Source organism: Sphingomonas sp. Leaf198 (assembly GCF_001424005.1).
In the GTDB taxonomy this organism is placed as follows: Bacteria; Pseudomonadota; Alphaproteobacteria; order Sphingomonadales; family Sphingomonadaceae; genus Sphingomonas.
In genome coordinates this window covers 689259-744967 of the sequence record NZ_LMPX01000001.1, presented here as the reverse complement: position 1 = coordinate 744967, position 55709 = coordinate 689259, and the positions used below count along the sequence as shown (strand labels likewise).

The following is a 55709-nucleotide window of genomic DNA, read 5'->3' as shown; positions in this document are numbered from 1 at the left end:
AGCACCAGGCCGGCACCCTCGAACACGAACAGATAGCGCGTGTAGAGCAGGTTACCGATCGCCTGGATGTTCGGCACGGTGTCGTCGATCGGTGCGGCGCGACGTGCGAGTTGGATCGGGCCGGTGCTCCATGCGCCGATCGCGATCATCACCTCGGCGGCGAGTGCCACCGCAAGTGCGAGACCGATCCCGAAATACCGGGCAACGCCTGCGCGCAACTCGGTGAAGTCGATGTCGAGCATCATGACGACGAACAGGAACAGCACCGCAACCGCACCGACATAGACGATGACGAGCAGCATCGCGATGAACTCGGCACCGACCAGGATCATGAGGCCAGCCGCGTTGAAGAACGCGAGGATCAGCCACATCACCGAATGGACCGGGTTGCGCGACGCGATCGTCAATGCGCCCGACAGGACGACGACGAAGGCGAAGAGGTAGAAGGCTAAGGCCTGGATCACGCGATCACCCTCCCCGTCACCCCAGCGAACGCCGGGGTCTTCACGTTGGTGGATGCGCCCGTGCGGCACGAGATCCCAGCCTGCGCTGGGACGACGGAGTTAATCTGTGTCATCGCGGCGCTCGCTTAACGGTACGGCGCATCGGCGGCAAGGTTCGCCGCGATCGCGCTTTCCCAACGGTCGCCATTATCGAGCAGCTTCGACTTGTCGTAGATCAGCTCTTCGCGCGTTTCGGTGGCGAACTCGTAGTTCGGTCCCTCGACGATCGCATCGACCGGGCACGCCTCGGCACACAGGCCGCAATAGATGCACTTGGTCATGTCAATGTCGTAACGCGTCGTACGGCGCGAACCGTCGTCACGCGGTTCGGCTTCGATCGTGATCGCCTGTGCGGGGCACACGGCCTCGCACAGCTTGCAGGCGATGCACCGCTCTTCGCCGTTCGGATAACGACGCAACGCATGCTCACCACGGAACCGCGGCGACACCGGATTGCGCTCGTACGGATAGTTGATCGTCGCCTTTTCCTTGAAGAAATAGCGAAGCGTCAACGCGTGCGCCTTCACGAATTCCCACAGGGTAAACGACTTGATGATCTGAGCGACGCTCATGAACCCACTCCAACGCGCGTCAGCATGAGATAGCCCGACACGAGGAAAACCCAGAACAGCGAGACGGGGAGGAAAACCTTCCAGCCGAGCCGCATCAGCTGATCGTAGCGATAGCGCGGCACGGTCGCCTTCACCCAGCTGAACAGGAAGAAGAAGAACAGGATCTTGGCGAACAGCCAGATGATCCCCGGCACGTAATACAGCGGCGCCCAGTCGACCGGGGGCAGCCACCCGCCCCAGAACAGCGTCGCGTTGAGCGCGCACATCAGCAGCACGTTGGCGTACTCGCCGAGCCAGAACAGCGCGAACGACATCGACGAATATTCGGTCTGGTAACCGGCGACGAGCTCGCTTTCCGCCTCGGTCAAATCGAACGGCGCACGCTGCGTCTCGGCAAGCGACGAGATGAAGAACATCACCGCCATCGGGAACATCAGCGGGTTGAGGATGTACCCGTTGAAGAACCAGACGTGCGACTTCTGCGCCATCACGATCGCCGACAGGTTGAAGCTGCCGGTCCACAGCACGACCGAAATCAGGATGAAGCCGATCGCGACTTCGTACGACACCATCTGCGCGGCCGCACGAAGCGCCGAGTAGAACGGGTATTTCGAGTTCGACGCCCAACCCGACAGGATGATCCCGTACACGCCGAGCGACGACGCCGCGAGCACGTAGAGCAGCCCGACGTTGATGTCCGCGAGCACGACGCCAACCCCGAACGGCACCACCGCCCAGACGATCAGCGCGACCGTAAAGGTGATGATCGGTGCCAGCAGGAACAGCGTGCGGTTGGCGGCTGCGGGGACGATGGTCTCCTGCAGGAACACCTTCAGGCCGTCGGCGAAGCTCTGCAGCAGACCGAACGGCCCGACGACGTTGGGACCACGCCGCAACGCCATCGCCGCCCAGATCTTGCGGTCGGCATAGATGATCATCGCCACCGCCAGCATCAGCGGCAACGCGATCACGAGGATGTCGATGATCGTCGCGACGAAGAACGCCCAGTCGTAACCGAGCGAGGATTCGAACCAGGAGATCATTCGGCTGCCTCCGCGTAATCTTCCCCGTGGAGAAGTTCGGCCGAGCAGCGCTGCATCGTCGGCGACGCGCGGCAGATCGCGTTGGTCAGGTAGAAGTCCTTGATCGGATAACCGGCGAGTACGCCCTGCCCTTCACCATTCAGCAAGGGCGGGTTCCACTCGAACGTCGCGAGCGCCTGATGACGCAACGCAGGCACGTCCGCGTACATTTCCTCGCGCAGCCCTTCGAAGCTGTCGAACGGCAGCGTATGGCCGAGCGTATCGGACAGAGCGCGGAAGATCGACCAGTCGTCGCGCGCATCGCCGGGTGCGAACACCGCACGCTCGCCGCGCTGGACACGGCCCTCGAGATTGACCCACGTCCCCGACTTCTCGGCGTAGGTGACACCCGGCAGGATGACGTCGGCAGCCGCCGCACCCTTGTCGCCGTGATGTCCAACGAACACCTTGAAGCCTGCGAACTTCGAGTAATCGACCTCGTCCGCGCCGAGGAAGAAGCCGAGCTTCGCCCCCATCACGTCGGCGATCCCGCCCTTCTGCGCATAGCCGAGCATCAGCCCGCCCATCCGCGAGGCCGCCATGTGGACGACATTGAAGCCGTTCCAGCCTTCCTTCACGAGACCCAGTGTATCGACGAGCTTGAGAGCGGCCGCATGGCCACCCTTCAGCGCACCGCCACCGACGATCACCATCGGACGCTTGGCCTTGCCGAACGCCTCGGCAACCGCCTCGGGCAGGCTGCCGAGCAGCGCCAGATCGTCGCCGAGCCACTCGACCTTGTACGTCAGGTCCGTCTCCGGCCCGATCGCGAAGACCTTCGCGCCCTTCTTGATCGCTTTCCGCACCCGCGTGTTCACCAGCGGCGCTTCCCAGCGCAGGTTGGTACCCACCAGCAGGATCGCGTCGGCACGCTCGGTGCCGGCGATCGTCGTGTTGAAATTGACCGCTGCGATACTCGTCGCGTCATAGTCCATGCCGGTCTGACGGCCTTCGAGCAGGGTCGACCCCATCTTCGCGAGCAGCGCCTTGGCGGCGTACATCGTCTCGCAATCGACCAGATCGCCAGCGACGGCCGCAACGCTCGACCCGGCGTTCACAGCCTTGATCGCTGCGAAAGCCTCGTCCCACGTCGCGGGAACCAGCTTGCCGTTCACCCGGACATAGGGCTTGTCGAGACGACGGCGTACGAGGCCGTCGATCGCGTGGCGCGTCTTGTCGGTCGCCCACTCCTCGTTCACGTCCTCGTTGATCCGCGGCACGCAGCGCAACACCTGGCGACCACGGCTGTCGAGCCGGATGTTGGTGCCGACCGCGTCCATCACGTCGATCGTCAACGTCTTGCGCAATTCCCAAGGACGCGCCTCGAACGCATACGGCTTCGACGTCAGCGCGCCCACCGGGCACAGATCGACGACGTTGCCCGAGAGTTCGCTCTTGACCGCGTTCTCGAGATACGAAGTAATCTGCATGTCCTCGCCGCGGAAGATCGCACCGATCTCCTCGACGCCGGACACTTCCTCGGCGAACCGGATGCAGCGCGTGCATTGGATGCAGCGGGTCATGACCGTCTTGACGATCGGACCCATGTACTTCTCGGTGACCGCGCGCTTGTTCTCGTCGTAGCGCGAATGGCCGCGGCCATAGGCGACCGACTGGTCCTGCAGATCGCACTCGCCGCCCTGATCGCAGATCGGGCAATCGAGCGGATGGTTGATGAGCAGGAATTCCATGATGCCCTCGCGGGCATTCTTCACCATCGGCGAGTTGGTGAAGATCTCCTGCTTGTCCGCCGCCGGCAGCGCGCACGACGCCTGCGGCTTGGGCGGACCAGGCTTCACCTCGACCAAGCACATCCGGCAGTTGCCGGCGATGCTCAGCCGCTCGTGATAACAAAACCGCGGGATCTCCTTGCCGGCAAGCTCGCACGCCTGCAGCACGGTGGCACCGGCAGGCACCTCGATCTCTACGCCATCGACTTTAACTATGGGCATTTGTGCTTCCCTGGCCGTTTGCGGCCGTCAGGAGATGATAGGCTGGCTCTGCGAGGATATCGCGGATCATGTCACGCCGGACCTTGATGGTTTCCTTGGCGGGAAGGCAAGGCCCCAAAGCCGGAATGATTTGTGCGAGAGCGGCAGTTTCCTCACGGCTGTCGATTTGCGACTTCAGCAATGCAACCGAAGAATCCCACCTCGCCAAGGCAACGCAATGTCCGAACGCCTGTAACGCGAGCGCGTTGCTATCGACCCCAGACCCCGCGGACACCATTAAAGCATGACTTTCGTACCATGGCGCAGTCACCTTGGGCAGCGGCGGCGTAGGCTTGCCACGCAACCGCAACCGGATTGCCGAAGCTGCTATCGGACGACGCAGCATCGACCGTTTGAATTTCAGCTCCATGCCATCGAGGACTAGCCGATCACTCGTCATGCAATCGCTGAACAACGCGTTGTTAGCGTCGAGCAACTTGCCTTCCTGCGTGGATCCCGGCGAAACGTCGAGCCACTGCGCGGTCAAGTTCGGCCGCTTGCCGACGACGCAATCCGCGATGAGCCGTAACGCATCGCGGCCATCGCCAACCCCTGCCGTCTTGCCGATCCGCGAACCGGTCCGCTGCGAAGACGCTTCCGTGGCAATCGCTCCGGACGCAAAGGCGCACGCGATCAGGATGGACGCGCGGCGCCTCATTCCGCCGCTTCCATCATCGGCGCGGTGTCGCCACCGCGCTCACGGATACGGCGCTCCATCTCGGGGCGGAAATGCTTGATCAGGCCCTGGATCGGCCATGCGGCTGCATCACCCAGCGCGCAGATCGAGTGACCCTCGACCTGCTTGGTGACCTGCTGGAGCATGTCGATCTCGGACAGTTCGGCGTCGCCGGTGCGCATCCGCTCCATCACGCGCCACATCCAGCCGGTGCCCTCGCGGCACGGCGTGCACTGGCCACAGCTCTCATGCTTGTAGAAGTACGAGATGCGGCTGATCGCGCGGACGATGTCGGTCGACTTGTCCATGACGATGATCGCCGCGGTGCCGAGGCCCGAACCGACTGCCTTCAGGCCATCGAAGTCCATCGCGCAGTCCATGATCTGCGCGGCGGGCACGAGCGGCACCGAAGAGCCGCCCGGGATCACCGCGAGCAGATTGTCCCAGCCGCCACGGATGCCACCGCAATGCGTCTCGATCAGGTCGCGGAACGAGATGCTCATCTCCTCCTCGACGACGCACGGCTTGTTCACATGGCCGCTGATCTGGAACAGCTTCGTGCCGCGGTTGTTCTCCGCGCCGAAGCTCGAGAACCACGCAGCGCCGCGCCGCAGGATCGTCGGCGCAACCGCGATAGATTCGACGTTGTTGACCGTCGTCGGGCAGCCGTAAAGACCAGCGCCTGCGGGGAAAGGTGGCTTCAGCCGCGGCTGGCCCTTCTTGCCCTCGAGGCTCTCCAGCATCGCGGTCTCTTCGCCACAGATGTACGCACCCGCGCCACGATGCACGAACACGTCGAAGTCATAACCCGACCCACATGCATTCTTGCCGATGAAGCCGCGGTCATAGGCCTCGGCGACGGCTGCGAACAGCGTCTCGGCCTCGCGGATATATTCGCCGCGGATGTAGATGTACGCGGCGCGCGCGCGCATCGCGAACCCGGCGATCAGCGCGCCTTCGATCAGCTTGTGCGGATCGTGGCGGATGATCTCGCGATCCTTGCAGCTGCCCGGCTCGGACTCATCGGCGTTGATGACGAGGAAGTTCGGCCGGTCGGGCTTCGGCTCCTTCGGCATGAACGACCATTTGGTGCCGGTCGGGAAGCCCGCACCGCCACGACCACGAAGACCCGATGCCTTCATCACGTCGATGATCGCGTCCTGGCCGAGCGCCATCAGGTCCTTGGTGTTGTCCCAATCGCCGCGCATGATCGCCGCGTCGATGTTCCACGGCTGAAAACCGTAGACGTTGGTAAAGATGCGGTCCTTGTCGGCGAGCATCAGGCCCACTCCCCCCGGTAATCGTGGTTCGCGTCGACCATCGCCTTCAGCGACGTCGGGCCGCCTTCGGGGCAGCTTGCGCGGCGACCGAATTGCGGACCCGGCGTCGGGTGTCCGCCATTGGCCAGCGCCTCGAGGATCTCGGTCGTCTTGTCGTAATCGAGGTCTTCGAAGTTATCGTCGTTGATCTGCACCATCGGCGCATTCGCGCACGTGCCCAGGCACTCGACCTCGGTCAGCGTGAACATCCCGTCCGGCGTCGTGCCACCCTTGACCAGCCCGCGGTTCTTGCACGCGGCCAGAACGTCGTCCGACCCGCGCAACATGCACGGCGTCGTTCCGCAGACCTGGACGTGGAAGCGACCAACCGGTGCCAGATTGAACATCGTGTAGAAGGTCACGACCTCGTACACGCGCATGTACGGCACGCTGATCTGACGCGCGACGAACTCGATCACCGGCACCGGCAACCAGCCCTGCGTCTGCGTTTCCGCACCGACCTGGCGCTGCGCCAGATCGAGCAACGGGATCGACGCCGACTGCTCGCGACCCTTGGGATAGCGCCCGAGGATCTCGTTCGCCTTCACCTGGTTCTCGTCCGTCCAAGCGAACGAACCCCAGCGTGCGCGGGTCTCTGCCTCGTCGGGAATTTTTGGTGCTTCAGCCATTCGTCTTGTCCGCCATCAAATAGGCAAAAATCACGCCCCCGCCGATACCAGCAAGCATAGCAAAATTAGCTCCCGTGAACGTCCATTTCTGAACTCCAAGAAGACCCAGCAACACCCAACCAATCGCCAACCCGACGCAACAGTGCGCAAAATGGAAGACTGCCCGAGATCTCGAGACTGTCATCGGTCGCACTCGCCGAACACGATATCCATCGCGCCGAGGATCGCGGTCGTATCCGCCAGCATGTGGCCCTTCGCCATGAAGTCCATGGCTTGCAGATGCGAGAACGCGGTCGGGCGGATCTTGCAGCGGTACGGCTTGTTCGAGCCATCGGCGACCAGATACACGCCGAACTCGCCCTTGGGGCTTTCGGTCGCGACATAGACGTCGCCGGCGGGCACGTGGAAGCCCTCGGTATAGAGCTTGAAGTGATGGATCAGCGCTTCCATCGACTGCTTCATCTCACCGCGCTTGGGCGGCACCACCTTGCGGTCGAGCGACGCGATCGGCCCCTCGGGCATGTCGCGCAGGCACTGCTTCATGATCCGCGCGGACTGACGCACTTCCTCGACGCGCACCATGAACCGGTCATAGCAATCGCCGCGCGTGCCGACCGGCACCTCGAAGTCCATCTTGGCATAGGCGTCATAGGGCTGCGACTTGCGCAGATCCCAGGCGATGCCCGAGCCACGGATCATCGGGCCCGAAAAGCCCCACTTGATCGCGTCGTCGCGGCTGACCACGGCGATGTCGACGTTCCGCTGCTTGAAGATGCGGTTGTCCGCGACGAGCGAGATCGCGTCCTCGAACAGCCGCGGCAGACGCGTGTCGAGCCAGTCGCCGATATCGGCGAGCAGCTTCAACGGCGCATCCTGATGCACGCCGCCCGGACGGAAATAGTTCGAATGCATGCGCGCGCCAGAGACACGCTCGAAGAAGTTCATGCAGTCTTCGCGAATTTCGAACAGCCACAGGTTCGGCGTCATCGCGCCGACGTCCATGACGTGCGACCCTAGGTTGAGCATGTGGTTCGAGATGCGCGTCAGCTCGGCGAAGAACACCCGCAAATACTGCGCACGCTCGGGCACTTCGAGGTCGAGCAGCTTCTCGACCGCCAGCACCCAGCTATGCTCCATGCACAGCGGCGAGCAGTAATCGAGACGATCGAAATACGGCAGCGCCTGCGTGTACGTCTTGTATTCGATCAGCTTCTCGGTGCCGCGGTGGAGCAGGCCGACATGCGGATCGACGCGCTCGACGATCTCGCCGTCGAGCTCCATGACGAGGCGCAACACGCCGTGCGCGGCCGGATGCTGCGGACCGAAGTTGATCGTGTAGTTCTGGATCGTGACGTCGCCGGTCGTGGGATCGGCTGCGTCGGCTTCGCCCAGAAGCTCTTCGACATACAGACTCACTGGTTCTGTCCCCCGCTAGCATTGGCACCCTTGGTCGGGACCACGTCGGGGTTCGCAGGCTTCGGCGTCGCATCGGACTCCGACTTGCCGGCGCCCGTCTGCGCGGTCGACTCGGTGCTCTTGGGTTCGGTCGGCGCCTGCGTTGGCGACTGCGCCGCATCCGCCTTGACGATCGTGTCGGCCTTGAGCGGCGTCGGCGCACCCTTGGCCTCGGGCAATGCGCCCTTCTCGTCGCCGGGGAGCACGTAGTTCGCACCTTCCCATGGGCTCATGAAATCGAACGTACGGAAGTCCTGCGCGAGCTGCACGGGTTCGTACACGACGCGCTTCGACTCTTCCGAATAGCGCAGCTCGACATACCCGGTCAGCGGGAAGTCCTTGCGCTGCGGATGACCGCGGAAGCCGTAATCGGTCAGGATGCGGCGCAGGTCCGGATTGCCGCTGAACAGCACGCCGTACATGTCGTACACTTCACGCTCGAGCCAGCCGGCGACCGGCCAGATGTCCGTCACCGACGGCACCGGCTTTTCCTCATCGGTCGCGACATGCACGCGCAGGCGGTGGTTCCGCGTCAGCGACAGCATGCAATAGACGACCTCGAACCGCTCTGCGCGATCCGGATAGTCGACACCCGCGATCTCCATGAGCTGCTGGTAGGCAAGCCCCGGCGTATCGCGCAGCGCGATCATCGCGTCATACAGGTCTTCGCGACGAACGTGCAGCGCGACTTCGCCGACATGGTCGACCGCATCGAGCAGCATAACGCCAAGCGCAGCGCGCGCCGTGTCGATCACGCCGTCGTTCGACGCGTAAGCTGGTGCGGGAGCCCTCAACGCTCGATGCTCCCGGACCGCCGGATCTTCCGCTGCAGCTGCATGATACCGTACAACAGCGCCTCAGCCGTCGGCGGGCACCCGGGGACGTAGATGTCCACTGGCACGATCCGGTCGCAGCCACGCACGACGCTGTAGCTGTAGTGATAATAGCCGCCGCCGTTCGCGCACGATCCCATCGAGATCACGTACTTCGGCTCGGACATCTGATCGTAGACCTTGCGCAATGCAGGGGCCATCTTGTTGCACAGCGTACCGGCGACGATCATCACGTCCGACTGGCGCGGCGACGCGCGCGGTGCGGCGCCGAAGCGCTCGAGATCGTAGCGCGGCATGTTGACGTGGATCATCTCGACCGCGCAGCACGCGAGCCCGAACGTCATCCACCACAACGAGCCCGTACGGGCCCACTGAAACAGCTCCTCGGTCGACGTGACGAGGAAGCCCTTGTCCGTCAACTCACCGTTCAAACCGTCGAAAAAGCCCTGGTCGGGTGGCACCAGCGAACTGGGCGAACCGGGTGCGGGCTGAAGCTCTACTCCCAATCGAGTGCTCCCTTCTTCCATGCGTAGACGAGGCCAAGGGCCAATTCGCCGATAAAGATCATCATCGATATCCACGCGGTCCAGCCAAGCGTGAAGACCGAGACGGCCCAGGGATACAGGAACGCGGCCTCGAGATCGAAGATGATGAAGAGGATGGCGATCAGGTAGAAGCGTACGTCGAACTGGCTCCGCGGATCCTCGAACGCGGGAAAGCCGCACTCGTATTCGCTGAGCTTCTCAGGCGTAGGCTTGTGCGATCCCGTGAGGCGCGAGACGGCCATCGGCAGGAACACGAACGTGCTCGACAATGCGATGGCGATCCCGAGGAACAGGAGGATCGGAAGATAGTGCGACAGGTCGACCAAATTGCTTCTCGCAAGTGCGAACGGAACGGGGCCGCTTTAGGCCGATGGGGGGTGATGGGCAAGGCGTGGAGGGTGTGAGAATCACTCGCAAGTTGAGGGACCGGGGTAGTGGGAAACATCCGTTACTCGGCGTACTTGGCGTGCCCGGCTACAGCCGGGCTGCTGCAAATAGCGCAACATCGCCAAACCCTCTCCGTCACCCCGGACTGGTTCCGGGGGCCACGGTGCCGCAAACCAACGGTGGGAAAGGCTGGGGACCAGTGGATGCCGGAACAAGCCCGGCATGACGGAACAACTTAACGATCCTCCCCCCCGAAGGGGGAGAATTCGATACCCTCCCCCATTCCTCGTCATCCTGACGGAAGTCAGGATCCAGGGTTACAAACGGCAACCCTATTGGCTCTGGGTCCTGACTTTCGTCAGGATGACGGAAGAAGGGCGCCGATCTCCCCGGCCCGTCCGTTACGAACAGCTAGCCTTAGCGCAGCGCGCCGGCCACCAGCTTATGCAACCGCGAATGCAGCGCGTCGTTCGCCGCCAAGAACTCGTTGCGCTCCATAGCGCGGTCGCCACCGCGGAAGTCAGTGACGAAACCGCCAGCTTCCTTCACCAACAGCATCCCAGCCGCAACATCCCATGGCTTCAGGTTCGATTCCCAGAACCCGTCAAACCGCCCCGCCGCAAGCCACGCCAGATCGAGCGCCGCAGCACCAAGACGACGGATCCCCGCAACCTCAGGCGCAACCGCGCCGAAAATCCGGCTCCACTGCGCAAAATCGCCATGGCCCAGGAACGGGATCCCCGTAGCGATCAGCGATTCGGACAAATCACGCCGCGACGACACGCGCAGGCGCTGGTCGGTGAGCCAAGCACCCCGGCCCTTCTCGGCCCAGAAGCTCTCGTCGGTCAGCGGCTGATACACCAGCGCGGTGGTCACCTCGCGCTTGCCGTTCGGCATCGGCTCCTCGACCGCGATCGAGATGCAGAAATGCGGAATACCGTGGAGGAAGTTCGACGTCCCATCCAGCGGATCGACGATGAACCGCGGCTTGTTGGGATCGCCCTCGACCTCGCCACGCTCCTCCATGAGCATGCCCCAATCGGGACGCGCGTGCGAAAGCTCTTCGAAGATGGTCTGCTCGGCGCGCTGGTCGGCCTGGCTGACGAAGTCGGCTGGACCCTTGCGGCTCACCTGGAGCTGCTGGACCTCGTTGAAATCGCGGCGCAGGCGCGGCGCGGCCTTGCGGGCAGCGCGCTCGATGACGGTCATGATGCCGGAATGGCTAGGCATGGTATTCTATCTCCCCCCTCCCGCAAGCGGGAGGGGCCGGGGGTGGGCTSGCGCTATCAGCGTCGCGTAGCATCGAAATTGTTCGCGCCAGTATCGTCGCGTAGAATGGAGGGCGGGCGCCCACCCCCCGGCCCCCTCCCGCTTGCGGGAGGGGGAGCAGTTGTCAGTCCGCGCGCCTTACGTAGGTCTGCTCGTAAACATCGACGACGATCCGGGTGCCGGCACCGATGTGCGGCGGCACCATCACGCGCACGCCGTTCTCAAGCACTGCTGGCTTATACGAAGACGAGGCGGTCTGCCCTTTCACGACGGCATCCGCTTCGACGATCAGCGCCTCGATCGTATCAGGCAGCTGGACCGAGATCGGCCGCTCTTCCCAGAGCTCCATCACCACGTCCATGCCGTCCTGCAGGAACGCCGCGGCGTCACCCAGGATGTCGGCGTCGAGCGAGATCTGCTCGTAGTTGATCTTGTCCATGAAGGTAAGCATTTCGCCTTCGCGGAACAGGAACTGGAAGTCGACGGTCTCGAGCCGCACCTTCTCGACGCTCTCGGCGGAACGGAAGCGGATGTTATTCTTGCGGCCGTCGATGAGGTTCTTCATCTCGACCTGCATATAGGCACCGCCCTTGCCGGGCTGGGTGTGCTGAATCTTGACGGCGCGCCAGATGCCGCCCTCATATTCAAGAATGTTGCCGGGACGAATCTCGACCGCGTTGATCTTCATGACCGATTCCTGCTGGAAAGAGCTAGGGGCCGTCCGCGAAGCATGACCCTGAAGCATGACTCTGCGGAAACCCGAAGCGGCGGGCTTTAGCGGGACGACCCCGTTCCGGCAAGCAGCGGGTACGGGTTCACGTTCTCACCCTGCCACCAGCGCTCACCCGGCTGCATCCTCGTCAGCCCGAAATGCAGGTGGTAATTGCCCGCCCCGGCATCGCCGGTATCGCCGACATAGCCGAGCGTATCGCCCGCCTTGACCGCCATCCCCTCGCGAATGCCGGCCGCGTACCCAGCAAGATGCGCGTAATAATAGGTCCAGCGGCGGTCGGGCGAGCGGACGTACAGCGTGATGCCGCCAAGCCCGCTCTCAAACAGCTTCTCGACCCGTCCCGGCGCGGCCGCGAGGACCGGCGTCCCACTTGGTGCCATGATGTCGGTCCCGTGATGGCCGCGCAGACCGCCTCCCCGCGCATCGTTCCAGCTGTCGGCAATCGCTTTCCGCGACACGCCAGCCACCGGAACGGCCAGCGCCCCCGGCGTTACGGAAACGGACGCGACATTGGCGGGAGGCACCGGCTTGCGCCAAGGCACCCCCCCCTCAATGCTGCTACCGCTGCTGCCAAACGACACCATCGAGGCGAACGCGCCGACCGCCACCACGATCAGCCCGAGAATGATCCAGAACGTCCGTGTCATCGTCTCAAGCCTGGAACACGGCCTTGGTCCCCGGCTTGATCATCATCGACAACCGCGCCGCATCCCAGTTGGTCAGGCGGATGCAGCCATGACTCTCCGCACGCCCGATCGTCTCGGGGTTCGGCGTACCGTGGATGCCGTAATGCTCCTTCGAAAGGTCCATCCAGACGACACCGACCGGACCATTCGGCCCCGGCGGCAGCATCTCCTTCTGCTGACCCTTCTTGGCATCCCAAAACAGTGCCGGATTGAAGTGGAACTTCGGATTGTAATCGGAGCCCTTGATCGTCCACGTGCCGAGCGGCAGCGGGTCGTGGCTCGATCCCATCGTCGCGGAGAATTGCGCGATCAGCTTGTCGTTCGCATCGAGCACGCGCAGCACGCCGTCCGATTTGTCGACGACGACATGATCCGCCTTTGGCTGGTTCGCGTCGACGTTCAGCATCGTCAGTGTCGCGATCCAGTCCGGTTTCAGTTTAGGATCATACGCGCGCGACGTCGGCAATGCGTTGGGGAACACCACCTTGGTGCCCGGCGTCAGCTTCGTCGTCGGCGAGTTCAACGCGACGATCACCGCCGGCGTCGTGTGGAACATCTCGCCGAGCTTCTCCATGACGTTCTTGTACCCAAGCGCCGGGAGTTCAGCCTGCTTGGCAGGATCCTTCGGGAACGGATTGACAAACGGCCCCGCCAGCATTTCAGGCGTCAGCGCGACGGTCACGGTCGGCCGTGCGGCGCGGTAGGGATACAGCGCCTGCAACGTCCGCGCGTCAGGCTTGCCGGTGATGGGCAGCCCCTTCGCCTCCTGGAACCCCTTCAGCGCCGCGACCAGCGACTGCCCGCCGCGCCCGTCCAGAACGCCCGGCCCGAAGCCGAGATGGTCGAGAATCACCTGCACGTGCAGGATATTGCGATCAATCGGTACGGGTTTGGCGGGCGCGGTCTGCGCTACCGCTGGCGAGGCGACCCCGAACAGGCACGCCGCAAGAACCGAAGCTTTCGTCACAAATGCCGTCATGCCCGTCATCCCAAACCGTTACGCTCGTGCATCAAACGGTCGGGACGACGGTTGTTTCCAACGGTTCAGCGCTTCGCAAGAACCTCGCCGAACGCCTTGATCGCAGCGATCTCGTCGCCGCCCCAGACTGCACCGGACACGGCGATGAAGTCCGCCCCCGCAGCCACCAGTGGCGCGGCGTTTTCCGGCGTGATGCCACCGATCGCGACGCAGGGCATCTCGAACAAGGTCGACCACCAGGACAGGATCACCGGCTCGGCGGTATGCGTCGCAACCTTCGTCGTCGTCGGATAGAAGGCCCCGAACGCGACGTAATCGGCCCCGGCCTCACCCGCTTCCATCGCCAGATGACGGCTGCCATGACAGCTCACGCCGATCTGCGCATTGGGCCCAAGCTGCGCCCGCGCCTCGCGCGGATCGCCATCGTCCTGCCCGAGATGCACGCCGTCCGCATCGAGCCGCTTCGCCAGCCCGATATCGTCATTGACGATGAATGCGACATCACGCTCGGCACAGATCGCCCGCAAAGGCTCGCCCAGCGCGGCCGCCGCATGCTGATCGATGTCCTTCACGCGAAACTGGAACGCAGCCACCGGCCCGGCATCGAGCGCCCGAGCAAGACGCTCCGGAAAGTCGCCACCGACGTCCAGCGGCGACACCAGGTAAAGCTGGCAAGCCGGCCGACGCATGTCGCGGCGGAAATTCTCGGCGAAATTGGGATCGAGCGGGCCCAGCGGATCTTCGAATTCGGTCATGTCCGCCCCCTAGCCGCTCATACCCGCCACGTCACCCCGGCGCATGACCGAGGTGACGTGCAGTCAAACCGAGGCTTATTCTTCGTTCTTGTAGATCCGGATGATCCGGTCGAGCATCGCCAGCGCCTCGTCGCGCGGGCGCTGGAAGGTGTTGCGGCCGATGATCGAGCCGTTGCCGCCACCGTCGCGGATGTCGCGCGCGTCCTGGAAGATCGCGTCCTCGCCCTTCGACGCGCCGCCCGAGAAGACGTTGATGCGACGCCCGGCAAAGCTCGACTGGACGACGTGCTTCACGCGGTCCGACTGCTTCGACCAATCGGTGTTCGCATACAGCGGCTTGGCTTCCTTCTGCTCGATATGCGCGGTCGGCAGCTTGGTCTTGATGATGTGCGCGCCGAGCAGCGCCGCCATGTGCGCGGCATAGGCACCCACGTCCAAAGCGAGCTCGCCGTCCTTGGTCAACTCGCCGCCGCGAGGGTACGACCAGATCACCGTCGCGATGCCGACCGACTTCGCCTCTTCGCTCAGTTCGCGGATTTCCTCGACGAGGTCGAAGAACTGGTCCGCGCCCGGGTAGATCGTGAAGCCGATCGCCGCCGACCCGAGCCGCACCGCGTCCGACACCGTCGCCGTCACCGCCTGGTCGATCGTCGTCGCCCAGCTGTTCGAGCTGTTGCACTTCAGGATCGTCGGGATCTGCCCCGCGAACGTATCCGCCCCCGCTTCGAGCATCCCGAGCGGCGCGGCATAGGCGCTCAGCCCGGCGTCGATCGCGAGCTGGTAATGGTAATGCGGGTCGTACGCCGCCGGATTGACCGAGAAGCTGCGCGCCGGGCCATGCTCGAACCCCTGGTCGACTGGCAGGATCACGAGCTTGCCAGTGCCGCCAAGCTTGCCCTGCATCAGGATGCGCGCGAGGTTCGCCTTCACCGCCGAACTGGTGGCTTCATACTTGTCGAGAATAGTTTTGACTTGCGGAGTGATCGTGGAAGTCATGGGTAAGTCCTTTCTCAATATTTTAAAGTTCCAGCCATCGGCGTAGTGCCTGATCGACCGCAAACATGGTTTCGTTGGAAGCATTACCGATCCGTTGGCCGACGCGATGCCGCCAGACCGACTGCACCTTGTCGATACAGATCTCGCTCGGCTTGAAGAGTCCTGTATCGGGATTTGCCGCAATCGGTATGCGGAACATGCCCAAGCCGGCAAGCTGGCTGGTAATCAAACAGACCGTCACGCTGTCGTGATCCTGAAGAAACGCGTTGGTTTGAACGACGAGCGCCGGGCGCGGCTTGCTGGCGAAGTCCCCTGCGTTGGCGTCGGCAATAGTAACAATGTCACCGCGTTTCATTCGGCGGCATCACGGCGATTGCTGACAGGCTCCGGATCATCCCAAGCCACGCCCAGTCGCTCCCATGCGTCATCTTCTTCGGTCCAGCCAAGCGCCGCCGCAGCGAGCGACTGCCGCTTCGCCTCCGCCAGGAATGCCTCGTCGTGGCGTTCGACATAGCGTCGCACGGCTTCGCGTGCGATATCGCTCTTGCTGCGCCCTTGGGTGCGCGCAACCGCCGCGAGTCGCTCTTCGAGTTCGCTATCGAGCCTGACGCCGAGCATCCGAGTCTCCGTTTAACATGTTAAACATAGCTCGGATGCACACGTACTTCAACCGTGGAGCGCGGCGACCCCTGGAAGCGTCTTGCCTTCCATCCATTCCAGGAACGCGCCGCCCGCCGTCGAGACGAACGTGAACGCATCCGCGACGCCAGCGTGATTGAGCGCCGCAACCGTATCGCCGCCGCCGGCGACCGAGACGAGCGATCCGCCTTCGGTGAGTGCCGCAGCGGTCTTTGCGAGCGCGACGGTCGCCTTGTCGAACGGCGGCGTCTCGAACGCACCGAGCGGACCATTCCACACCAACGTGCGGCAATTCTTCAGCACGTCGCCGAGAGACTCGACCGCGGCCGGACCAACGTCGAGAATCATTTCGTCGGCGGCGACTTCGTGCACGTTGACCGTACGGGTGGCGGGGTTCGGCTTGAACTCCTTGGCGACCACGACGTCGTACGGCAGGTGAACCGTGCAGTTCGCCTTGTCCGCAGCTTCCATGATCTGTTCGCAAACGCTCGCAAGCTCATGCTCGCAAAGGCTTTTACCAACATCGACGCCGCGTGCCGCGAGGAAGGTGTTCGCCATACCGCCGCCGATGATCAGATGATCTACCTTGGTGACGAGATGCCGCAGCACGTCGAGCTTCGACGACACCTTCGCGCCACCGACGACTGCCGCAACCGGATGCTCGGGCTCGCCAAGAGCCTTCTGGAGCGCGTCGAGTTCAGCTTCCATCGCGCGGCCGGCAAAGGCGGGCAATACGTGGGCAAGACCCTCGGTGGAGGCATGCGCGCGGTGCGCCGCCGAAAAGGCATCGTTGACGTAGAAATCGCCAAGGCTTGCAAACCGCTGGACGACCGCTGCGTCGTTGGTCTCCTCGCCACCGAAGAAGCGCGTGTTCTCCAGCACCGCGATATCGCCGGGCTCAAGCGTCGCGACAGCGTCATCTGCCCCTTCCCAATCGATGTAGCGGACTTCACGGCCGAGCACTTCGCTATACGGCTTCACGACCTGCGACAGCGAGAATTCAGGGCTCGGCACGCCCTTCGGACGACCGAAATGCGCCAGGACAAGGACGATCGCGCCCTTGTCGGCGAGTTCGCCAACCGTCGCGACGGTGGCGCGCAGGCGGGTATCGTCGGTGACATGCCCCTCTGCCATCGGCACGTTGAGGTCTTCGCGGACGAGCACGCGCTTACCCTGGACATCGCCCATATCGTCGAGCGTCTTGAATGGCTTGGTCATGGTTCTTCGATCCTGATCTCATCACCGACGGCGATTCTGCCGCCCATCAAAACTCGGGCACACGCCCCGCCCCGCCAATCCGGCGTCAGCGCAGCGAACAATCCTGGCGCCAGTGCATCCATGCGGTCGCACGGATCGGTGTGGCGCGTCACCTCCAGCACGACGTCCGCGCCGATGCGCAGCCGCGTGCCGGGTATCTGGGGAAGATCGAAGCCGTCGACCAGCAGATTGGCACGTCGCTCGTACCACGGAATATCGCGCCCGACTTCGGCCATCGCCGCGTCCCAGTCGCCACGTTCGAGCAACGTGACCTGCCGCCGCCCCTTGCCGCCGGGCTTCACGCGACCGCGGAAGTCGCCGTGCAAGCCAGCCTCGATGGTGATCTCGACATCGTCGATAACCTCCATCGGGGCTTTGGCGCGGGCGTGGCGCGCGATGCCGGCAATCGTGCTGACCATCGTTAAGGCCTGGGGCCGGGCCACCGCCCCCTCCCCGTTCGTGTCGAGCGCAGTCGAGACACCATCTGTCACGGGAGACGACTTCTCGACTGCGCTCGAAGCGAACGGGAGAGGAAGTACATTGATCGCAGGCTTAGATGAACTTCGCCATCGCGGTCGCCGTATCGACCATGCGGTTCGAGAAGCCCCACTCGTTGTCATACCAGCTCACGACGCGGACCAGCTTGCCGTCGATCACCGCGGTTTCCAGGCTGTCGATCGTCGACGATGCCGGGGTATGCTGGAGATCGATCGAGACGAGCGGCTCGTCCGACCAGTCGAGCACGCCGACCAACGGGCCGCTCTCGGACGCCGCCTTCAACACCGCATTCACCTCTTCACGCGTCGTATCGCGCGACGGCGTGAAGGTCAGGTCGATCAGCGATACGTCCGGCACCGGCACGCGGATCGCCGAACCGTCGAGCTTGCCCTTCAGCTCCGGCAGCACTTCGGCAACCGCACGTGCGGCCCCCGTAGTCGTCGGGATCATCGACATCGCCGCAGCACGCGCGCGACGCAGGTCGGGGTGGATCTGGTCGAGGATCTTCTGGTCGTTGGTGTACGCATGCACGGTCGTCATCAGGCCGCGCTCGATGCCGATCGCATCGTTCAGCACCTTGGCGACGGGCGCGAGGCAGTTGGTGGTGCACGACGCGTTCGAGACGATCGTGTGCTCGGCGGTCAGCTTGTCATGGTTGACGCCGTAGACGACGGTCAGGTCGACATTCTTGCCCGGTGCCGAGATCAGCACCTTCTTCGCGCCGGCATCGAGATGCTTCTGGCAGCTCGCCTTGTCGGTGAAGAAGCCGGTGCATTCCAGCACGATGTCGACGCCCAGCTCGGCGTGCGGAAGATTGGCGGGGTCGCGCTCGGCGGTGACGCGGATGCGCTTGCCATCGACGACCAGCTCGTTGCCCTCGGCCGAAACCTCACCCGGATACTTGCCGTGCACGCTGTCGCGCTTGAACAGCCAGGCGTTCGACTTGGCATCGCCGAGATCGTTGATCGCGACGAGTTCGAGTGCGCCGTTCGACTGTTCGAGTACCGCGCGGGCGACGAGACGGCCGATGCGCCCGAAACCGTTGATCGCAACCTTGACCGTCATTGCTGTCTCTCCGCTACGCCCGCGAGTCCGTTCCGGGCGCGCAGCCTTTGCGGGGCGGTGGGGCGCCCTGTCAACACCGTGGATGGTGATGGGTTTCGCCTAAACCGACTTGTCGCACCCCCCGTCCATGCTATCTCGCATGGCATGTCAGAAACACTTCCCGACGGACCAACCGCCGTCGAACGGATCGACGCCGCGATCGCACGGATCGAATCCGCCATTGCAGCCCGCACCGAAGCCGGCGACGCGCTCGCCAAGCGCCACGCAGCGCTCAAGGCGCGGATGGCCGAAGCCGTCGCCGCGCTCGACGACGTCATCACGCGTGGGAGCCCGAACTGATGGCCCAGGTCATGCTCGATATCGGCGGCCGTCCCCACGCCGTCGCCTGCCGTGACGGCGAAGAGTCGCGCGTCCGTCTGCTGGGCGCGATGGTCGCCGAACGCTGGGCCACCGCGGACCGCGCGGCGGGCGGCCTCAGCGCCGAGCGCGCAATGCTGTTCGTCGCGCTGATGCTCGCCGACGACCTTGACGAAGCCGCGCACCGGCCACCTGAAGGTTCGGCGGTCAGCGAGATCGCCCTGACCAGGATCGCAGATCGTCTCGAAGGCCTCGCACAAGCCCTTGAGCTTAGTCCCCCCAACGCCTAGATTGGCTGTGGCGGGTTCTGCCCGGTACGAGCCTTTATTATCCCTGAGGCTATTCATCATCCATAGGGGGCTGTCCCTGTTAGGATCCTGGTCCGAAGCACATGGTCCCCACCTGACGTACCGTGCGTCAGTGGATAACCCGGCACACGGCCATGGTGGGCCCGCCACACCACCATCTTCCCCCTATCTCAGGGTCGCAAGCGCATGACCGACAAGAGCGCGCTGAGAGCCTCGCTCCGCGCCGCGCGGGAAGCGTCCCCGCCGGTCGAGCTTCCTGTGCCGTCGGCGTTTATGGCACGGCTGAAACCTGGATTGACGGTCGCCTCCTACGTCCCGTTCGGGGGCGAAGCGGACCCCTCGCCCTTCGCGCGCGCCGCGGTCGATGCCGGATGCGTCATTGCCCTGCCCCATGTCGTCCGTCGGTCGTTGCCGATGCGTTTCCTGTCCTGGGCGACCGAGGCAGCGCTGATCGCAGGTCCATTCGGGTTGCACCAGCCCGCCGAGGACGCGGCCGAACTCGAACCCGACATCATCCTGACGCCGCTCGTCGGCTTCGATCGCAGCGGCAACCGGATCGGCCAGGGCGCCGGCTATTACGACCGCGCCTTCCTCGTCCACCCGAACGCCTGGCGCGTCGGGGTTGCGTTGTCGGTGCAGGAAGTCGACACCCTGACCCCAGACCCGTGGGACGTCCCGCTCCACGCCATCGCCACCGAATCAGACTGGATCACGCCATGACGCCAACCTGGCGCAAACCCGTCGGCATGCTCGGCATCTTGCTACTGATCCTGGTGTGGTGCGTGGCTATCGTCAGCCTGTCCAACATTGTCGGCAGCTGGCACTGGCTGGGGCAACTGGTGTTCTACCTGTTCACCGGCCTGATCTGGATAGCACCGCTGAAACCGGTGCTGCGCTGGATGGAGCTCGGGCGGTAACGCCTGCCACCGGCCGCTCTGCTCGACACGCTCTTCGACCCTCCGGGTGTCGCGAAACACGCCCCCACCCCCGTTCGTCCCGAGTAGCCATCGAGTAGCCGCGCAGCGGCGTATCGAGAGGGCGTATCGAAGGACAGGTTGGCGCGCGGAACTCATGCTTCGATACGAGACCTCGATACGCTCCTGACGGAGCTACTCGGTCTCTACTCAGCACGAACGGAAAGGAGTTGGTGGCCCCGGTTTATCGACGAGACGGAATGCTCTAGGCATTTGAAAACCTAAATAGGGTCTCGGCCACCCATCAGGGTGGCGCGAGTGACGGGACTCGAACCCGCGACCTCCGGCGTGACAGGCCGGCGCTCTAACCAACTGAGCTACACCCGCATTCCCAATGACGAACCTTAGCGACCCTAGGGCCACGCGGGAAGGCTCGTCAAAACCTCAACACAATCTCGAACCACCTGAACGATGGCGCGAGTGACGGGACTCGAACCCGCGACCTCCGGCGTGACAGGCCGGCGCTCTAACCAACTGAGCTACACCCGCTGAAACAGCGTGGAGGCGGCAACTAGGCGAGGGTTCGGATACCGTCAACCCAAATTATCCGCCCGTTTCACGTTGTGCCTCGGGCGGATCCCCACGACGACGATTTCGCCCGGTCTTGGGCTGCACCAATGTCCCGTGCTCGAACAGGAACCCGGCGATATCGGGCTTGCCAGCGGCCTTCACGATCGTCTGGATGATGATCAGCAGCGGCACCGCGAGCAGGGCGCCCGACGTGCCCCACACCCATCCCCAGAAGCTCAGCGAGATCAGGATCAGCAACGGACTGATCGTCAGCCGATGCCCGACGACGAATGGCGTGATCGCGTTCGCCTCGACCAAGTGCAGCCCATACATCAGCGCGGGCGGCAGCATCGCCATCCAGATGTCCGAGAACGTCATCAGCCCGCCCAGCGCGAGCAGGAACGCCCCGATCACCGGCCCGAAATACGGTATGTAATTGAGTAGCGCGACGATCCCGCCCCACATCGCCGGATAGGGCATGCCGATGAACCACAGCGCGACGCCGGTGACGATCCCCAGGACGATGTTGATGAGGGTAATCGTGCCCAGATACGCGGACACGTCGTCGACAATGTCTTGAATCACTCGCGCGGTGGCCATCGCGCCGTCGAAGCTGGTGCGGCCGGTGATCGTCTGGCGACGCATCCGCGTCCAGCCCGAGAGGAAGAAGAACACGATCAGCACGCCGAACAGGAATTGCACGATGACCGCCGGCGCCGACGTCGCCGCGAGTTCGAGGATCGACCCCGGCGCGGCGACGCCTGCGGTCGCCGGCTGCTTGATCGGCGTCGATGCAACCTGTCGCAGCGTCTTGTTCACGTATTTCTCGAGGCTCGAATACAAATCGAGCAGCGGCGCGAGATTGCTCTGGATCCGGTCGAGCCGCGTCGGCAGCAGGCGGAAGAAGTCGGTCGCAGGCACGAGGATCGCGGCGATCGCGATGTTCGCCGCGATCAGGAACACCAGCAGACACAATATCGCGGCTAGCGGCGACGGTACGTGACGCCGCTCGAGCCATTCCAGCACCGGCACCAGCGCCACCGAGATCACGAGCGCGATCGTGAGGGGCAGGAAGAACTCCGCGCCCGATTTCAGCGCGAACGGCGTGGCGAGGATCAGCCCGACACCGGCAGTCAGCGTCAAGGCCGCCAGCAACCGATCGCGACGCTGCGCAATTCGCATCGCATCCTCGACCCCGACCGCGATCGGCAGCCCGAACGCACTCTCGGCCGGCGGACCTTCCGCAACGGTGCTGCCCCCGCCCTCAGGCTGATGCATTTCCTGGCGAAGACCCTCGTCCGTCATGGCAATTCCTTTGCCACTCCCATCCCGTAAACGCGGTCGGCATTCAAGCGGTGCGCGGTGCCGGCGCGATGGAATTCCTCGAAAAGCGCGGTATGTCCGACCGAGACACCCGCCCTTCGTCATCCTGACGAAAGTCAGGACCCAGAGCCAAACAGCGCTGCGCTCCGTTACCCTGGGTCCTGACGTTCGTCAGGATGACGCAGAGGTAGTGCTCGCCGAGCCCTACGCCGACACCCCCACCCGGTCCTCGAACAGCACCTGCAGGTCCTTCTTCAGGATCTTCCCGTTCGCATTCCGCGGCAACGTCTCGTGCACGAAGCGCACCGCGACCGGCGTCTTGAACGCCGCCAGATGCTGCCGCACCCAGCCCTGCAACTCCGCCTCGGTCGTCACCGCCCCCGGTGCGAGATGGACCACCGCAGCCGGCTCCTCGCCGAGGATCCGGTGCGGAATGCCGATCAGCGCCGCGTCGGTCACCGCGGGGTGCGCGTAGAGGACGTTCTCGACCTCGCTGGAGTAGATGTTCTCGCCGCCGCGGATGATCATGTCCTTGGCGCGGTCGACGATGTAGCAGAATCCCTCGTCATCCAGGCGGGCAAGATCGCCTGTCCGCACCCAGCCGTCGACAAAGGTCGAGGCGGTCGCGTCGGGCTTGTTCCAATAACCCTTCACGATCATCGGGCCGCGTGCCCAGAGTTCGCCGACCTCGCCCAGAGGCATCTCGGTCACGCAGTCGTCCGCCATGATCTTCAGGTCGGCCGCCGCGACTGGTGGCCCCGCGCTGGTCGGGCGGTTGAGGTAATCCTCGCCGCCGTGATGCGTGACGGTCGCCATGGTCTCGGTCATACCCCAGCCATTGCCGGGCATCGCGCCGAACTCGGCATGGATGCGCTTCACCAGTTCGGGGGCAGCGGGTGCGCCGCCGTACGCGATCGATTCGAGCGAGGAGAGGTCGTATTTCTCGCGGTCGGGATGCTCGAGCAACTGCCACGCGATCGTCGGCACGCCGCCCGTAATGTTGACCTTCTCGCGCTTGATGATCTCCATCGCGCGGATCGTGTCCCATTTTCGCATGAAGATCATCGTGCTGCCGGTCGCGATCACCCCCATCATCCCCGCCGAGCAGGCGGTGACGTGGAACAGCGGAATCACCGTCAGCGTCACGCGCGGCGTCGGTTCGGGCGGTGCCTCGCCGCGGCGCAGGAACGAGCGCGCCGAGGAAAAGCCGCCCGACAGGATGTTCGACATCATGTTGCGATGCGTGCCGAGCGCCCCCTTCGGTGCGCCGGTAGTGCCGCTGGTGTAGAAGATCGTCGCATCGTCGTCGGGCGCGATCGTCGCCTCGGGCAGACCGACATCGGGCAACGCAGCCCAGTCGTGCGGCGTGCCGATCACGTCCTCCAGTCGCGTCACGATCCCCGTCAGCGGCTCCGCGGCGCGCGCGACGAACACGTGCTCCAGCGCCGGCAGCGTCGCATAGGCCGCCTCCAGCCGATGATGTCGCTCGTCATCGGTGACCACTACGCGTGCGCCCGAATCGGCGAGGCCGTATTCCATCTCCGCGCCGGTCCACCACGCGTTGAGCGGCACCATGATCGCGCCGATGCTCGCGCCCGCAAAGAACGCGACCGGCCATTCGGGCAGGTTGCGCATCGCCAGCGCCACGCGGTCGCCGGGGCCGATCCCCATCTCACGCAACCGGTGCGCCAGCACCGCGATCGCGCGAAAGTTCGCTTCGTAGGTGACGCGCTCGTCCTCATACGCGGTGAAGACCCGGTCGCCATGCGCACGCGCCGCCTCGGCCAGCCAGCGCAGCGACGGCGGCGCGTTCTTCCAGATGCGCGTCTCGATGCCGTCGATCGTCAGCGTCTCCATCTCGAACTTCGCGCCTGGGGCGGTCAGCAATCGCTCGGCATCGGCGAGCGACATCGCCGGCCAGGAGGGATCGAGTGCGATGATCGGTTCGCTTGCCAAGACCGGTTGACTCCAGAGTTGAATTTCGGGTTTGGCTTATCGCCTGTTCGAAGACAGGTTATAGTTGATTCCCGCCGCACTCAAGGCAATAGAGGCACCAAGTTCGAACTAGGGGTATGGAGCGGGTCATGACACGGACGGTCGAATCGTGAAAATCGCTGAACCTGCCGCGCACGGCTTCGATGCGAGCCGGTTGGCGGCAATCGATACGCTGCTCCAGACCCGCTACATCGATTCGGGCAAGCTGCCGAACGCGCAGTTGCTGATCGCGCGCGACGGCGAGATCGTCCATTTTTCGAACGCGGGCGCGGCGCGTGAGGGCGGCAAGAGCGTCGACGAAGGTTCGCTGTTCCGGATCGCATCGATGACCAAGCCGATCACCTCGGTCGCGTTCATGATGCTGGTCGAGCAGGGCCTCGTCGCGGTCGATACGCCGGTCCACCATGTGCTGCCCGAGTTCAAGGATATCGGCGTCTATGACGGCGGCGGCGGCGGCGTGCCGTTCGTGACCAGGCCGACCGCCGAGCCGATGCGGATGATCGACCTGCTCCGCCACACCTCGGGGCTGACGTATAGTTTCCAGAACCGGTCGAATGTCGATGCCGCCTACCGCGAGGGCAAGATCGAGAGCTGGCATGGCGGGTATGACCTCGACGGGTTCATCGGTGCGCTGGCCAGGATCCCACTCGAATTCTCGCCCGGCACCGCGTGGAATTATTCGGTCGCGACCGACGTGCTCGGCGCGGTCGTGCAGCGCGTGTCGGGCCTGCCGCTCGACCAGTTCTTCAAGACACGCATCTTCGCGCCGCTGAAGATGGACGACACCTTCTTCCAGGTTCCCTCCGAGAAGCTCGATCGCCTGACGGACTGCTACACGCTGGCGCCCGGCAAGGGTCGCGTGATGTACGATCGCGGGGCGGAGAGTGCGTGGAGCCGGCAGCCCAAGCTCGTGTCCGGCGGCGGCGGGCTTGTCTCGACCGCGCTCGATTACCACCGGTTCAATACGATGCTGCTGAACGGCGGCGAGCTCGAAGGCGCGCGTATCCTCGGACGCAAGACTCTGGACCTGATGACTCAGAACCATCTGCCCGGAAAATCCGATCTCGCGGCGATGTCGAAGTCGCTGTTCAGCGAGGCGTCGAACGCGGGCACGGGGTTCGGGCTCGGGTTCGCGATCACCGACGACGTCGCGAAGACGATGGTGCCGGGATCGAAGGGCGAGTTCTACTGGGGCGGGATGTTCTCGACCGCGTTCTTCGTCGATCCCGTCGAACGGCTGTCGATGGTGTTCATGACACAGCTTTCGCCGAGCAGTGTCTATCCCATCCGCCGCGAACTGAAGACGATGATCTACGCCGCGATGACCTGATCCCCCAACGGCCGTCATCCCGGCGGACGCCGGGACCCAGGGCCGCACGCACAATGAATTTGGCTCTGGGTCCCGGCGTTCGCCGGGATGACGGGGCCGGCACAGGAGAAGACCTTATGACCAGCCCGATCCGCACCGAACGCCATGACGACGTGCTCGTCATCATCTCGAACAATCCCCCCGTGAACGCGCTCGGCGCAGCGGTCCGCCAAGGCCTCGAAGCGGCGATCAAGGAAGGCGTTAACGACGACAGCGTCACCGCGATGGTGATCCGCTGCGACGGCCGCACGTTCTTCGCGGGCGCGGACATCACCGAGTTCGGCAAGGAGATGGTCGAGCCCGGCCTGCCGACCGTCGTCGACATGATCGAGGCGTCGTCGAAACCCGTCGTCGCGGCGGTTCACGGCACCGCGCTCGGCGGCGGCTGCGAAGTGACGCTCGGCTGTCATTACCGCGTCGCGGTCCCCTCGGCGAAGATCGGCACGCCCGAAGTGAAGCTTGGCCTGCTCCCCGGCGCAGGCGGCACGCAGCGTATCCCGCGCATTGCCAGCGTGAAGCTCGCGCTGGAGATGACCGCGAAGGGCGATCCGATCTCGGCGAAGACAGCGCTCGATGCCGGACTGATCGACAAGATTGTCGGCGAGGATAGCCTCGAAGCCGATGCCGTCGCTTTCGCGCGCGAGATCGCGAGCAAGCGTCCCCTGCCCCGTGCGTCCGAGAAGACCGCGCAGGCCGATCCCGATGCAGTCGCCGCGTTCAAGAAGGAAAACGCGCGTCGTTTCCGTAACTTTGACGCGCCGGCCGCCAACATTGCTTGCATCGAAAAGGCCGCCGACGGCTCCAGCTTCGAAGAGGGCATCGCGTTCGAGCGCCAGGAATTCATGAAACTCATGATGGGCGTGCAGTCGGCCGCACAGCGCCACATCTTCTTCGCCGAACGCCAGGCCGCCAAGATCGACGACGTTCCGGCAGACACCAAGCTGCGCGAGATCAAGCGCGTCGGCGTGATCGGCGCGGGCACGATGGGCGGCGGCATCTCGATGAACTTCCTGTCCGCGGGTATCCCGGTCACGATCGTCGAGATGCAGCAGGAGGCGCTCGACCGCGGCACCGGCGTCGTGCGGAAGAACTACGAGGCGACCGCCGCGAAGGGCCGGATGAAACCCGAGCAGGTCGAGCAGGCGATGGGCGCGCTGAAACCGACGCTCGACTTCGCCGATCTGGCGGAATGCGACCTGATCATCGAGGCGGTGTACGAGACGATGGAGGTGAAGAAGGAGATCTTCACCAAGCTCGACGCGATTGCCAAGCCGGGCGCGATCCTGGCGTCGAACACGTCGTATCTCGACATCGACGCGATCGCGGCCTGCACCAAGCGGCCCGAGGACGTGGTCGGCATGCACTTCTTCTCGCCGGCCAACGTGATGAAATTGCTGGAAGTAGTACGCGGCGACAAGACCGCGGACGACGTGCTGGCGACGGTCATGGCGCTCGCGAAGAAGATCAAGAAGGTCGCCGTGGTGGCAGGCGTCACCTACGGGTTCATCGGCAATCGCATGCTGATGCCGCGGCAGGTCGAGGCGACCAAGCTGCTGCTGGAAGGCGCGAGCCCGGAGCAGATCGACAAGGTCCATGTCGCGTTCGGGATGCCGATGGGGCCGTTCCAGATGAGCGATCTGGCCGGTGTCGACATCGGCTGGCACCGCGATCCGAGCCGGATCGAGAACATCCGCGATGCGCTGGCGGCGGAGAACCGCTGGGGCCAGAAGACCAAGGCGGGCTTCTACGATTACGACGGGAAGCGGACGCCGTCGAACTCGGCACGCGTGACCGAGATCATCGACGATTTCCGCAAGAAGTCGGGCGTGACGCCGCGCGAGATCAGCGACGAGGAGATCGTCGTGCGGACGCTCTACACGATGGTCAACGAAGGCGCGCTGATCCTCGAAGAGGGCAAGGCACAGCGCGCGTCGGACGTCGATGTCGTGTGGATCTACGGATATGGCTGGCCGGTGTACCGCGGCGGGCCGATGTTCTGGGCGCAGTCCGAGGGGTTGCCGAAGGTCGTCGCGGGGCTGGAGAAGTATGGTTTCCCAGTGGCGAAGTCGCTGAAGGACGCGGCGGCATCGGGTGGTCGACTGAAGTGATCGGTTGCGGTCGTTTCTTTCGGGCAACCGCGCTCTGATGGAGCGGTCCGCGCTCCAGACGGCGTCGGCGATCCGTGCGGGCGAGACGACCGCGCTCGCCGAGTGCGACGCGGCGATCGCGCGGATCGAGGCGCGCGATGGTGCGATCAACGCCGTCGTCGTCGGCGATTTCGCGCGGGCGCGGGAGGCGGCACGCGCGCTCGATGAGCAGGGTCCGGACGACCGGCCGCTGTTCGGCGTCCCGATGACGGTCAAGGAATCGTTCGACGTCGCCGGCTTGCCTACCAGCTGGGGAGTCGGGGTCCACCGTGACAATATCGTCGACCGCGATGCCGTGGCCGTCACGCGGCTGAAGGCGGCGGGCGCGGTGATCCTCGGCAAGACCAACGTGCCGGTGCGGCTGAGCGACTGGCAGGCGGATAACCCGATTCACGGCCGGACGAATCATCCCATCGATCCGACGCTGACACCCGGCGGATCGTCGGGTGGTGCCGCGGCGGCGCTCGCGTCGGGGATGATACCGCTCGAGCTCGGCTCGGACATCGGCGGCTCGATCCGCGTGCCGGCCGCGTTCTGTGGCGTCTGGGGGCACAAGCCGACCTATGGCGCGCTGTCGGACATCGGCCACCGCGTGCCCGGCACCGATGGGGCGAGCGCGGTTCTCGGCGTGATCGGCCCCCTCGCGCGCAATCCCGAGGATCTGGCCGTTGCGCTCGACATCCTCGCCGATCTTCGGCTGCCACGTCCCAGCGTCGATCTTGCCCGGCCGCGCATCCTGCTGCTGACCGCACATCCCGCGGCGCGCGTGGATGCGTCGATAGTATCGGCGATCGAGCATGTCGGCGAGGCGCTGGGCCGCTCCGGCGCTACTGTTTCGCATGCCGTGCCACCGATCGACCTCGCCGCGCAGCATGCCGACTATATGCGGATGCTCGGCATCGCGATGACCCGCGGCGGACCCGCGCGCGACGGCAAGGTCGCGACGCTGTCGCACTGGTTCGACCTGCTCGATTCGCAGGCGCGGTTGCAACGCGCCTGGGGTGCGCTGTTCGAGCAGTTCGACGCGGTGATCGCGCCGGCGAGCGGCGTGAACGCCTTCCCGCACATCGCCGAGCGCAACGTCGCGCGGCGCACGCTCTCGATCAACGGCGAGGATACCCCGTTCGGCGTCGAGTTCGCCTGGGCGGGGCTCGCCACCTTCCCCAATCTGCCCGCGACCAGCGTGCCCGTGGGGACCAACCCGCGCGGCCTGCCGATCGGCGTGCAGGTCATCACCAACCGTTACCGCGACCACGACGCGATCGCCGTCGCCGCGCTGTGCAATCGACTAAGCAGGAGCTGATCCGATGTCCGACCTCGATACTTTCCGGTCCGAAACCCGCGCGTGGCTCGCGGAGAATTGCCCGCCCGAGATGCGCAAACCGGTGCGCTCGGAGGACGACGTCTGCTGGGGCGGGCGCCAGTTCAAGCCGTCGTCGCTGGCGCAGAAGGAGTGGCTCGACAAGATGGCCGCCAAGGGCTGGACCGTGCCAGATTGGCCCAAGGCCTATGGCGGTGGTGGATTGTCACCTGCCGAAACCAAGATCCTGCGCGAAGAGATGGCGGCAATAAAGGCGCGTAACCCACTCAATTCGTTTGGGATCTCGATGCTCGGGCCGGCATTGCTGAAATACGGCACCGAGGAGCAGAAGCTCGATCACCTGACCAAGATCGCGCGGGGCGAGATTCGCTGGTGCCAGGGGTATTCGGAGCCGAATGCGGGGTCGGACCTCGCCGGGCTCGCCACCTCGGCGGAGGACAAGGGCGATCATTACCTCGTCAACGGACAGAAGGTGTGGACCTCCTACGCCGACAAGGCCGACTGGATCTTCTGCCTCGTCCGTACCGACAAGACGTCGAAACAGGGCGGGATCAGCTTCGTGCTGTTCGACATGGCGTCGCCGGGCGTCTCGACCAAGCCGATCCTGCTGATCAGCGGCAATTCGCCGTTCTGCGAAACGTTCTTCGACAATGTCGAGGTGCCCAAGGTCAACCGCGTCTACGAGGAGAACAAGGGCTGGGACGTCGCGAAGTATCTGCTCGGGCATGAGCGCGAGATGATCTCGGGGATGGGCCTCGCATCGAGCGGCGGCAACCCGCTGATAGATGGGGCGATCGCGACTGTCGGGCTCGGGCATGACGGGCGGCTGGCTGATCCGCTGCTGCGCGCATCGATTGCTATGTTCGAAGTGCGGGCGAAGGCGTTCGGGGCCATGTCCGAGCGATTCATCGACGAACTGAAGGCGGGCAAGGCGCACCCGGCCCAGCCGAGCATGATGAAATATTACGGCACCGAGCTGAACAAGGGTCGGTACGAATTGATGATGGCGGCCGGCGGGTCGGATGCGCTCGAATGGGATAGCGAGCGGTCGCGTGGCGGTGCGATTCCGCGGTCTTGGCTGCGCACCAAGGCGAACTCGATCGAGGGCGGGACGAGCGAGATCCAGCTCAACATCATCGCCAAGCGGATCTTGGAATTGCCGGCGTAATTCCCTCGCCCCTTCGGGGAGAGGGTTCCGGAGCGAAGCGTAAGGCGGGAGAGGGAGGCGCGGGCGAGCCGACCCAAAAACCCCTCTCCCCTACCCTCTCCCCGACGGGGCGAGGGAGCAGAAGGACGAAGACATGCCACTGTATCTAGACGACGACCAGACCGTCCTTCAGGACACCATTCGCGATTTCGTCGCGGAGCACGCGCCCGTGAGCCACATGCGGGCGTTGCGCGATGCCAACGACGCGACCGGCTTCTCGCGCGACCTGTGGAAGCAGTTCGCGGAAATGGGCTTTACCGGCATCCTGATCGGCGAGGACCAAGGCGGGCTCGGGCTCGGGCATGTCGAGGCGGGCGTGGTGCTGGAGGAAATCGGCCGCAACCTGTCCCCCTCCCCGTTCCTCTACACCGCGGTCGCGGCGGTCGAGGCCTTGAAGGGCACGGCGCAGGCCGATCGCTGGTTCCCCGGGATCATCGCCGGCGAGACCGTCGCCGCACTGGCGATCGACGAGGGCGCCAAGCACCGCGATACCGTCGCGATGAAGGCCGAACGCTCGGGTAACGGGTTCAAGCTGACCGGCGCCAAGCGGTTCGTCACGCACGGCCACACCGCCGACTTGATCATCGTCGCCGCGCGTACCGGAGGGTCGGACAACGACACGGACGGTATCACGCTGTTCGCCGTGCCGAAAGATGCCGCAGGACTGACGGCAAACGCCGAACGCCTCGCGGATTCGAGCTTGGCCGCGCGGCTCGAGTTCGAGGGCGTCGTGGTCGATGCGGATGCGGTGATCGGCGAGGTCGATGCGGGGCGTACGCCGCTCGATCGGCTGTTGCGCGCAGGGCGGACCGGGGCTTCGGCGGAGCTGCTCGGCGTCGGTGGCGGGGCGATGGACATGACGATCGGCTACATGAAGGAGCGCAAGCAGTTCGGGACGCTGATCGGCAGCTTCCAGGCGCTCCAGCACCGTGCGGCGCATCTGTATTCGGAAATGGAAGTGGCGCGTGCCGCCGTCCTCAAGGCGCAGCAGTTGCTCGATCAGGGCAGCGACCGCGCGGACCAGGCAGTGTCGGTCGCCAAGGCTATGACCGCGCTGGCGACCACGCTCAGCGTGCAGGAGGGCATCCAGATGCACGGCGGAATCGGCATGACCGACGAGTACGACATCGGCTTCTACATGAAGCGCGCGCGGGTGCTGGCGGAGATGTTCGGCGATGCCAACTTCCATGCGGACCGACTGGCGGTAGCCGCTGGGTATTGACCGTAGGGTGTCCCCCCGCGAAGGCGGGCGCCCAGTCTGGGCTCCCGCCTTCGCGGGAGAACAAGGAAGTTAGATGACCGCGGAAACTGCCGAAACGTCGCCCAAAGCACTCGCAACGGGTCTCGTCGACTTGCTCGAAATCGAGGAGGTCGACACCGATCTCTATGTTGGCAAGCGCCAGCCCGGTGGGGTCGGGCGCGTGTTCGGCGGGCAGGTGATCGCGCAGGCGCTTCAGGCCGCCCAACGCTCGACCGAAGGCCCCAAGGCGGCGCACTCGCTGCACGCGTATTTCATGCGCCCGGGGAACGAAGACTATCCGATCGTCTACCGCGTCGTCCGCGATTTCGAGGGTCGCAGTTTCGCGACACGCCGCGTGATCGCGATGCAGAAGGGCCAGCCGATCCTCAACATGGCGGCGTCGTTCCAAATGCCCGAGGAAGGCCTGCACCATCAGGACGCCATGCCCGACGTCCCCGCGCCCGAAACGCTCCGCTCGGACCGAGATCTGCGGCTCGAAAATATCGACGGCATCCCCGAGAAATTCCGCGCGCACATGCTGCGGTGGCGGCCGATCGAAGTGCGCCCGGTCAACCCGCGCAGCTGGATCGACCCTGTCCCGCAGGAACCGCACTACGCCAACTGGTTCCGCCTAGTCGCACCGATCGGCGACGATCCGGCGATGCACCGCGCGATCCTCGCCTACGCATCGGATATGGCGCTGCTCGGCACCGCGCTGTTGCCGCACGGCAAGAACTGGATCACGCCGGGCCTACAGACCGCCAGTCTCGACCATTCGCTCTGGCTGCACGAGGATTTCCGCGCCGACGACTGGCTGCTCTATGCGTGCGACAGCCCATGGTCGGGCCACGCGCGCGGCTTCAACCGTGGCAAGATCTACGCACGAGACGGTCGCCTCGTCGCCAGCGTCGCGCAGGAAGGCCTGATCCGCATGCGCCAGTAACCCGCGCGGTTACTTGCGCACCCAGACCTTCTCGCCACCGATCCACGTCTCGCTGACCTTGGTCGCGCGCAGGTCGGTCGGCGAGGCGAGGGTAGGATCCTTGTCGACGACGATGAAGTCCGCGCGCTGACCCGGCGCCAAAGCACCGAACTGCTTCTCGGCGAACCCGGCATAGGCGGCCGCACCCGTCATCGCCCACCACGCCTGTTCGCGTGTCACCAGTTCCTGCGGCTGCCACCCACCCTGCGGCTGGCCATCGGCATCCTGCCGCGTGAACGCCGCCGCCCAGGTCGCGAACGGATCGGGCTTCTCGACCGGGAAGTCGGTCCCGAACGCGAGCTTGGCGCCGTTGGTCAGCATCGATTTCCAAGCATAGGCGCCGACGAGCCGGTTCGGCCCGAGCCGCGCCTCCGCCATCTTCCAGTCGCTGGTCGCGTGCGTGGGCTGCATCGACGCGATCGTGCCGTACTTGCCAAACCGCGGCAGGTCGCTCGGATCGACGATCTGCGCATGCTCGATCCGCCAGCGCCGATCGCCGGTATAGGTGTCGCTCTCGACCTGGATCGCGTCGAGCACTTCCTGGTTCGCCTTGTCGCCGATCGCGTGGACCGCGACCTGATAGCCGTCCATCGCCGCGCGGCTCATCTGGTTCTGGAGTTGCGCATCGGTCAGGAAGCCGAGGCCCGACTGACCCGGTGCGTCCGAATACGGCTTCAGCAGCCACGCGCCGCGCGATCCAAGCGCGCCGTCCGCATACAGCTTCACGCCGCCCATCCGCAGGCGATCGTTGTAGAGCCACGGTGTCGGCCCCTTGCCGCCGATCCGGCTCGCGGTGTCGATCCCGAGCGCATAGCTCATGATCCGCACACGAAGCCCGCCGATATCCGCCATCCGGCGATAGGTAAGCCAGTCATCGAGGGTGGTGCCCATGTCGGCGACAGCGGTGACGCCGTAGCCGAGCAGGATGCTTTGCGCGGTGAGGAACGCGGCGTCGCGCTCCTTTGGGAGGGGTTGCGGCACGACCTTCTCGATTAACGCCTGCGCGCCATCGACGAACACGCCCGCAGGGGCGCCACCGGTCTTCTCGATGCGTCCGCCGGACGGCGAGACGGTGGCGGCGGTGACACCGGCTTCGCGCATCGCCTCGCGGTTCGCCCAGCCGGCATGGCCGTCGGCGCGCGATAGCCAGATCGGATGGCTGCCTGAGACGGATTCGAGATCGGCTGCGGTCGGGAAACGTCCCAGCCCCCAGACCTCCTGGTTCCAGCCGCGCCCGAGGATCCATTTGCGATCGGGATTGCCCGCGATGTACGCGGCGATCCGCGCCTTCGCCTCGTCGAGCGACTTGGTCATCGACAGATCGAGCGACAACGCGCCGAAGCCGAGTTCCAGGACATGACCGTGGGCATCGACGAAGCCCGGCAGCACCGTCTTGCCGCCCATGTCGACGCGCCAGTCGTAGAGCGGCTTACCGGCGTTCTTCTTGAGTTCCTTGCGGCTGAACTTAGGGGCTTCCTCACCGGGAGGCACGAGCCGCGTGACGCGACCGTCCTTGTCGACCAGGATCGCCTTGAAGTGGATCACGCGGCCACCGTCGGCGACCGTGATGCCGTTGACGTTGTCGACGATCCCATCCGCAAAAGCTGGTGTCGAGAGCAGCGCGATTGCGGCTGCGGAGACCATCAGACGCTTCACTTCGGCAATCTCCGTACCAGCGCGCTCGTATCCTGACGCGCGCCGCCCATTGCCTGAACATCGGCGTAGAATTGATCGACCAGCGCCGCGACCGGCAGCACCGCGCCGTTGCGTCGCGCTTCGTCCAAGGCCAGCCCCAGATCCTTGCGCATCCAGTCGACCGCGAAGCCGAAATCGAACTCGTCCTTCGCCATCGTCGGCCAGCGGTTGACCATCTGCCAGCTCTGCGCCGCGCCGCCCGAGATCGCCTCGAACACCTTGTCGAGATCGAGCCCGGAATTTTGCGCGAACCGCAGCGATTCGGCGACGCCCTGGATCACGCCGGCGATCGCGATCTGGTTGCACATCTTGGTGGTCTGCCCCGCGCCCGCCTCGCCGACATGGACCACACGCAAAGCATAGGCCTGCATGAACGGTTCGGCCTTCGCCATCGCTTCGGCCGAGCCGCCGCACATGATAGAGAGCTTGCCGTTCTCCGCGCCCGCCTGCCCGCCTGACACCGGTGCGTCGACCACCAGCGCACGCTCACCTGCGAGGCGTCGTGCGATCGAGGCGGAGACGGTGGTGTGGTCGACGAACACCGCGTCGTCGCGCATCGCGGCGAACGCGCCGTCTTCGCCCAGAGTGACCAAAGCGAGATCGTCGTCGTTGCCGACGCAGGCGAACACCGCATCGGCGTCCTTCACCGCTGCCGCGGGCGTTTCGGCGACCTTGCCGCCATATTTATCGACCCATGCCAACGCCTTGGCCTGAGTCCGATTGTAGACGGTGACGTCGTGCCCTGCCGTAGCGAGGTGCCCCGCCATCGGCGCGCCCATGACGCCGGTTCCGATGAATGCCAGTTTTGCCATAGCGTTCGCGCATAAGCGGTGTTTCCCACGCGCGCCAGATGGTCTAGCGGGTCGGACATGGCTACCCACGCTGCCGTAGCGGCACCCACCCTCCCCGTCTCGATCGACGACGTCCGCGTCGCGCATGACCGGATCCGCGACTCGATCGTCCGCACGCCGACTTTGATCAGCAAGACGCTGAGCAAGATGACCGGCGCGACGGTGTATCTGAAGTTCGAGAACCTCCAGTTCACCGCGGCATACAAGGAGCGTGGCGCACTCAACACGCTGTTGCAGCTGTCCGCCGAAGCGCGCGCGAAGGGCGTCATCGCCGCGTCGGCGGGGAATCACGCGCAGGGCCTCGCCTATCACGCCAACCGGCTCGGCATCCCGACGACGATCGTGATGCCGACCAACACGCCGACCGTGAAGGTCATGCAGACCGAAGGGCACGGCGCCAACGTCGTGCTCCACGGCGAGACGTTCGACGCGGCCTATGCGCACGCCCGTATCCTGGAGGGCGAGTGCGGCTTCACCTTCGTCCATCCGTTCGACGATCCGCGCGTCATCGCGGGCCAAGGCACCGTCGCGATCGAGATGCTGGAGGACGTGCCGCAACTCGACACGCTGGTCATCCCGATCGGCGGCGGCGGGCTGATCTCGGGCATGTCGACAGTCGCGCGCGCGTTGAGCGAAGCGCCAGGCGGTCACCCCATCGAGGTCGTCGGCGTGCAGGCCGAGCTGTTCCCATCGATGTACAACCGCATCAACGGCACGGACATGGCCTGTGCCGGCGATACGCTTGCCGAGGGCATCGCGGTTAAGGAGCCGGGCGCGATCACATCGAAGATCGTCGCCGAGCTGGTCGATGACATCGTCCTCGTCAGCGAACGCAGCCTGGAAGAGTCCGTCAGCCTGCTGCTCCAGATCGAGAAGACGGTAGTCGAGGGCGCCGGTGCCGCCGGGCTCGCCGCGCTGCTCTCGCATCCCGAGCGGTTCGCGGGGAAGACCGTCGGCATCGTGCTGTGCGGCGGCAACATCGATACGCGGCTGCTCGCGAACGTGCTGTTGCGCGATCTGGCGCGGTCGGGTCGACTCGCAAGGCTCCGTATCCGGTTGCAGGACAAGCCGGGTGCGCTGTTCCATGTCGCGCGGATATTCGACCAGGAACGCGTCAACATCATCGAAATCTATCACCAGCGCGTCTTCACGACGTTGCCGGCGAAGGGGCTCATCACCGACATCGAATGCGAACTGCGCGACCGTGCGCATCTGGATCGGCTGGTGGGTGCGCTGCGGGCTGGCGGGTACGAGACGTCGACCGTCGAGCTCGCGTAATCCCATTCTGATACGGTGATTTACCGCGCTGACCGACATTCGTGGTAAACCGATTGCACGTTTGCGCTGGGCGGCCATATACGAGGCGACGCGGCTGATCGCGCCTGCCTGAAGGACTTTCCGCTCGGTGACTGCGCCCTTTCGTTTTCCGCGCTTCTTCGTCACCAGCCCTGCGCCGTGCCCGTATCTGCCGGATCGACAGGAGCGAAAGGTGTTCACCGAACTGACCGGTCCGCATGCGAACGAGCTGAACGATGCGCTGGGGCGGATCGGCTTTCGTCGCAGCCAGGGGGTGGCGTATCGGCCGTCTTGTGCGGGCTGCACGGCATGCGTGTCGGTTCGCGTGGTGACCGACGAATTCGTACCCAACGCGACGCAGCGGAAACTGCTCAAGCGGCTCGGCGATATCGAAGTGACCGCGTGCAAGGCGTGGGCGACCGACGAGCAGTTCCAGTTGCTCCGACGCTATCTTGGGACGCGGCATCCGGGCGGTGGCATGGCGGGGATGGACGAAGACGACTATGCCGACATGATCGAGCATTCGCCGGTCAATTCGGTGATCGTCGAGTACCGCGAGCCGTCGGTCGACGGCGTGCAGGGCGCGCTGATCGGCGCGTGCCTGACTGATCGCCAAGCGGACGGGCTGTCGATGGTCTACAGTTTCTTTGCGGCGGACGACGTGGCGCGGCCAGGGTTCGGCAACTTCATCATCATGGACCATATCCTGCGGGCCCGCGATGCCGGGCTGCCGTACGTGTATCTCGGATACTGGGTGAAGGGCTCGCCCCGGATGGAATACAAGACGCGGTACCGGCCGTTGGAAGTGCTCGGGCCGGCGGGGTGGCGGCGGTTGGAGGATGCGGATGTGGTGACGCAAGCCGTGCGGGTTGCGGCACTGGTTTGAAGTTGGGGGACTAAATTAGTCCACTCCCGGGTCCCAAGAACCACCACCCCGGCGAAGGCCGGGGTCCAATTGGGAAACACCGCTAATTGAGTGCAGCGCTCCATTACGACCACCTTGCCAATTGGGCCCCGGCCTTCGCCGGGGTGGTACCCGCAAGAACCCCTGCCCCTTGTTCTCCCGCGAAGGCGGGAGCCCAGTCTGGGTCCCCGCCTTCGCGGGGAAACACATCTTAGTCCTCGCGCTGCACCACGACGTCGACGTCGAGTTCCTCGCCACCCTCGCCCAGTCGCGAGCCCGCCACCGGCGCCGCGCCCGCCGCATCGAGCGCCATCGCGACCCGGACGTAATGCTCCTCGGGGGACATCCCCGTGCACGGATCGAACCCGACCCAGCCGAGCCCGTCGACGAACGCCTCCGCCCAGCCGTGTGGGGTCGGCAGATGCACGACCTCGTGATCGTTGTGATGATAGCCCGACACATACCGCGCCGGTGCGCCGAGCGACCGTGCGGCGACGGCGAACATCTGCGCCATGTCGCGCGGCGTGGCGCTGTCCATGCGAAATGCCGCGGCGGCCGTCCGACCGGGTTCGGGACGTCCGGCGTCGAACGCGAACCGCTTGTGGAATGCCCGGTTCAGCCGATGTAACGCGCCGATCCGATCGCGGGCGCCCTCGGCGGCATTGACCGCGAACTTGGCGATAGCGGTATCGAGAACGGTCGCCTCGGTCGATCGAAGGAACAGCGCGGGCGGAAGCGTTTCGTGCACGCCGTGCAAGACGCCGTCGGAATGGCTGGTCAGCACCTCGCCCTTGACGGTGATCTCGATCCCGTCGACCGGTCCTTCGGCATACAGCATCGTCACCGCGTTGCCGAAGCCGTCGCGACCGGGTCGCAACCGCGCGTCGCAATCGACGTCGATCCGCCACGACGCGACCGTCTGGTCATGCGTGTTCTCGGGCGTGAGGCGGAGCATCTGCACCAAGCGACCCTGCGGCTGAGCGAAGCGGTAGATCGTGTGGTGATCGATCGAGAGGCGCATCAGAGGAACTTGAACTGACGGCCGATCGCGCCGTGCAGCAACGCGTTCTCGGCGATGAAGGCCTGCAGATACTGGTGCAGCCCGGAGGCGATGACTTCGCCCGATCGCGTCTTTGCCATCCGCGACGCGCGCATTCGTGCCATGCGGTCGGCCTCGCCGTGGTTGCCGGTGCGCTTGGCGAGCAGGTTGAGCACGTCGACCGTTTCCTCGACCGACGCAGCGAGACTGCGCGGCAGTTCGGACCGGGCGAGAAGCAGGTCGATGACGTCGGCGGGACGCAAGCCGTCATTATAGAGCCAGCGATAGGCGGTGACGGCGGACACGGTCTGGAGGATCGTCGTCCACTGATCGCGGTCGATCGCGCCGCCGAGCCGTTCGCCCTCGGGCAGCAGGATGTGGTATTTGACGTCCAGCAGACGCGCGGTGTTGTCCGCGCGCTCGACCGCCTGGCCGAGCCGGATGAACCACGTCGTCTGGTTGCGGAGCATGCGGTGGACCGCGCCCTCGAACCCGCGGGTCTCGTTCTTGACCGCCTCGACGAGGTTCAACTGCGAGGTCGTGCTGCCCGGCGTCGCGCGGTTCTCGAACAGCAGCCACGCCCGGTTGATCGCGGTCCACGCCTCGCGGGTCAGCGCGGTGCGCACCGCCTTGGCATTGTTGCGCGCCATATCGAGGCAGCGGACGATGGATCCCGGATGGCTCGAATCGAGCGTCAGGAAGCGCACCACGTCGCGTTGCCCGATCTCCACCCCGGTCGCGGCGAAGGCCTCGTCGGTTTCGGTCACGGCCAACGCGGATGCCCAGGCGGCATCGCCCGAGGGTTGCGACGAGAGCACGTCGAGCCGGACGGTGGCTTCGACCAGCCGGGCGATGAAGTCGGCACGCTCGAAATAGCGGCCGAGCCAATAGAGCGAGGATGCGGTGCGCGACAGCATCAGGAATTCCCGCCGGACGTCTGCGAGCCGAAGGTTTGGGTCATGCCGCCCATCGTCTGGCTCATGCCACCGGCGTTCATCCGCTGCGACTGGTCGGCCATCAGCACGAAGCTGTCCTTGGTGCCGCCGCCCTGGCTGGAATTGACCACGAGCGAACCTTCCTTGAGCGCGACGCGGGTCAAGCCGCCCGGCACGACTTGGACGCCCTTCGAGCCGCTCAGCACGAACGGACGGAAGTCGACGTGGCGTGGGCTGAGGCCGCCCTGCGCCATCGTCGGAACCGTCGACAGCGCGAGCGTGGGTTGCGCGATGTAGCGATGCGGTTCCGCAATGAGCGCGGCGCGGAAATCCTCGATCTCTTTTTTTGACGCGGTCGGGCCGACGAGCATGCCGTAGCCGCCCGAGCCGTCGACCAGCTTGACGACGACGTCTTCGAGGTTGTCGAGGACGAACTTCAACGCCTGCGGTTCGCGGCAGCGCCAGGTCTCGACATTGCGCAGCTTGCACTCGCCGCCCGAGTAGAACTTCACTATGTCGGGCATGTAGCTGTAGATCGCCTTGTCGTCGGCGATTCCATTACCCGGCGCGTTCATGATCGCGACGTTGCCGGCCGCGTACGCCGCTATCAGACCGGGGACGCCGAGCGCCGAGTCCGGACGGAATACGAGCGGATCGAGATAATCGTCGTCGATCCGGCGATAGATCACGTCGACCTTTACGCGCCCGGCGATCGTCCGCATCCAGACGATGTCGTCGTCGACAACCAGATCGGCCGCTTCGACGAGTTCGATGCCCATCGAGTCCGCGAGGAAGCTGTGTTCATAATAGGCCGAGTTATAGTGGCCCGGGGTCAGCAGCACGCACGTGGGGTTCGAGCCCGTGCCGTGCGGCGCGACCGACTTCATCGTCTCGAGCAGCAGATCGGGATAGCTGTCGACTGCTGCTACACGAAACTCGCGGAACAGTTCGGGGCACAGCCGGAGCATCGCCTCGCGGTTCTCCAGCATGTAGCTCACACCGGACGGTGTGCGTGCATTGTCCTCCAGCACGAAGAAGTCGTCGGGGCCGGTGCGGACGAGATCGATGCCGCAGATATGCGCCCATACGCCGTGCGGCGGGCGGATACCGGCGATCTCGGGCCGGAACTGCGCGTTGCCGAGCACGAGGTCTTCGGGGAGGATACCCTCCTTCAAGATACGACGTTCGCCGTAGATGTCGTCGAGGAACGCGTTGATCGCCTCGACGCGCTGGACGAGACCTTCGGACAATCGCGTCCATTCGTCATGCAAGAATACGCGCGGGACGATGTCGAACGGGATGATACGCTCGGCCGCCTCGTTCTCGCCGTAGACCGCGAAGGTGATGCCGAGCTGCCGGAACGTCGTCTCGGCGGCTTCCTGCCGGCGTCGAAGCTCGGCGTCCGGCGTATCCTCGATCCACTTGCCGAGAGCCGCCAGTTCGGGCCGGGCGGTCGTGTCGCCCGGTGTTCCCATGATTTCGTCGAACGCTTGTTTCCCCATCGAAACGGTCAATTCCCCATCAAGCGTTGCGGTTCCATGCTGCAACGCATCGCTGCACTGCACAAGGTCTGAATGTGTATTTGCTCCCCTCCCTGGAAGGGAGGGGCTGGGGGTGGGTCGGCGTGAGGCAGGTGCTGTGCTAGCCAACTGGCCAACCCACCCCTGACCCCTCCCTTCCAGGGAGGGGAACCCCTAGGCTCCTAGGCCTTCCAGTAAGCCCGGCGTCAGAACCTGCGGCAATACAGTGGGTTCGGCTGCGCCCGGCGCGTAGTATAGATACAGCGGGACACCGGCGCGGTTGTGGGCTTGGATGAAGCGGCCCATCACAGGGTCGCCGTCGGTCCAGTCGCCGATCAAGGCCGCCACCTTGTGCTTGGCAAAGGCATCGCGGACGCCGGTGGTGTCGATCGCCGCCTTCTCGTTGACCTTGCACGTAAGGCACCAGTCGGCGGTGAAGTACACGAACACCGGACGCTTCTCGGCGCGCAGCGAGGCGAGCTTGGCCTCGGTGAATGCCTCGTCGCCAGCGGTCGCTACTTTTGCGGACACTGGCGGCGCGCGCGAGATCAATACCGCGCTACCGACGAACACGACGAGCAGGAGAACCTGCGCCACAACGCCGAACGACTTACCTTTGCGCTGACGCGAGCCACCAATCCATAGCACCGCGCCGACCGCCAGCACCGCGACCAGCGCGAGCGTCAGCGTATCCACCCCGGTCTGCCGCCCGAGCACCCAGCCAAGCGCGATCGCGGTCAGGAACATCGGCACCGACAGGATATGGCGGAACGTCTCCATCCACGCGCCGGGCTTTGGCAGCCACCGCCGCCACGCAGGGATGAACCCGATCGCAAGGAACGGGAGCGACAAGCCGATCCCGAGCCCGCCGAACACGGCAAGCGCCGCCGGCCACGGCAGCACCAGCGCCGCGCCGAGCGCAGCGCCCATGAACGGCCCGGTGCACGGAGTCGCGATGAACGCGGCCAGCGCGCCCGTCGCGAACGCACCGCTTGCGCCACTCTCGCCGGCAAAACGCGGTGTCGGGACCTCGAAAAGCCCGGCAAGGTTGAACGCGATCGCGGTGCTCAGCAGCAGCAGCGCGACGATCGCGCCGGGATGCTGCAACTGGAACGCCCAGCCGACCGCGGACCCGCCTGCGCGCAGAGCCAGGATCGCGCCGCCGAGGCCGAGGCAGACCAGCACGACGCCCGCGGTATAGGCCAGAGCCTCGCCGCGCGCGTCCTTCTCGCTCGCGCCGCCGCGTGCGAGGCTGAGCGCCTTGAGGCTGAGGATCGGGAACACGCAGGGCATGATGTTCAGGATCAGGCCGCCGAGCACTGCGCCGGCGAACGCGATCAGCGCGGTCAGCCAGAGGCTCTCGCCGTTCGCGCTCGTCGCGTCGCCGCCAGCCGCTTCAGCCACCGCACCGGGCGTCGCCTTGACGCCGAGCCCCTGCCCGTCGCCGATCCGCAGCACGCCCTCGATCGGTCCGCCGGTCTTAGCGTTGGCGGCGACCTTCGTCGTTATCGTCAGCCGGTCGCCGTCACGCGTGACGGTCTGCGCGGCGCCGTTCTCGATCGCGCCGGTGGTAACGGGGAAGAAATACGCCTTGTCGATCTTCGCGCCCGCCGGAAACGGCACCGCGATCCTCATCGTCCCGTTGCTCGCGGCGTAGGTCGCGCCGGCATCGAGCGGCTTGGGGATAGCCTGACGCCAGCCGGCGAACGCCGCCGCCTGCGACGGCGCGCCGTCACCTATCGTGAGGTCGAGCGACAACGCCTTCTCTTCGGGTACGCAGATCGTCGCCGAGCAGACGAGATAGCTCGTCTTCAGGCGGATCGGGAATTTCGTGCCTACCGCCAGCCCCGCCGGAACCTGGATCGTCACGAGCGGCGCATAGGGCGCCTCGTAGACATAGTTCATCAGGCCCGCGATCAGCAGCGTCGTCGGCACCGGCCATTCGGGCTCGCCCGCCTTCGCGCCCGTCGGCAAGGTCCAGTCGAACGTCGCCGGAAAACCCGCATCGCCAGGGTTGCGCCAATAGCCGTGCCAGCCGGTCTCGGGCGTCGTCGCCAGCGCGATCGTCAGCGGCGCGCCGGCCTTCGGGTGATCGCTTTCGGCGACCAGCTTCATCATCAGATGCTGGCTGGAGCCGTTCAACGATTCCGCAAACGTGGGCGCACTCGCTAGCCCGCAGACGGCCAGCAAGACCGTCATCACGGCGCAACGTAATCCGCGCATGGCCATCCTTGTTTCGTTCATCGCGCAAAGCCATAGCGGTGACCTTGTCGTATTGCACTTCAAAGCGACGGCCGCGCTCGATGGTCGTCGCTGGCTAAAGGACTGTTCGTGAAAGCACTTATCGCCGCGCTCCTGCTGACGTCGGCCGCTTCGGTCTCTGCCCAGACGGCGGTGCCCCCCGCGCCGACCCCGACGACTCCCCCGAAACTGATCGTCGCGATCTCGGTCGACCAGTTCGCTGCCGACCTGTTCCAGCAATATCGCAATCACTATACCGGCGGCTTCACGCGGCTGCTGAACGGCGCAGTGTTCCCTAGCGGGTATCAGAGCCATGCCGCGACCGAGACGTGCCCGGGCCACTCGACGATCCTGACCGGCATGCGGCCCGCGCATACGGGCATCATCGCCAACAACTGGATCGACCAGCGCGCCGGACGGCCCGACAAGGTCGTCTACTGCTCGGAGGACGAGCGCGTCACCGGCAGCACGCACGACAGCTACACCGTGTCCGACATGCATTTGAAGGTACCGACGCTCGGCGAGATGATGAAGGCACGCGATCCGCGCACCCGCTCGGTCTCGGTCGCGGGGAAGGATCGCGCGGCGGTGATGATGGGCGGCCACAAGGTCGACGAGCTCTGGTGGTGGGACGGCAAGACGTACGTTTCCTATGCGGGCCGCGCGGTGCCGCCGGCGGTGCAGCGCACGCGCGACGCGGTCGCCGCGCTGATCGCCAAGCCGCAGGCGGAGCTGCCGCTGCCCGGCTATTGCGCAGGCGTGAACCACCCGATCGTGATCGCGGGCAAGACCTACGGCCAGGGCCGCTTCGAGCGCGAGGCGGGTGATGCGAAGGGGTTCCGGGTGTCGCCCGCCTCCGACGCCGCGGTGTTCGCGATGGCGGCGGCGCTGGTGCAGGACATGAAGCTCGGCAAGGGCCCGCAGACCGACATCATCGACATCGGCGCGTCGGCGACCGATTACATCGGCCACACCTACGGCACGCAGGGGTCGGAGATGTGCATCCAGATGGCGCAGCTCGACAAGACGCTCGGCGATTTCTTCGCGGTGATGGACGAGACCGGGGTCGACTACGAGGTCGTGCTGACCGCGGATCACGGCGCGCACGACGCGACCGAGCGTCAGCAGCAGCGCGCGATGCCGATGGAGGCGCACATGGACGAGAACGTGCTCGCCAAACAGGTCGGCACTGCGATCGCCAAGGACATGGGGCTGCCGGGTAGTGTGCTGCTCGGAACGGAAGGCGACGTGTATATCGACGACACGCTGCCAGCGAAGACGCAGGCCAAGGTACTTGCCGAGGCGCTGCGCCGCTATCGCGCGATGCCGCAGATCGCGGGCGCGTACTCCGCCGCCGAGATCATGGCGACGCCGATGGCGAAGAGCCCGCCCGAGACCTGGACGCTGATCGAGCGTGCGCGGGCGTCGTTCTACCCGGAGCGGTCGGGGCAGATGGTGGTGCTGCTCAAGCCGCGCGTGACGACGATCGTGTCGCCGGCGGGGGGATATGTCGAGACTCATGGGTCGCCTTGGGATTACGACCGCCGCGTGCCGATCCTGTTCTGGCGCAAGGGGATGACCGGGTTCGAGCAACCGCTGTCGGTGGAAACGGTGGATATCGTGCCGACGTTGGCGGCGACGATCGGGTTGCCGGTGTCGGGGCTCGACGGGCGGTGCCTCGATCTCGATCCGAGTGCTGCGAGCACGTGCTCTAACTAAGCGCCGCGCACCCACACCGAAAAGCATGTTCTCCCGCGAAGGCGGGAGTCCAGTCTGGGCTCCCGCCTTCGCGGGAGAACAGTGTTCCGGGTTGGAGCAGTGCCTCGGTTTGTTGGTGACGCATCCGGCACGCCACCCCGCCCCCGTTACCGGGTTTCGAACGCCCGAAGCCCCGCACCCAACCGGTTCGCGCCGATCGCGAGCTTGTCGTGGCTGAAGTCGATCAGGAACGCCGGGTTGGTGGTGTCACCCGGCGACAGCCGCGCGTCGTTGTTCTCGACGCGCAGGCCGGTCGACGGATAGGTCCGCGCCTCCGCCGCGACGACGATCATCCCCGAATGGTTTTCCTTGTCCTTGCCCTGGACGAAGGTGTTGCGCGCGATCAGGCCGGTTGCGCCTTCGGGGAGATCGATCATGTAGTTGGTCTTGTGCCCCGCCGTATCGTCGAAGCTGTTGTCGGTGATCGTGACCGTGGGGCTACGCAGCTTGACGTAATGCCCGCCGTTGCCACGCTCGAACCGAGAATTGGTGACGGAGATGCTGCCCTTGTTGTCGAGATAGATCGAGTGCGCACAGCTTGGCGACTGGTCGCACTGGCCAAGCCCCGAGAAGGTAGACCGGTCGATCGTGATCCGCTGGTTGGTCGGCTGGCCGCCCAGAATCCCCTCCTGGCTGTTGAGGAACATGGAGTTCGTGACGGTCAAGTCGCCTGATTCGGTGCGGATACCGGCGCCGTTGCCGTCCGACACGCGGTAGCCGCGGAAGACGAGGCCATCGACCACCGACCCGTTGCCGCGCAGCACCAGCGCCGCCTTGTCCTCGCAGGCAACGCTGTCGAAGATCGCCTTGCCGGGCTGAACCGCCTTGAAGGTGATGTGGCCGCCCTGCTGGATAGCGCACTGCCGATAGGTGCCGGGGGCGATCAGGATCGTCGCGGTCCCCATCCGGATCGACGTCACCGCCTCCTGCAACGTCGCGAATCCCTGTCCGTTGACGGTGAACGGCGCGGTGCCCTGAGCAAAGGCGGGCGCCCAAGCCGGCGCCGCCAGCAACGTCAGCGCAAACAACGATCTTCTCATGGGAAATCCTTTCGCGGGTACCGGCCCGCCCGGCGCACGGCACCGACGGTGACACACGGCGTATCAGGTCGCACCGCTCCATGTCAGCCGGTTTGCGTGTCCCGCGATGGCGCATGCACCACGTGGTGGACCGCGACCATCAGCCAATTGCCGCCGCACCCACGCGCGGATAGTGTGCGTCCGGAACAAAGCCGGCGGGGGGAACCGATCGGCGCGGGGGATCCACATGCACGCCATGACGCCGACGGAGGTCTTCCTCCTCGCGATACTCATCATCTTCACCGTGCCGTATCTGGTGTGGCGGCTCGGGCGGACCGATTACTGGGCGCCGCTGGTGGTGGTGCAGATCTTCGGCGGCATCCTGCTCGGGCCGGGCGTACTCGGCGCGGCCTATCCCGATTATTATGCGACGGTCTTCACGCCTGCGACCTTGGGCTCGCTCAACGGCATCGCGTGGTGGGCGGTGATGATGTTCGTGTGGGTCGCGGGGATCGAACTCGACCTCGGCGAGGCATGGAAGCGGCGCGGCGAAACCGGCGTGACCGCAGGGCTCGCGCTCGCGGTACCGCTGATCACGGGCAGCATCGCCGCGGTGCTGATGCTGCGCTATCCGGGCTGGCGGGGGCCGGACGGCGCGACGTGGCAGGTGGTGCTCGGCATCGGCATGGCATGCGCAGTCACCGCGCTGCCGATCCTCGTGCTGTTCCTGGAAAAGCTCGACGTGCTGCGCCAACCGATCGGCCAACGGATCCTGCGCTATGCCAGCCTCGACGACATCGCGATCTGGGGTGTGCTCGCGCTGATCCTGCTCGACTGGGAGCGCGTCGGGCGGCAGGGCGGCTTCCTCGTCGGGTTCGCGATCGCCACGTTTGTCGTGCGCAAGCTGATGGCGATGATCGAGGAGCGCGATCGCTGGTATGTCAGCCTGATCTGGCTCGCGGGCTGCGGGTTCGCGGCGGACTGGGCGGGGCTGCACTTCATGGTCGGCGCGTTCCTGTCGGGCGCGGTGCTCGATTCTAAATGGTTCACGACAGCGAAGATGGACCAGTTCCGCCACTTCGTGCTGCTCGCGGTGATGCCGGTGTTCTTCCTGTCGACCGGGTTGAAGACGCAGTGGGCGGTCGGCGGTTACGCGGTGTTCGGGGCGGCGGCGTTGCTGCTGGTCGCGTCGGTCGGCGGCAAGCTGGCCGGCGTTCACGCCGCCGGGCGGATCCTGAAATGGCGGCCGGGCGAGGCGTCGGCGATCGGCTGGCTGCTTCAGACCAAGGCGCTGATCATGATCATCTTCGTCAACATCCTGCTGGATAAGAAGATCATAACGAATGAGACGTTCACGGCACTACTGCTGATGGCGCTGGCGAGCACGATGCTGACGGTGCCGATCGTTGCGCCGAAGTTGAAGAAGCTGGCGGGGTTGGTGGGGAAGAGCGCCTGAGGGTGACTGCCCCTTCTGCGCCCCTCCCTGGAAGGGAGGGGTTGGGGGTGGGTCGGCCAGCTTGTGCCGCGGTCGTTTCACGATACGGAAGCCTACCCACCCCCCGCCCCTCCCTTCCAGGGAGGGGGGAAGTAGGTCAACCGCCCGCGTTGAGAAGGTCGTGACGTTTCAGGGCGTGGCGGAGTTGGTCGTAGCTCAGGCCTAGCGCCTCGGCGGTGGCGCGTTGGTTGAAGCGATGTTCCGACAGGGCGCGCGAGAGGAGATCGCGTTCGAAGCGGGATACGCGGGACTTGAAATCCGAGGGGCCTTCTTCGCACGCGACGACCGGGTCCTCGCCGTCATCCGGTTCGGCTGCGCGCGGAGCCACAACCATGGGCTTAGGCGCGGTCGAGGCACCAGGCCGGTGTGGCGACTGGAACGGGTCGATCTCGATCGCGTCGATCGGCCCCGCCTGTTCCCAGCGATACACCGCGCGCTCGACGACGTTGCGAAGTTCGCGGACGTTGCCGGGCCAGCGGTATGCGATCAGTGCGTCCATAGCCGCCGGGCCGAAGCCTTCCCAGCGTTCGCGCCCAAGCTCAGACGCCATGCGCCGGCCGAAATGCTCTGCCAGCACCACCACGTCCCCAGTTCGTGCGCGCAGAGGCGGCAGAGTCACCACCTCGAACGACAAGCGGTCGAGCAAATCGGCGCGGAACTCATGTCGGTCAACCTTGTCGGGGAGATGTTCGTTGGTCGCGGCCACGATCCGCACGTCGACGCGCATCGGCCGCGACGAGCCGATCCGGGTGATCTCGCCATATTCGACCGCGCGCAACAGGCGGTCCTGCGCCGCCATCGACAGCGTGCCGAGTTCGTCTAGGAACAACGTGCCCCCATCGGCCTCCTCGAACCGCCCGACCCGCGCCTTGGTCGCACCGGTGAAAGCCCCGGCTTCATGCCCAAACAATTCCGCCTCGATCAACGTCTCGGGCAGCGCCGCGCAGTTCATGATCACCAGCGGCTGATCCCACCGCGGCGACAGGCGGTGGAGGCGTTCAGCGACCAGTTCCTTGCCCGTCCCGCGCTCGCCGATCACCAGCACCGGACGGTCCAGCGCCGCCGCGCGCGATGCGCGTTCGAGCGCCGCCATGAACGTGCCGGACTCGCCGATGACCTGGGTTGTTCGCTCCATGGCGAAGATGTGGCGCGAATTCCCAACTCTTGGCAAGCTTGCGGTAGCACGCCCACCGTCGAAATCGTGCAAACCCCTGCAAACCCGCCATTTTCAAAACTGGCACGAGAGATGCAATGCTTCAGGCAACCCGCCGAATAGCGGAACCAACCAGCCTTAAAGGGGACCCACCATGTTCAACGCCAACATCGCCCGCACCGTCGTCGCCACCCTCTGCACCATCGTCGTCAGCGCAACCTGCGTCCTCGGCGCAGTCGGCCCCGCGATCGCAACCAACGCAACGCCCGTTGCGGTTCATACCGCAATCGTGGCCTAAGACCCCGAAGGCTTAGAGCCTCGGGCCGACCCCTGGAGTAGGATTTACATGGGCATCTTTTCCCGCACCCGCGACATCGTCGCCGCCAACTTCGCCGACTTGATTGAGAAGGCCGAAGATCCGTCGAAGATGATCCGCATGATCATCCTCGAGATGGAGGAAACGCTGGTCGAGGTTCGCGCCTCCGCCGCGCGCACCATCGCCGACCAGAAGGAGATGCGCCGCCATATCTCGAAGCTGGAGCAGCTCCAGGACAACTGGACAGAGAAGGCCGAGCTGGCGCTGAGCAAGGACCGCGAGGATCTCGCCAAGGCAGCCCTGGTCGAGCGCCAGAAGGCATTCGACATGGCCGAGCAGTTGAAGGCCGAGGTCGGCGTACTCGACGATGCGCTTCGGGCTTCCGAAGAGGACATCGCCAAGCTCCAGACCAAGCTCCGCGAGGCGCGCACCAAGCAGAACGCGGTGCAGACCCGACTGGAGAGCGCGAACAATCGCACCCGGCTGCGCGAGATGTACAACGGGCCGAAGACGCACGAGGCGTTCAGCCGCTTCGACATCCTCGACCGCCGCGTCGACGAGGCCGAGGGCCGCGCGGACGCGATGGGGCTCGGGGTCGTCAAGACGCTCGAAGAGGAAATCGCCGAGTTGCGCAGCAACGACAAGGTCGACGCCCAGCTCGCCGCGCTCAAGGCGCGCCTGAAGAAGGACGACTGAGATGGATGATTTCATGCCAGTTCTGGTCTGCGGCATTCTATTCATCGGGCTGCCCTGGGTGATCCTGCACTACATCACCAAGTGGAAGCAGGCGCCGCGGATCACCGAAGAGGATGAGCGCCTGCTCGACGAGATGCAGGCGCTCGCACGCCGCCTCGAGGACCGCGTGATGACCGTCGAACGGATCATCGCCGCCGATAACCCCGACTGGAAGCCGGGCCTCGGCACAACGCAGTCGCCGTATCTGTCGGATCGTCAGTCCGAACGCCCATTGGATCGCCCCCTCGATCGGAGGAACTGAAATGTCCGCCAGCCGCACACAATTCTACCTCGATAAGCAGAATGCCAAGTGGAAGGGCGTCTGCGCCGGGATCGCCGACTATACCGGCATCGACGCACTCTTCGTCCGGGTCGGGATGGTCGTACTAACGCTCGCCGGCGGCTTTCCCTGGACACTGCTGGCCTATTGGATGGTCGCCTGGATGGGGCACGCCAAGCCGATCGGCTTATACGAGACGCCCGACGACGCGAAGTTCTGGCAGGGCGTCCGCTCGAACCCGAAACGCTCGACCGCCGAGGTCCGCAGCAAGTTCCGCGACATCGACCGCCGACTCGCCGACATCGAGACGCACTATACCAGCCGCTCAAGCAACAGCCTCGCGGCAGAGATCGACAGCCTGCGCTGAGACGCGGCGTCAACAGGGAGAATATCGATGGATTGGGCTTTGATGATACCGATCGTGGCGATTTCGGTGGGACCGGTCGCTTGGGTTGCGAACAATTGGATCCGCGCCAAGCATGGCTTCGAACCGGAAATGCGTAGCCGCAAACGCGGGCGAGACGGCGATGTCGACGGTGACCGCAAGGTCCTGTTGCTCAGCAACGAGAACGAGCGGTTGACCGGGCAGGTGTCGCGGCTCGAGGAACGGATCGCGGTTCTCGAACGCATCGCCACCGATCCAGCCGAGCGCACCGCTCGCGAGATCGAAGCCCTCCGCGACCGCTGAAGGACATAGATCATGAACAACTTCACGATCTTCCTGCTCGTCTTCATCGTGATCGGCCTTCCCGTCATTCTCGGGATCGGCAGCAGCGTCTTCAAGGACTGGATCAAGCACAAGGAGCGCATGGCAACCGCGCTCAATGCGCAGACCGCCGAGAAGTCCGCGCAATATGCGGCGCACACCGAACGCCTGGAACAGCGGGTGCGGGTCCTCGAACGGATCGTCACCGACCGGGGCATCGGCGTTGCCGACGAGATCGAACGGCTCCGGGCCGATCCACCCTCCCCAGCGCGACCTTTAGAGACGTCACCAACGCTTACGCTGACGGGCCGCACCGCGAGCCCCGCCGAAGGAGAGACACGATGAACCCCTTTTCGATGGTCGTCTGCATCGTGCTGATCGTGATGGTCGCCAAGGTGCTGACCGCTCGCTACCGCGCGCTGGGCGACGCCCCGGCGAACCCGGTCGACAGCGTCGATGCGCTGCGGCTGCGCGACGAGGTGCAGCAGATGAAGGAGCGCATCCAGGTGCTGGAGCGCGTGATCACCGACAACCACAAGAGCGTCGATCTCGACCGAGAGATCGAGCGGCTCCGCGACCGCTAGGAGGCGGACATGATCGACCCTAACGTCTATATCACCTTGGCGCTGGCGAGCCTTGCGGGGCTGGCGATGATCGTGGCCGGTGGCTTGGCCGGATGGCGCGGATGGCTCTCGCTGCGCCGACTGGAGCTGGATCATACACAAGACGGTCGGATGCCGATGGCGGTGTCGACCGGATCGCGGATCGAGATCGCGGATTTGAAGGAGCGCATCAAGAAGCTCGAGGCGATCGCTGCCGGGGTGGATCTTTAAGTCTTGCCAAAACCACACGACCACCCCGGCGAAGGCCGGGGCCCAGTTGGAGAGGTGGTAGTAACGAAGGACGCACCTCGCCATAGCTGTCCCCCAACTGGGCCCCGGCCTTCGCCGGGGTGGTAGTAACCACAGATACGCCTCTGGTTTGTTCCCCGGTGTTGAAGCGCTGAAGCCGAACCGCTACCGCCGCGCCATGGCCACCCTCATCGACATTCGCGAGGAATATGACTTCCTCGAACCCGACGACCGTTACCGACTGCTGATCGACCTCGGCAAAGAACTCGAACCGATGCCGGATGCGCTGAAGACGGATGCGACGTTGGTGCGGGGGTGTTCGGCTTCGGTTTGGGTGTATCCAACCACGACCGATGATGGCCGGCTTCACTTCCTGGCGGACTCGAATGCGGCGATCACCAAGGGGATCATCGCGCTGGTGTTGCTGACGGTGCAGGATCAGGCGCCAGGCGCGATCGTCGCGACCGACATCACTGCGGAACTCGCGCCGTTCGATCTGAGCAAGCAGCTGAGTTCGAACCGCACGCAGGGGATCCCGAACATGATCGCTCTGATCCGGGAAACGGCCGAGCGGTACGCCGACTGAGACCGTGCCCTCACCCTTCCCACGGCCAAGTGGCTGCGGACCCCTTCCCTCTCCCATCAGGGGAGAGGGAGAGACGCCGAAGGCGGCGAGGGCGAGGGCACGTTACCGTGTTGGCTTAAGGTTGCGACAACCTCGTCGGCACTGGCGCCCGTCGGCACCAGCATCCAACGGTCTGGGCGGGCGCCGTCGACCATCACCACCGCGTTCTTTGGACACACGCCAAGGCACTTAACCTCGACCACGCCGCGATCCGCCTTGCGGCTTTTCTTGAGGCCGAGAGCCTGACGCAGCAGCCTCACGAGCGGCGTCCGGCCCTTCTCGCCAAACCCGCCATCCAGCTTCTTCGAACACTTGCCGCAGACCAGAACGCTCCCCTGCCAGCGACTGGCAAGAACCCGGATCACGCCGGTTTCCACGTCCGCTGATCCTCGGCCGCCTTCAGCACCTCATACGCCGCCTGTACGCCCTGGAACCGCTTGGCCGCATCCTTGTCATTCGGGCGCACGTCCGGATGATTCGCCTTCGCCATCCGCCGCCACGCCGCGCGCACCTCCTCGAAGGTCGCGTCGGGCTCGAGGTCGAGCACCTCCAGCGCGCGCATTTCGTCACGCGACCGGCTGCCGTCGCCCGAGCCAGCCCAGGCATAATGCTTGGGATCGGTATAGCCGTCCGCGGTCCGCGTTTCGGCCGCCTCACGCTCGGCCGCTTCCTCCGCGCTCAACCCTTCGAAATAATTCCAGCCGCGATTATATTCGCCCGCGTGGTTCATGCAGAAATACCAGCGGTCCGGGCTGTTCGGCGATTTCGGTGCCGGGCAATTGCCGGGCTCGTTGCAGCCATGCCGATCGCATAGCCGCACGGTCACCGCCTCGGTGCTCGCGCCATATTCGCGCCAGCGCGGAAAACCCCAGTCGGAAGATCGTGTCGTGCTTCGAGCCATAGCGGCCCGAGATAGGCGTCCCCGCGGACAACGCAACCGCGCGCGACGACGCCGAGCCAAACTCGTCCGCTCCAACTATCTTCCGCGTCGCAACATTCCGCCTTGAGTCAGCCACCGTTCATCGATTAATGAACATGAACTATTTGTCATGTGGCATGGATAGATGCGTCCGGTGCGGACGTATTCCCAGCCGACACCTCAGCGACAGGAGCACTGGTGCCGACTCTCATTCCAAAGCTTACCACATGGCGCGCGGATCTTCCCGCCTCCGTCGTCGTCGCGCTCGTTGCGCTGCCCCTCTGTCTCGGCGTTGCGCTTGCTTCCGGCGCACCGCTGTTCGCCGGCATTATCTCCGGCATTGTCGGCGGCATTGCGGTCGGCCTGTTCTCGAAGTCGCCGCTGTCGGTCAGCGGCCCTGCCGCCGGCCTGACCGTCATCGTGCTGACCGCGATCGAGAGCATGCCGAGCTACCAGATGTTCCTTATGGCCGTCGTGCTGTCGGGCGTTCTCCAGATCTGCTTCTCGCTGACCCGCGCCGGCATCCTCAGCGAGTTCGTGCCATCGTCGGTCATCACCGGCATGCTCGCCGCGATCGGCCTGATCCTGATCCTGAAGCAGATCCCGCATGCGGTTGGATTCGACCGCGAGGCGGTGGGCATCTTCGAATTCACCACCGCCAACGGCGTCAACACCTTCTCGCGGATCCTCGACAGCCTCTCGGCCAGCGTGACGCCCGGTGCGATCCTGATCGCCGGCGTCAGCCTCGCCTTCCTGTTCTGGTGGGATGGCGCCAAGCCGAAAGACGGTCCCCTGCGCTTCGTCCCCGGCCCGCTGGTGGTCGTGCTGATCGGCATCTTCGGCAATATGCTGCTTGGTTTGGTTAAGCCCGACTGGCAGCTCCAGGCAACGCACCTCGTCCAGGTGCCGATCACGCAGACACTGTCGCAATTCCCGTCGCTGTTCACCTTCCCCGATTTCTCAGGGATCACGATGGGCATCGTTTGGAGCAGCGCGGTCACGCTCGCGATCGTCGCCAGCCTTGAATCGCTGCTGAGCGTCAAGGCGGTCGACGAAATCGATCCGCGCCGGCGCTCGACCGACAAGAACTGGGAGCTGATGGCGCAGGGTGGCGGCAACATCCTGTCCGGTCTGATCGGCGGCCTGCCCGTCACATCGGTAATCGTGCGCTCGTCGGCGAACGTCGATGCGAAGGCCGAGAGCAAGCTTTCGACGATCCTGCACGGCTTCTGGCTGCTGGTCAGCGTCGCGCTTATCCCCGCGGTGCTGAACCTGATCCCGCTGTCGGCGCTCGCCGCGGTGCTGATCGCGACCGGCTACAAGCTGACCAAGCCCAAGCTGTACACCGAACGCTTCAAGCAGGGCTGGACGCAGTTCATTCCGTTCGTCGTCACGGTAGCTGCGATCCTGTTCACGGATCTCCTCGAAGGCATCGTCATCGGCCTCGCGGTCGGCTTCGTGTTCGTCGTCGCGCGCAACTTCCGCACCGCGATCACCTTTGCCTGCGACGACGAGGACTGCCTCGTTCGCGCCCGGAGGAACCTGTACTTCATCCATAAATACGAATTGCAGAAGTCGCTCGCCAAGGTGCCCGACAACGCGAACCTGCTGATCGACCTGTCGTCGACCAGCTATGTCGATCTCGACAATGTCGAAATCATCAACGCGTTCATCAAGGGCGCCGCGTATCGCGGCATCACCGTGCTCATCCGCGGCGATCTCGCGCTGCGCACGGTCAAGCTGATCAACGCCCCCCAGACCGAGGTCCGTTTCGCATGAGGCAGTACAAACAGCTCCTGCTCGCCAACAAGGCGTGGTCGGCCGAGATCATCGAGGAAAGCGCGGATTTCTTCCAGCGCCAGCTAGTCGGGCAGAACCCGGAGTTCCTGTGGATCGGCTGTTCGGACAGCCGGGTCAGCCCGGAACAGATGACGATGACGCCGCCGGGCAACATGTTCATTCACCGCAACATCGCCAATCTGGTCAACGACGATGACATGAACCTGATGTCGGTCCTGCAATATGCGGTCGACGTGCTCGGCGTCCGGCACATCATCATCTGCGGCCATTATGCGTGCGGCGGGATCCGCGCGACGCTCGACGGCGGCACGACGGGTCCGGTCGACGACTGGCTCTCGACCGCGCGCTGCGTCCTGCACGACCATGCCGACGAGATCGACGCGCAGCCCGACCGCGAGCAAAAGGTCAACCGACTGGTCGAGGTCAACGTCCGCGACCAGCTTCTACGCCTTGCGCGTACCAAGACGATCCAGGGCGCGTTCGCGCGCGGGCAGGAAGTGCTGCTCCACGGCTGGGTCTACGACATCCGCGACGGGCTGATCAAACCGATGATGGAGATCGATTCGACGACCGTTCTCGAAGAGGTCGGCCGGCCGGACAAGGTGCTGGTTTAAAGCTAACTCCCTCCCAACGGTTGTTGGGAGGGAGTTAGCTAAAAGTCACGATCCGCGCCGCGCCGATTCCGGCAGCAGAAACTTGATGCGGCTCGTCGTGGCACCACAACCGAGGCCTCCGTCGGGCCGATAAGTCTTGGCATATTTCGCCATCGTGAAGAATTTGGTCCCCGCTTCGGAGAAGATGAACGGCGGATAGCTCAACAGCGCGCGCTGGTTGACGACGTTGCCATCCGCGCCGATGTCGTACTGAACCTGGGTCCAGCCTTCGAAACCCCATCGCTGGGCTTCCATCGGGAACGCTTCCGATCCGGGCTTGGATACCATCTTGGGTGGTGCATCCATGATCGCACAC

At 64.9% G+C, this 55709-nt stretch carries 60 protein-coding genes and 2 tRNA genes (2 of these 62 cut by a window edge); 25 read left to right on the top strand and 37 right to left on the bottom strand.

What is annotated here, in order from left to right; translation table 11 throughout:
* From ASG20_RS03465 to gap, 22 genes are all read right to left on the bottom strand, one after another.
* Nucleotides 1-464, bottom strand: partial view of an NADH-quinone oxidoreductase subunit J gene (locus ASG20_RS03465; protein WP_056048540.1) — the 5' portion only. The gene continues 148 nt to the left of window position 1, outside the view; only the first 464 of its 612 coding nucleotides appear in the window; its start codon is at nt 462-464; its stop codon lies off the left edge, out of view.
* Nucleotides 465-589: 125 nt separating this feature from the next.
* Nucleotides 590-1075, bottom strand: coding sequence for an NADH-quinone oxidoreductase subunit NuoI (gene nuoI / locus ASG20_RS03460; RefSeq protein ID WP_055877898.1), 486 nt, complete (start codon nt 1073-1075; stop codon nt 590-592).
* Complete coding sequence (gene nuoH / locus ASG20_RS03455) at nt 1072-2118, bottom strand: NADH-quinone oxidoreductase subunit NuoH (protein WP_056048537.1); 1047 nt, start codon at nt 2116-2118, stop codon at nt 1072-1074. Before nuoH ends, nuoI begins: the two co-directional genes overlap by 4 nt.
* Nucleotides 2115-4109, bottom strand: a complete 1995-nt coding sequence (nuoG, locus tag ASG20_RS03450) for an NADH-quinone oxidoreductase subunit NuoG (RefSeq protein ID WP_056048533.1) — start codon at nt 4107-4109, stop codon at nt 2115-2117. The genes nuoH and nuoG overlap by 4 nt, the downstream gene beginning before the upstream one ends.
* A complete protein-coding gene (locus ASG20_RS03445) occupies nt 4096-4806 on the bottom strand; it encodes a hypothetical protein (protein WP_056048532.1) in 711 nt (236 codons plus the stop codon). Before ASG20_RS03445 ends, nuoG begins: the two co-directional genes overlap by 14 nt.
* On the bottom strand, nt 4803-6104 hold the full coding sequence (nuoF, locus tag ASG20_RS03440) for an NADH-quinone oxidoreductase subunit NuoF (RefSeq protein WP_056050371.1): 1302 nt from the start codon (nt 6102-6104) through the stop codon (nt 4803-4805). Before nuoF ends, ASG20_RS03445 begins: the two co-directional genes overlap by 4 nt.
* A complete protein-coding gene (locus ASG20_RS03435) occupies nt 6104-6772 on the bottom strand; it encodes a complex I 24 kDa subunit family protein (protein WP_056048529.1) in 669 nt (222 codons plus the stop codon). The genes nuoF and ASG20_RS03435 overlap by 1 nt, the downstream gene beginning before the upstream one ends.
* A gap of 180 nt (nt 6773-6952) precedes the next feature.
* Entirely contained in the window at nt 6953-8164 is a 1212-nt protein-coding gene (locus ASG20_RS03430; RefSeq protein WP_274705252.1) for an NADH-quinone oxidoreductase subunit D, read from the bottom strand.
* 20 nt (nt 8165-8184) lie between these two features.
* Nucleotides 8185-9021, bottom strand: a complete 837-nt coding sequence (locus ASG20_RS03425) for an NADH-quinone oxidoreductase subunit C (RefSeq protein ID WP_056048523.1) — start codon at nt 9019-9021, stop codon at nt 8185-8187.
* Nucleotides 9018-9566 carry a NuoB/complex I 20 kDa subunit family protein gene (locus ASG20_RS03420; RefSeq protein ID WP_056058310.1) on the bottom strand — a complete coding sequence of 183 codons (549 nt, stop codon included), beginning with the start codon at nt 9564-9566 and terminating at the stop codon, nt 9018-9020. The genes ASG20_RS03425 and ASG20_RS03420 overlap by 4 nt, the downstream gene beginning before the upstream one ends.
* On the bottom strand, nt 9557-9931 hold the full coding sequence (locus ASG20_RS03415; protein WP_056048518.1) for an NADH-quinone oxidoreductase subunit A: 375 nt from the start codon (nt 9929-9931) through the stop codon (nt 9557-9559). Before ASG20_RS03415 ends, ASG20_RS03420 begins: the two co-directional genes overlap by 10 nt.
* A 478-nt stretch (nt 9932-10409) precedes the next feature.
* On the bottom strand, nt 10410-11222 hold the full coding sequence (locus ASG20_RS03410) for an inositol monophosphatase family protein (RefSeq protein ID WP_056048515.1): 813 nt from the start codon (nt 11220-11222) through the stop codon (nt 10410-10412).
* A 163-nt stretch (nt 11223-11385) separates the two neighbouring features.
* Nucleotides 11386-11949: an elongation factor P gene (efp, locus tag ASG20_RS03405; protein ID WP_056048513.1), complete on the bottom strand. Its 564-nt coding sequence runs from the start codon at nt 11947-11949 to the stop codon at nt 11386-11388.
* A gap of 86 nt (nt 11950-12035) precedes the next feature.
* Nucleotides 12036-12641: a M23 family metallopeptidase gene (locus ASG20_RS03400; protein WP_056048510.1), complete on the bottom strand. Its 606-nt coding sequence runs from the start codon at nt 12639-12641 to the stop codon at nt 12036-12038.
* Between the two features lie 4 nt (nt 12642-12645).
* Nucleotides 12646-13659 (bottom strand): L,D-transpeptidase family protein, encoded by a 1014-nt coding sequence (locus tag ASG20_RS03395; protein WP_056050368.1) that lies wholly within the window; start codon nt 13657-13659, stop codon nt 12646-12648.
* Nucleotides 13660-13724: 65 nt separating this feature from the next.
* Complete coding sequence (thiE, locus tag ASG20_RS03390; RefSeq protein ID WP_056048507.1) at nt 13725-14414, bottom strand: thiamine phosphate synthase; 690 nt, start codon at nt 14412-14414, stop codon at nt 13725-13727.
* Nucleotides 14415-14489: 75 nt separating this feature from the next.
* A complete protein-coding gene (locus tag ASG20_RS03385; RefSeq protein ID WP_056048504.1) occupies nt 14490-15410 on the bottom strand; it encodes a class I fructose-bisphosphate aldolase in 921 nt (306 codons plus the stop codon).
* A gap of 22 nt (nt 15411-15432) precedes the next feature.
* Entirely contained in the window at nt 15433-15765 is a 333-nt protein-coding gene (locus ASG20_RS03380; RefSeq protein WP_056048501.1) for a type II toxin-antitoxin system PemK/MazF family toxin, read from the bottom strand.
* On the bottom strand, nt 15762-16028 hold the full coding sequence (gene relB / locus ASG20_RS03375; protein WP_056048498.1) for a type II toxin-antitoxin system RelB family antitoxin: 267 nt from the start codon (nt 16026-16028) through the stop codon (nt 15762-15764). Before relB ends, ASG20_RS03380 begins: the two co-directional genes overlap by 4 nt.
* A 48-nt stretch (nt 16029-16076) precedes the next feature.
* Entirely contained in the window at nt 16077-17267 is a 1191-nt protein-coding gene (locus tag ASG20_RS03370) for a phosphoglycerate kinase (RefSeq protein ID WP_056048495.1), read from the bottom strand.
* Complete coding sequence (locus tag ASG20_RS03365; RefSeq protein ID WP_056048492.1) at nt 17264-17725, bottom strand: MOSC domain-containing protein; 462 nt, start codon at nt 17723-17725, stop codon at nt 17264-17266. The genes ASG20_RS03370 and ASG20_RS03365 overlap by 4 nt, the downstream gene beginning before the upstream one ends.
* Before the next feature lie 133 nt (nt 17726-17858).
* Entirely contained in the window at nt 17859-18869 is a 1011-nt protein-coding gene (gap, locus tag ASG20_RS03360; protein ID WP_056048489.1) for a type I glyceraldehyde-3-phosphate dehydrogenase, read from the bottom strand.
* Nucleotides 18870-19013: 144 nt separating this feature from the next.
* Here gap and ASG20_RS03355 point away from each other — a divergent pair, with 144 nt between their 5' ends.
* From ASG20_RS03355 to ASG20_RS03340, 4 genes are all read left to right on the top strand, one after another.
* On the top strand, nt 19014-19208 hold the full coding sequence (locus tag ASG20_RS03355; RefSeq protein WP_181321090.1) for a hypothetical protein: 195 nt from the start codon (nt 19014-19016) through the stop codon (nt 19206-19208).
* Nucleotides 19208-19516, top strand: a complete 309-nt coding sequence (locus tag ASG20_RS03350) for a cell division protein ZapA (protein ID WP_056048487.1) — start codon at nt 19208-19210, stop codon at nt 19514-19516. The genes ASG20_RS03355 and ASG20_RS03350 overlap by 1 nt, the downstream gene beginning before the upstream one ends.
* A gap of 204 nt (nt 19517-19720) precedes the next feature.
* A complete protein-coding gene (locus ASG20_RS03345; protein ID WP_056048483.1) occupies nt 19721-20254 on the top strand; it encodes a 5-formyltetrahydrofolate cyclo-ligase in 534 nt (177 codons plus the stop codon).
* A complete protein-coding gene (locus tag ASG20_RS03340; RefSeq protein WP_056048481.1) occupies nt 20251-20451 on the top strand; it encodes a DUF2842 domain-containing protein in 201 nt (66 codons plus the stop codon). Before ASG20_RS03345 ends, ASG20_RS03340 begins: the two co-directional genes overlap by 4 nt.
* Before the next feature lie 307 nt (nt 20452-20758).
* Here the strand turns inward: ASG20_RS03340 and ASG20_RS03335 are convergent.
* The 4 genes from ASG20_RS03335 to ASG20_RS03320 all read right to left on the bottom strand — a co-directional run bounded on the left by ASG20_RS03335 (nt 20759) and on the right by ASG20_RS03320 (nt 24252).
* Nucleotides 20759-20835: transfer RNA gene (locus ASG20_RS03335), tRNA-Asp, on the bottom strand.
* An 85-nt stretch (nt 20836-20920) separates the two neighbouring features.
* Nucleotides 20921-20997 (bottom strand) — tRNA-Asp (locus ASG20_RS03330).
* 54 nt (nt 20998-21051) lie between these two features.
* A complete protein-coding gene (locus ASG20_RS03325) occupies nt 21052-22200 on the bottom strand; it encodes an AI-2E family transporter (protein ID WP_231420396.1) in 1149 nt (382 codons plus the stop codon).
* Between the two features lie 345 nt (nt 22201-22545).
* Nucleotides 22546-24252, bottom strand: coding sequence for a class I adenylate-forming enzyme family protein (locus tag ASG20_RS03320; RefSeq protein WP_056050361.1), 1707 nt, complete (start codon nt 24250-24252; stop codon nt 22546-22548).
* Nucleotides 24253-24445: 193 nt separating this feature from the next.
* Here ASG20_RS03320 and ASG20_RS03315 point away from each other — a divergent pair, with 193 nt between their 5' ends.
* The 6 genes from ASG20_RS03315 to ASG20_RS03290 all read left to right on the top strand — a co-directional run bounded on the left by ASG20_RS03315 (nt 24446) and on the right by ASG20_RS03290 (nt 32563).
* On the top strand, nt 24446-25666 hold the full coding sequence (locus ASG20_RS03315; protein WP_056048479.1) for a serine hydrolase domain-containing protein: 1221 nt from the start codon (nt 24446-24448) through the stop codon (nt 25664-25666).
* 116 nt (nt 25667-25782) lie between these two features.
* Entirely contained in the window at nt 25783-27813 is a 2031-nt protein-coding gene (locus tag ASG20_RS03310) for a 3-hydroxyacyl-CoA dehydrogenase NAD-binding domain-containing protein (protein ID WP_056048476.1), read from the top strand.
* Between the two features lie 4 nt (nt 27814-27817).
* A complete protein-coding gene (locus tag ASG20_RS03305) occupies nt 27818-29155 on the top strand; it encodes an amidase family protein (RefSeq protein WP_330218654.1) in 1338 nt (445 codons plus the stop codon).
* A gap of 4 nt (nt 29156-29159) precedes the next feature.
* Complete coding sequence (locus tag ASG20_RS03300; protein WP_056048469.1) at nt 29160-30341, top strand: acyl-CoA dehydrogenase family protein; 1182 nt, start codon at nt 29160-29162, stop codon at nt 30339-30341.
* Between the two features lie 133 nt (nt 30342-30474).
* On the top strand, nt 30475-31602 hold the full coding sequence (locus tag ASG20_RS03295) for an acyl-CoA dehydrogenase family protein (protein WP_056048466.1): 1128 nt from the start codon (nt 30475-30477) through the stop codon (nt 31600-31602).
* A gap of 73 nt (nt 31603-31675) precedes the next feature.
* Nucleotides 31676-32563, top strand: coding sequence for an acyl-CoA thioesterase (locus ASG20_RS03290; RefSeq protein WP_056048464.1), 888 nt, complete (start codon nt 31676-31678; stop codon nt 32561-32563).
* Between the two features lie 9 nt (nt 32564-32572).
* Here ASG20_RS03290 and ASG20_RS03285 read toward each other — a convergent pair whose 3' ends face one another.
* Both ASG20_RS03285 and ASG20_RS03280 read right to left on the bottom strand, forming a co-directional pair.
* Entirely contained in the window at nt 32573-34246 is a 1674-nt protein-coding gene (locus ASG20_RS03285; RefSeq protein WP_056050360.1) for an amidohydrolase, read from the bottom strand.
* Nucleotides 34247-34254: 8 nt separating this feature from the next.
* The gene (locus ASG20_RS03280; RefSeq protein ID WP_056048461.1) at nt 34255-35109 is read right to left on the bottom strand and encodes an NAD(P)-dependent oxidoreductase; all 855 of its coding nucleotides are present in this window, start codon (nt 35107-35109) and stop codon (nt 34255-34257) included.
* A 57-nt stretch (nt 35110-35166) separates the two neighbouring features.
* On the opposite strand from ASG20_RS03280, the gene ASG20_RS03275 reads away from it, so the two are divergent.
* Complete coding sequence (locus ASG20_RS03275) at nt 35167-36426, top strand: threonine ammonia-lyase (protein WP_056048458.1); 1260 nt, start codon at nt 35167-35169, stop codon at nt 36424-36426.
* Nucleotides 36427-36553: 127 nt separating this feature from the next.
* On the top strand, nt 36554-37330 hold the full coding sequence (locus ASG20_RS03270) for an arginyltransferase (protein ID WP_056048455.1): 777 nt from the start codon (nt 36554-36556) through the stop codon (nt 37328-37330).
* A 229-nt stretch (nt 37331-37559) separates the two neighbouring features.
* Here the strand turns inward: ASG20_RS03270 and ASG20_RS03265 are convergent, their stop codons facing one another.
* From ASG20_RS03265 to ASG20_RS03250, 4 genes are all read right to left on the bottom strand, one after another.
* Nucleotides 37560-38369, bottom strand: coding sequence for a transglutaminase family protein (locus tag ASG20_RS03265; RefSeq protein ID WP_056048451.1), 810 nt, complete (start codon nt 38367-38369; stop codon nt 37560-37562).
* Nucleotides 38369-39304, bottom strand: coding sequence for an alpha-E domain-containing protein (locus ASG20_RS03260; RefSeq protein ID WP_056048449.1), 936 nt, complete (start codon nt 39302-39304; stop codon nt 38369-38371). The genes ASG20_RS03265 and ASG20_RS03260 overlap by 1 nt, the downstream gene beginning before the upstream one ends.
* Nucleotides 39304-40824: a circularly permuted type 2 ATP-grasp protein gene (locus ASG20_RS03255; RefSeq protein ID WP_056048445.1), complete on the bottom strand. Its 1521-nt coding sequence runs from the start codon at nt 40822-40824 to the stop codon at nt 39304-39306. Before ASG20_RS03255 ends, ASG20_RS03260 begins: the two co-directional genes overlap by 1 nt.
* Nucleotides 40825-41016: 192 nt before the next feature.
* Nucleotides 41017-43065, bottom strand: a complete 2049-nt coding sequence (locus ASG20_RS03250) for a protein-disulfide reductase DsbD family protein (RefSeq protein WP_201780664.1) — start codon at nt 43063-43065, stop codon at nt 41017-41019.
* Between the two features lie 108 nt (nt 43066-43173).
* Between ASG20_RS03250 and ASG20_RS03245 the strand changes: the two genes are divergently transcribed.
* Nucleotides 43174-44802: an alkaline phosphatase family protein gene (locus ASG20_RS03245; protein ID WP_056048441.1), complete on the top strand. Its 1629-nt coding sequence runs from the start codon at nt 43174-43176 to the stop codon at nt 44800-44802.
* Nucleotides 44803-44948: 146 nt separating this feature from the next.
* Here ASG20_RS03245 and ASG20_RS03240 read toward each other — a convergent pair whose 3' ends face one another.
* The gene (locus ASG20_RS03240; RefSeq protein ID WP_056048438.1) at nt 44949-45881 is read right to left on the bottom strand and encodes a right-handed parallel beta-helix repeat-containing protein; all 933 of its coding nucleotides are present in this window, start codon (nt 45879-45881) and stop codon (nt 44949-44951) included.
* A 226-nt stretch (nt 45882-46107) separates the two neighbouring features.
* Here ASG20_RS03240 and ASG20_RS03235 point away from each other — a divergent pair, with 226 nt between their 5' ends.
* Nucleotides 46108-47316 (top strand): cation:proton antiporter, encoded by a 1209-nt coding sequence (locus tag ASG20_RS03235; RefSeq protein WP_056048435.1) that lies wholly within the window; start codon nt 46108-46110, stop codon nt 47314-47316.
* Between the two features lie 136 nt (nt 47317-47452).
* On the opposite strand, the gene pspF is transcribed toward ASG20_RS03235, so the two are convergent.
* On the bottom strand, nt 47453-48490 hold the full coding sequence (gene pspF / locus ASG20_RS03230) for a phage shock protein operon transcriptional activator (RefSeq protein ID WP_056048432.1): 1038 nt from the start codon (nt 48488-48490) through the stop codon (nt 47453-47455).
* Between the two features lie 172 nt (nt 48491-48662).
* Between pspF and ASG20_RS19610 the strand changes: the two genes are divergently transcribed.
* The 9 genes from ASG20_RS19610 (at nt 48663) to ASG20_RS03190 (ending at nt 51982) form a co-directional block, all read left to right on the top strand.
* A complete protein-coding gene (locus ASG20_RS19610) occupies nt 48663-48806 on the top strand; it encodes a hypothetical protein (protein WP_168371596.1) in 144 nt (47 codons plus the stop codon).
* 48 nt (nt 48807-48854) lie between these two features.
* Complete coding sequence (gene pspA, locus ASG20_RS03225; RefSeq protein WP_056048430.1) at nt 48855-49520, top strand: phage shock protein PspA; 666 nt, start codon at nt 48855-48857, stop codon at nt 49518-49520.
* A 1-nt stretch (nt 49521) separates the two neighbouring features.
* Nucleotides 49522-49821 (top strand): envelope stress response membrane protein PspB, encoded by a 300-nt coding sequence (pspB, locus tag ASG20_RS03220; protein ID WP_056048427.1) that lies wholly within the window; start codon nt 49522-49524, stop codon nt 49819-49821.
* Between the two features lies 1 nt (nt 49822).
* Nucleotides 49823-50206, top strand: coding sequence for an envelope stress response membrane protein PspC (pspC, locus tag ASG20_RS03215; protein WP_056048424.1), 384 nt, complete (start codon nt 49823-49825; stop codon nt 50204-50206).
* 42 nt (nt 50207-50248) lie between these two features.
* Nucleotides 50249-50527 carry a hypothetical protein gene (locus ASG20_RS03210; RefSeq protein ID WP_231420318.1) on the top strand — a complete coding sequence of 93 codons (279 nt, stop codon included), beginning with the start codon at nt 50249-50251 and terminating at the stop codon, nt 50525-50527.
* Nucleotides 50528-50539: 12 nt separating this feature from the next.
* Nucleotides 50540-50890, top strand: coding sequence for a hypothetical protein (locus ASG20_RS03205; protein WP_327196539.1), 351 nt, complete (start codon nt 50540-50542; stop codon nt 50888-50890).
* Entirely contained in the window at nt 50887-51129 is a 243-nt protein-coding gene (locus ASG20_RS03200; RefSeq protein WP_056048416.1) for a hypothetical protein, read from the top strand. The genes ASG20_RS03205 and ASG20_RS03200 overlap by 4 nt, the downstream gene beginning before the upstream one ends.
* 9 nt (nt 51130-51138) lie before the next feature.
* A complete protein-coding gene (locus ASG20_RS03195; protein WP_056048413.1) occupies nt 51139-51378 on the top strand; it encodes a hypothetical protein in 240 nt (79 codons plus the stop codon).
* Between the two features lie 196 nt (nt 51379-51574).
* A complete protein-coding gene (locus tag ASG20_RS03190) occupies nt 51575-51982 on the top strand; it encodes a SufE family protein (protein WP_056048410.1) in 408 nt (135 codons plus the stop codon).
* Nucleotides 51983-52038: 56 nt separating this feature from the next.
* Here the strand turns inward: ASG20_RS03190 and ASG20_RS03185 are convergent, their stop codons facing one another.
* Together ASG20_RS03185 and ASG20_RS03180 are read right to left on the bottom strand one after the other, a co-directional pair.
* The gene (locus ASG20_RS03185; protein WP_231420319.1) at nt 52039-52398 is read right to left on the bottom strand and encodes a (2Fe-2S) ferredoxin domain-containing protein; all 360 of its coding nucleotides are present in this window, start codon (nt 52396-52398) and stop codon (nt 52039-52041) included.
* Nucleotides 52383-52922, bottom strand: a complete 540-nt coding sequence (locus tag ASG20_RS03180; protein WP_056048407.1) for a J domain-containing protein — start codon at nt 52920-52922, stop codon at nt 52383-52385. The genes ASG20_RS03185 and ASG20_RS03180 overlap by 16 nt, the downstream gene beginning before the upstream one ends.
* Nucleotides 52923-53138: 216 nt before the next feature.
* Here ASG20_RS03180 and ASG20_RS03175 point away from each other — a divergent pair, with 216 nt between their 5' ends.
* Both ASG20_RS03175 and ASG20_RS03170 read left to right on the top strand, forming a co-directional pair.
* Nucleotides 53139-54719 (top strand): SulP family inorganic anion transporter, encoded by a 1581-nt coding sequence (locus ASG20_RS03175; protein ID WP_082470709.1) that lies wholly within the window; start codon nt 53139-53141, stop codon nt 54717-54719.
* Nucleotides 54716-55354 carry a carbonic anhydrase gene (locus ASG20_RS03170; protein WP_056048405.1) on the top strand — a complete coding sequence of 213 codons (639 nt, stop codon included), beginning with the start codon at nt 54716-54718 and terminating at the stop codon, nt 55352-55354. Before ASG20_RS03175 ends, ASG20_RS03170 begins: the two co-directional genes overlap by 4 nt.
* 45 nt (nt 55355-55399) lie before the next feature.
* Here the strand turns inward: ASG20_RS03170 and ASG20_RS03165 are convergent, their stop codons facing one another.
* Nucleotides 55400-55709, bottom strand: partial view of a hypothetical protein gene (locus ASG20_RS03165; RefSeq protein ID WP_056048402.1) — the end only. It continues 1715 nt past the right edge of the window; only the last 310 of its 2025 coding nucleotides appear in the window; its start codon lies beyond the right edge, outside the window; it ends in the stop codon at nt 55400-55402.

What these genes read in the sequence shown, in the direction of transcription:
- nuoG (WP_056048533.1), bottom strand. Translation starts at nt 4,109, where the DNA reads ATGCCCATAGTTAAAGTCGATGGCGTAGAGATCGAGGTGCCTGCCGGT.
- ASG20_RS03290 (WP_056048464.1), top strand. Translation starts at nt 31,676, where the DNA reads ATGACCGCGGAAACTGCCGAAACGTCGCCCAAAGCACTCGCAACGGGT.
- ASG20_RS03320 (WP_056050361.1), bottom strand. Translation starts at nt 24,252, where the DNA reads ATGTCGCTCGCCGATGCCGAGCGATTGCTGACCGCCCCAGGCGCGAAG.
- pspA (WP_056048430.1), top strand. Translation starts at nt 48,855, where the DNA reads ATGGGCATCTTTTCCCGCACCCGCGACATCGTCGCCGCCAACTTCGCC.
- ASG20_RS03310 (WP_056048476.1), top strand. Translation starts at nt 25,783, where the DNA reads ATGACCAGCCCGATCCGCACCGAACGCCATGACGACGTGCTCGTCATC.
- pspB (WP_056048427.1), top strand. Translation starts at nt 49,522, where the DNA reads ATGGATGATTTCATGCCAGTTCTGGTCTGCGGCATTCTATTCATCGGG.
- ASG20_RS03190 (WP_056048410.1), top strand. Translation starts at nt 51,575, where the DNA reads ATGGCCACCCTCATCGACATTCGCGAGGAATATGACTTCCTCGAACCC.
- ASG20_RS03235 (WP_056048435.1), top strand. Translation starts at nt 46,108, where the DNA reads ATGCACGCCATGACGCCGACGGAGGTCTTCCTCCTCGCGATACTCATC.
- ASG20_RS03325 (WP_231420396.1), bottom strand. Translation starts at nt 22,200, where the DNA reads ATGCGAATTGCGCAGCGTCGCGATCGGTTGCTGGCGGCCTTGACGCTG.
- ASG20_RS03205 (WP_327196539.1), top strand. Translation starts at nt 50,540, where the DNA reads ATGAACAACTTCACGATCTTCCTGCTCGTCTTCATCGTGATCGGCCTT.
- ASG20_RS03350 (WP_056048487.1), top strand. Translation starts at nt 19,208, where the DNA reads ATGGCCCAGGTCATGCTCGATATCGGCGGCCGTCCCCACGCCGTCGCC.
- thiE (WP_056048507.1), bottom strand. Translation starts at nt 14,414, where the DNA reads ATGACCGAATTCGAAGATCCGCTGGGCCCGCTCGATCCCAATTTCGCC.
- ASG20_RS03195 (WP_056048413.1), top strand. Translation starts at nt 51,139, where the DNA reads ATGATCGACCCTAACGTCTATATCACCTTGGCGCTGGCGAGCCTTGCG.
- relB (WP_056048498.1), bottom strand. Translation starts at nt 16,028, where the DNA reads ATGCTCGGCGTCAGGCTCGATAGCGAACTCGAAGAGCGACTCGCGGCG.
- gap (WP_056048489.1), bottom strand. Translation starts at nt 18,869, where the DNA reads ATGACGGTCAAGGTTGCGATCAACGGTTTCGGGCGCATCGGCCGTCTC.
- ASG20_RS03365 (WP_056048492.1), bottom strand. Translation starts at nt 17,725, where the DNA reads ATGGTCAGCACGATTGCCGGCATCGCGCGCCACGCCCGCGCCAAAGCC.
- ASG20_RS03240 (WP_056048438.1), bottom strand. Translation starts at nt 45,881, where the DNA reads ATGAGAAGATCGTTGTTTGCGCTGACGTTGCTGGCGGCGCCGGCTTGG.
- ASG20_RS03395 (WP_056050368.1), bottom strand. Translation starts at nt 13,659, where the DNA reads ATGACGGCATTTGTGACGAAAGCTTCGGTTCTTGCGGCGTGCCTGTTC.
- ASG20_RS03445 (WP_056048532.1), bottom strand. Translation starts at nt 4,806, where the DNA reads ATGAGGCGCCGCGCGTCCATCCTGATCGCGTGCGCCTTTGCGTCCGGA.
- ASG20_RS03265 (WP_056048451.1), bottom strand. Translation starts at nt 38,369, where the DNA reads ATGCGCCTCTCGATCGATCACCACACGATCTACCGCTTCGCTCAGCCG.
- ASG20_RS03400 (WP_056048510.1), bottom strand. Translation starts at nt 12,641, where the DNA reads ATGACACGGACGTTCTGGATCATTCTCGGGCTGATCGTGGTGGCGGTC.
- ASG20_RS19610 (WP_168371596.1), top strand. Translation starts at nt 48,663, where the DNA reads ATGTTCAACGCCAACATCGCCCGCACCGTCGTCGCCACCCTCTGCACC.
- ASG20_RS03435 (WP_056048529.1), bottom strand. Translation starts at nt 6,772, where the DNA reads ATGGCTGAAGCACCAAAAATTCCCGACGAGGCAGAGACCCGCGCACGC.
- nuoF (WP_056050371.1), bottom strand. Translation starts at nt 6,104, where the DNA reads ATGCTCGCCGACAAGGACCGCATCTTTACCAACGTCTACGGTTTTCAG.
- ASG20_RS03285 (WP_056050360.1), bottom strand. Translation starts at nt 34,246, where the DNA reads ATGGTCTCCGCAGCCGCAATCGCGCTGCTCTCGACACCAGCTTTTGCG.
- ASG20_RS03385 (WP_056048504.1), bottom strand. Translation starts at nt 15,410, where the DNA reads ATGACTTCCACGATCACTCCGCAAGTCAAAACTATTCTCGACAAGTAT.
- ASG20_RS03345 (WP_056048483.1), top strand. Translation starts at nt 19,721, where the DNA reads ATGACCGACAAGAGCGCGCTGAGAGCCTCGCTCCGCGCCGCGCGGGAA.
- efp (WP_056048513.1), bottom strand. Translation starts at nt 11,949, where the DNA reads ATGAAGATCAACGCGGTCGAGATTCGTCCCGGCAACATTCTTGAATAT.
- nuoI (WP_055877898.1), bottom strand. Translation starts at nt 1,075, where the DNA reads ATGAGCGTCGCTCAGATCATCAAGTCGTTTACCCTGTGGGAATTCGTG.
- ASG20_RS03410 (WP_056048515.1), bottom strand. Translation starts at nt 11,222, where the DNA reads ATGCCTAGCCATTCCGGCATCATGACCGTCATCGAGCGCGCTGCCCGC.
- ASG20_RS03300 (WP_056048469.1), top strand. Translation starts at nt 29,160, where the DNA reads ATGTCCGACCTCGATACTTTCCGGTCCGAAACCCGCGCGTGGCTCGCG.
- ASG20_RS03355 (WP_181321090.1), top strand. Translation starts at nt 19,014, where the DNA reads ATGTCAGAAACACTTCCCGACGGACCAACCGCCGTCGAACGGATCGAC.
- ASG20_RS03180 (WP_056048407.1), bottom strand. Translation starts at nt 52,922, where the DNA reads ATGGCTCGAAGCACGACACGATCTTCCGACTGGGGTTTTCCGCGCTGG.
- ASG20_RS03370 (WP_056048495.1), bottom strand. Translation starts at nt 17,267, where the DNA reads ATGACCAAGCCATTCAAGACGCTCGACGATATGGGCGATGTCCAGGGT.
- ASG20_RS03275 (WP_056048458.1), top strand. Translation starts at nt 35,167, where the DNA reads ATGGCTACCCACGCTGCCGTAGCGGCACCCACCCTCCCCGTCTCGATC.
- ASG20_RS03255 (WP_056048445.1), bottom strand. Translation starts at nt 40,824, where the DNA reads ATGGGGAAACAAGCGTTCGACGAAATCATGGGAACACCGGGCGACACG.
- ASG20_RS03210 (WP_231420318.1), top strand. Translation starts at nt 50,249, where the DNA reads ATGATACCGATCGTGGCGATTTCGGTGGGACCGGTCGCTTGGGTTGCG.
- ASG20_RS03295 (WP_056048466.1), top strand. Translation starts at nt 30,475, where the DNA reads ATGCCACTGTATCTAGACGACGACCAGACCGTCCTTCAGGACACCATT.
- ASG20_RS03250 (WP_201780664.1), bottom strand. Translation starts at nt 43,065, where the DNA reads ATGCGCGGATTACGTTGCGCCGTGATGACGGTCTTGCTGGCCGTCTGC.
- ASG20_RS03380 (WP_056048501.1), bottom strand. Translation starts at nt 15,765, where the DNA reads ATGAAACGCGGTGACATTGTTACTATTGCCGACGCCAACGCAGGGGAC.
- ASG20_RS03340 (WP_056048481.1), top strand. Translation starts at nt 20,251, where the DNA reads ATGACGCCAACCTGGCGCAAACCCGTCGGCATGCTCGGCATCTTGCTA.
- ASG20_RS03200 (WP_056048416.1), top strand. Translation starts at nt 50,887, where the DNA reads ATGAACCCCTTTTCGATGGTCGTCTGCATCGTGCTGATCGTGATGGTC.
- nuoH (WP_056048537.1), bottom strand. Translation starts at nt 2,118, where the DNA reads ATGATCTCCTGGTTCGAATCCTCGCTCGGTTACGACTGGGCGTTCTTC.
- pspF (WP_056048432.1), bottom strand. Translation starts at nt 48,490, where the DNA reads ATGGAGCGAACAACCCAGGTCATCGGCGAGTCCGGCACGTTCATGGCG.
- pspC (WP_056048424.1), top strand. Translation starts at nt 49,823, where the DNA reads ATGTCCGCCAGCCGCACACAATTCTACCTCGATAAGCAGAATGCCAAG.
- ASG20_RS03260 (WP_056048449.1), bottom strand. Translation starts at nt 39,304, where the DNA reads ATGCTGTCGCGCACCGCATCCTCGCTCTATTGGCTCGGCCGCTATTTC.
- ASG20_RS03170 (WP_056048405.1), top strand. Translation starts at nt 54,716, where the DNA reads ATGAGGCAGTACAAACAGCTCCTGCTCGCCAACAAGGCGTGGTCGGCC.
- ASG20_RS03280 (WP_056048461.1), bottom strand. Translation starts at nt 35,109, where the DNA reads ATGGCAAAACTGGCATTCATCGGAACCGGCGTCATGGGCGCGCCGATG.